42 protein-coding genes and 1 pseudogene (2 of these 43 cut by a window edge) are annotated in these 57,351 nt (G+C 66.9%); 22 read left to right on the top strand and 21 right to left on the bottom strand.

Annotated elements, in window-relative coordinates; genetic code table 11:
* The 4 genes in view from PFLCHA0_RS20975 to qhpG are tightly spaced (each overlapping or abutting the next) and all read left to right on the top strand, a layout consistent with a single transcriptional unit that may run on beyond the window.
* Positions 1–1,180, top strand: partial view of a sigma-54-dependent Fis family transcriptional regulator gene (locus PFLCHA0_RS20975; protein ID WP_015636456.1) — the 3' portion only. Its footprint begins 725 nt before the window's first position; the window shows 1,180 of its 1,905 coding nt (coding positions 726–1,905); the start codon falls outside the window, past its left edge; the stop codon is at positions 1,178–1,180.
* Positions 1,180–2,898 (top strand): ABC transporter ATP-binding protein, encoded by a 1,719-nt coding sequence (locus tag PFLCHA0_RS20970; protein WP_015636455.1) that lies wholly within the window; start codon positions 1,180–1,182, stop codon positions 2,896–2,898. Before PFLCHA0_RS20975 ends, PFLCHA0_RS20970 begins: the two co-directional genes overlap by 1 nt.
* The gene (gene qhpE, locus PFLCHA0_RS20965; protein WP_015636454.1) at positions 2,888–3,571 is read left to right on the top strand and encodes a subtilisin-like serine protease QhpE; all 684 of its coding nucleotides are present in this window, start codon (positions 2,888–2,890) and stop codon (positions 3,569–3,571) included. Before PFLCHA0_RS20970 ends, qhpE begins: the two co-directional genes overlap by 11 nt.
* The gene (gene qhpG, locus PFLCHA0_RS20960; RefSeq protein ID WP_015636453.1) at positions 3,556–4,875 is read left to right on the top strand and encodes a flavin-dependent monooxygenase QhpG; all 1,320 of its coding nucleotides are present in this window, start codon (positions 3,556–3,558) and stop codon (positions 4,873–4,875) included. Before qhpE ends, qhpG begins: the two co-directional genes overlap by 16 nt.
* Positions 4,876–5,012: 137 nt before the next feature.
* Here the strand turns inward: qhpG and PFLCHA0_RS20955 are convergent, their stop codons facing one another.
* From PFLCHA0_RS20955 to PFLCHA0_RS20945, 3 genes are all read right to left on the bottom strand, one after another.
* On the bottom strand, positions 5,013–6,929 hold the full coding sequence (locus PFLCHA0_RS20955; protein WP_015636452.1) for an amidohydrolase: 1,917 nt from the start codon (positions 6,927–6,929) through the stop codon (positions 5,013–5,015).
* A gap of 184 nt (positions 6,930–7,113) precedes the next feature.
* Complete coding sequence (locus tag PFLCHA0_RS20950) at positions 7,114–8,604, bottom strand: aldehyde dehydrogenase family protein (protein ID WP_015636451.1); 1,491 nt, start codon at positions 8,602–8,604, stop codon at positions 7,114–7,116.
* Between the two features lie 200 nt (positions 8,605–8,804).
* Positions 8,805–9,383: a DUF4337 domain-containing protein gene (locus PFLCHA0_RS20945; RefSeq protein WP_015636450.1), complete on the bottom strand. Its 579-nt coding sequence runs from the start codon at positions 9,381–9,383 to the stop codon at positions 8,805–8,807.
* Positions 9,384–9,619: 236 nt separating this feature from the next.
* On the opposite strand from PFLCHA0_RS20945, the gene PFLCHA0_RS20940 reads away from it, so the two are divergent.
* Genes PFLCHA0_RS20940 through PFLCHA0_RS20930 form a run of 3 tightly spaced genes read left to right on the top strand, consistent with a single transcriptional unit; the run spans position 9,620 to position 13,786 of the window.
* On the top strand, positions 9,620–11,098 hold the full coding sequence (locus PFLCHA0_RS20940) for an efflux transporter outer membrane subunit (RefSeq protein ID WP_015636448.1): 1,479 nt from the start codon (positions 9,620–9,622) through the stop codon (positions 11,096–11,098).
* On the top strand, positions 11,095–12,204 hold the full coding sequence (locus PFLCHA0_RS20935; RefSeq protein ID WP_015636447.1) for an HlyD family secretion protein: 1,110 nt from the start codon (positions 11,095–11,097) through the stop codon (positions 12,202–12,204). Before PFLCHA0_RS20940 ends, PFLCHA0_RS20935 begins: the two co-directional genes overlap by 4 nt.
* Positions 12,197–13,786: a DHA2 family efflux MFS transporter permease subunit gene (locus PFLCHA0_RS20930; RefSeq protein ID WP_015636446.1), complete on the top strand. Its 1,590-nt coding sequence runs from the start codon at positions 12,197–12,199 to the stop codon at positions 13,784–13,786. Before PFLCHA0_RS20935 ends, PFLCHA0_RS20930 begins: the two co-directional genes overlap by 8 nt.
* Before the next feature lie 4 nt (positions 13,787–13,790).
* Here PFLCHA0_RS20930 and PFLCHA0_RS20925 read toward each other — a convergent pair whose 3' ends face one another.
* The gene (locus PFLCHA0_RS20925; RefSeq protein ID WP_015636445.1) at positions 13,791–14,621 is read right to left on the bottom strand and encodes an AraC family transcriptional regulator; all 831 of its coding nucleotides are present in this window, start codon (positions 14,619–14,621) and stop codon (positions 13,791–13,793) included.
* A 275-nt stretch (positions 14,622–14,896) separates the two neighbouring features.
* Between PFLCHA0_RS20925 and PFLCHA0_RS20920 the strand changes: the two genes are divergently transcribed.
* Positions 14,897–16,612, top strand: a complete 1,716-nt coding sequence (locus PFLCHA0_RS20920) for a 2-isopropylmalate synthase (protein WP_015636444.1) — start codon at positions 14,897–14,899, stop codon at positions 16,610–16,612.
* 387 nt (positions 16,613–16,999) lie between these two features.
* On the opposite strand, the gene PFLCHA0_RS20915 is transcribed toward PFLCHA0_RS20920, so the two are convergent.
* Positions 17,000–17,665: an HAD family hydrolase gene (locus PFLCHA0_RS20915; protein WP_015636443.1), complete on the bottom strand. Its 666-nt coding sequence runs from the start codon at positions 17,663–17,665 to the stop codon at positions 17,000–17,002.
* A 101-nt stretch (positions 17,666–17,766) separates the two neighbouring features.
* Positions 17,767–19,422 carry a WG repeat-containing protein gene (locus PFLCHA0_RS20910; protein ID WP_015636442.1) on the bottom strand — a complete coding sequence of 552 codons (1,656 nt, stop codon included), beginning with the start codon at positions 19,420–19,422 and terminating at the stop codon, positions 17,767–17,769.
* A gap of 412 nt (positions 19,423–19,834) precedes the next feature.
* On the opposite strand from PFLCHA0_RS20910, the gene peaA reads away from it, so the two are divergent.
* From peaA to peaD, 4 genes are all read left to right on the top strand, one after another.
* Positions 19,835–21,415: a quinohemoprotein amine dehydrogenase subunit alpha gene (gene peaA, locus PFLCHA0_RS20905; RefSeq protein WP_011062401.1), complete on the top strand. Its 1,581-nt coding sequence runs from the start codon at positions 19,835–19,837 to the stop codon at positions 21,413–21,415.
* A 79-nt stretch (positions 21,416–21,494) separates the two neighbouring features.
* On the top strand, positions 21,495–22,928 hold the full coding sequence (gene peaB / locus PFLCHA0_RS20900; protein ID WP_015636440.1) for a quinohemoprotein amine dehydrogenase maturation protein: 1,434 nt from the start codon (positions 21,495–21,497) through the stop codon (positions 22,926–22,928).
* A 1-nt stretch (position 22,929) separates the two neighbouring features.
* The gene (gene qhpC, locus PFLCHA0_RS20895; RefSeq protein WP_011062399.1) at positions 22,930–23,253 is read left to right on the top strand and encodes a quinohemoprotein amine dehydrogenase subunit gamma; all 324 of its coding nucleotides are present in this window, start codon (positions 22,930–22,932) and stop codon (positions 23,251–23,253) included.
* Between the two features lie 23 nt (positions 23,254–23,276).
* The gene (peaD, locus tag PFLCHA0_RS20890) at positions 23,277–24,395 is read left to right on the top strand and encodes a quinohemoprotein amine dehydrogenase subunit beta (protein ID WP_015636439.1); all 1,119 of its coding nucleotides are present in this window, start codon (positions 23,277–23,279) and stop codon (positions 24,393–24,395) included.
* A 102-nt stretch (positions 24,396–24,497) separates the two neighbouring features.
* Here the strand turns inward: peaD and PFLCHA0_RS20885 are convergent, their stop codons facing one another.
* From PFLCHA0_RS20885 to PFLCHA0_RS20880, 3 genes and pseudogenes are all read right to left on the bottom strand, one after another.
* The gene (locus PFLCHA0_RS20885; protein WP_015636438.1) at positions 24,498–24,896 is read right to left on the bottom strand and encodes a lysozyme inhibitor LprI family protein; all 399 of its coding nucleotides are present in this window, start codon (positions 24,894–24,896) and stop codon (positions 24,498–24,500) included.
* A 37-nt stretch (positions 24,897–24,933) separates the two neighbouring features.
* Positions 24,934–25,383 carry a GFA family protein gene (locus PFLCHA0_RS32010; RefSeq protein WP_225368814.1) on the bottom strand — a complete coding sequence of 150 codons (450 nt, stop codon included), beginning with the start codon at positions 25,381–25,383 and terminating at the stop codon, positions 24,934–24,936.
* A pseudogene (locus PFLCHA0_RS20880) lies at positions 25,357–26,256 on the bottom strand (ADP-ribosylglycohydrolase family protein); the annotation flags it as partial. The gene PFLCHA0_RS32010 and the pseudogene PFLCHA0_RS20880, both read right to left, overlap by 27 nt.
* Before the next feature lie 133 nt (positions 26,257–26,389).
* Between PFLCHA0_RS20880 and PFLCHA0_RS20875 the strand changes: the two are divergent.
* From PFLCHA0_RS20875 to PFLCHA0_RS20865, 3 genes are all read left to right on the top strand, one after another.
* The gene (locus PFLCHA0_RS20875; RefSeq protein ID WP_011062395.1) at positions 26,390–26,848 is read left to right on the top strand and encodes an SRPBCC family protein; all 459 of its coding nucleotides are present in this window, start codon (positions 26,390–26,392) and stop codon (positions 26,846–26,848) included.
* A 78-nt stretch (positions 26,849–26,926) separates the two neighbouring features.
* Positions 26,927–27,730, top strand: a complete 804-nt coding sequence (locus PFLCHA0_RS20870; protein ID WP_011062394.1) for an aminoglycoside phosphotransferase family protein — start codon at positions 26,927–26,929, stop codon at positions 27,728–27,730.
* Positions 27,731–28,007: 277 nt separating this feature from the next.
* Entirely contained in the window at positions 28,008–28,325 is a 318-nt protein-coding gene (locus PFLCHA0_RS20865) for a hypothetical protein (protein WP_041752430.1), read from the top strand.
* A 50-nt stretch (positions 28,326–28,375) separates the two neighbouring features.
* On the opposite strand, the gene PFLCHA0_RS20860 is transcribed toward PFLCHA0_RS20865, so the two are convergent.
* On the bottom strand, positions 28,376–29,701 hold the full coding sequence (locus PFLCHA0_RS20860) for an aminotransferase-like domain-containing protein (RefSeq protein ID WP_015636436.1): 1,326 nt from the start codon (positions 29,699–29,701) through the stop codon (positions 28,376–28,378).
* Between the two features lie 87 nt (positions 29,702–29,788).
* Between PFLCHA0_RS20860 and PFLCHA0_RS20855 the strand changes: the two genes are divergently transcribed.
* A complete protein-coding gene (locus tag PFLCHA0_RS20855; protein WP_015636435.1) occupies positions 29,789–30,421 on the top strand; it encodes a LysE family translocator in 633 nt (210 codons plus the stop codon).
* 24 nt (positions 30,422–30,445) lie between these two features.
* Positions 30,446–30,790: an antibiotic biosynthesis monooxygenase family protein gene (locus PFLCHA0_RS20850; RefSeq protein ID WP_011062391.1), complete on the top strand. Its 345-nt coding sequence runs from the start codon at positions 30,446–30,448 to the stop codon at positions 30,788–30,790.
* A gap of 4 nt (positions 30,791–30,794) precedes the next feature.
* Here PFLCHA0_RS20850 and inhA read toward each other — a convergent pair whose 3' ends face one another.
* Entirely contained in the window at positions 30,795–31,481 is a 687-nt protein-coding gene (gene inhA / locus PFLCHA0_RS20845; protein ID WP_015636434.1) for an isonitrile hydratase, read from the bottom strand.
* Positions 31,482–31,573: 92 nt separating this feature from the next.
* On the opposite strand from inhA, the gene PFLCHA0_RS20840 reads away from it, so the two are divergent.
* The gene (locus tag PFLCHA0_RS20840) at positions 31,574–32,557 is read left to right on the top strand and encodes a GlxA family transcriptional regulator (protein WP_015636433.1); all 984 of its coding nucleotides are present in this window, start codon (positions 31,574–31,576) and stop codon (positions 32,555–32,557) included.
* 9 nt (positions 32,558–32,566) lie between these two features.
* Here PFLCHA0_RS20840 and PFLCHA0_RS20835 read toward each other — a convergent pair whose 3' ends face one another.
* The 9 genes from PFLCHA0_RS20835 to PFLCHA0_RS20795 all read right to left on the bottom strand — a co-directional run bounded on the left by PFLCHA0_RS20835 (position 32,567) and on the right by PFLCHA0_RS20795 (position 42,581).
* Positions 32,567–35,005 carry a hypothetical protein gene (locus PFLCHA0_RS20835; protein ID WP_015636432.1) on the bottom strand — a complete coding sequence of 813 codons (2,439 nt, stop codon included), beginning with the start codon at positions 35,003–35,005 and terminating at the stop codon, positions 32,567–32,569.
* 14 nt (positions 35,006–35,019) lie between these two features.
* Positions 35,020–36,462 carry a TIGR01777 family oxidoreductase gene (locus tag PFLCHA0_RS20830; protein WP_011062387.1) on the bottom strand — a complete coding sequence of 481 codons (1,443 nt, stop codon included), beginning with the start codon at positions 36,460–36,462 and terminating at the stop codon, positions 35,020–35,022.
* Positions 36,463–36,477: 15 nt separating this feature from the next.
* A complete protein-coding gene (locus PFLCHA0_RS20825) occupies positions 36,478–36,951 on the bottom strand; it encodes a hypothetical protein (protein ID WP_015636431.1) in 474 nt (157 codons plus the stop codon).
* Between the two features lie 76 nt (positions 36,952–37,027).
* Positions 37,028–37,933, bottom strand: a complete 906-nt coding sequence (locus PFLCHA0_RS20820; protein ID WP_015636430.1) for an alpha/beta fold hydrolase — start codon at positions 37,931–37,933, stop codon at positions 37,028–37,030.
* A gap of 426 nt (positions 37,934–38,359) precedes the next feature.
* The gene (locus PFLCHA0_RS20815) at positions 38,360–38,821 is read right to left on the bottom strand and encodes a cysteine hydrolase family protein (RefSeq protein ID WP_015636429.1); all 462 of its coding nucleotides are present in this window, start codon (positions 38,819–38,821) and stop codon (positions 38,360–38,362) included.
* A complete protein-coding gene (locus PFLCHA0_RS20810; protein WP_011062383.1) occupies positions 38,818–39,195 on the bottom strand; it encodes a VOC family protein in 378 nt (125 codons plus the stop codon). Before PFLCHA0_RS20810 ends, PFLCHA0_RS20815 begins: the two co-directional genes overlap by 4 nt.
* Before the next feature lie 66 nt (positions 39,196–39,261).
* Positions 39,262–41,088 (bottom strand): glycoside hydrolase family 15 protein, encoded by a 1,827-nt coding sequence (locus tag PFLCHA0_RS20805; protein ID WP_011062382.1) that lies wholly within the window; start codon positions 41,086–41,088, stop codon positions 39,262–39,264.
* A complete protein-coding gene (locus PFLCHA0_RS20800) occupies positions 41,081–41,881 on the bottom strand; it encodes a glucose 1-dehydrogenase (protein ID WP_011062381.1) in 801 nt (266 codons plus the stop codon). Before PFLCHA0_RS20800 ends, PFLCHA0_RS20805 begins: the two co-directional genes overlap by 8 nt.
* A gap of 112 nt (positions 41,882–41,993) precedes the next feature.
* Positions 41,994–42,581 (bottom strand): TetR/AcrR family transcriptional regulator, encoded by a 588-nt coding sequence (locus PFLCHA0_RS20795; RefSeq protein WP_011062380.1) that lies wholly within the window; start codon positions 42,579–42,581, stop codon positions 41,994–41,996.
* Positions 42,582–42,716: 135 nt separating this feature from the next.
* Here PFLCHA0_RS20795 and PFLCHA0_RS20790 point away from each other — a divergent pair, with 135 nt between their 5' ends.
* Both PFLCHA0_RS20790 and PFLCHA0_RS20785 read left to right on the top strand, forming a co-directional pair.
* The gene (locus PFLCHA0_RS20790) at positions 42,717–43,889 is read left to right on the top strand and encodes an MFS transporter (protein WP_011062379.1); all 1,173 of its coding nucleotides are present in this window, start codon (positions 42,717–42,719) and stop codon (positions 43,887–43,889) included.
* A 70-nt stretch (positions 43,890–43,959) separates the two neighbouring features.
* A complete protein-coding gene (locus PFLCHA0_RS20785) occupies positions 43,960–44,700 on the top strand; it encodes a thioesterase II family protein (protein ID WP_015636428.1) in 741 nt (246 codons plus the stop codon).
* Between the two features lie 181 nt (positions 44,701–44,881).
* Here the strand turns inward: PFLCHA0_RS20785 and PFLCHA0_RS20780 are convergent, their stop codons facing one another.
* Positions 44,882–45,850, bottom strand: a complete 969-nt coding sequence (locus PFLCHA0_RS20780) for a siderophore-interacting protein (protein ID WP_015636427.1) — start codon at positions 45,848–45,850, stop codon at positions 44,882–44,884.
* Positions 45,851–46,062: 212 nt separating this feature from the next.
* Here PFLCHA0_RS20780 and PFLCHA0_RS20775 point away from each other — a divergent pair, with 212 nt between their 5' ends.
* Both PFLCHA0_RS20775 and PFLCHA0_RS20770 read left to right on the top strand, forming a co-directional pair.
* The gene (locus PFLCHA0_RS20775; protein ID WP_015636426.1) at positions 46,063–57,210 is read left to right on the top strand and encodes a non-ribosomal peptide synthetase; all 11,148 of its coding nucleotides are present in this window, start codon (positions 46,063–46,065) and stop codon (positions 57,208–57,210) included.
* Positions 57,210–57,351: the beginning of a non-ribosomal peptide synthetase gene (locus PFLCHA0_RS20770; RefSeq protein ID WP_015636425.1), read on the top strand. It continues 6,440 nt past the right edge of the window; only the first 142 of its 6,582 coding nucleotides appear in the window; its start codon is at positions 57,210–57,212; its stop codon lies off the right edge, out of view. The genes PFLCHA0_RS20775 and PFLCHA0_RS20770 overlap by 1 nt, the downstream gene beginning before the upstream one ends.

Genomic DNA, 57,351 nt, shown 5'->3' with positions numbered 1-57,351 from the left:
CCTGGGCGGGCAGATCCTCGCGGTCAGCGGCCAGGCCTGCCAGTTGCTCAACACCCCGCGCGCAGCCCTGGTGGGCCGGCGCTGCGAAGAGTTCCTCGGGGTCGATGGCCTGCAACTGCTCGCACGCCTGCAACAGGGCGCCGTGGGTAGCCTGCAAACCGCCAAGGGCGAGCTGTTCTACAAGGCCCTGCGGGCGCCGCAGCCAGCGCTCAACCTGCACCGCGCGCCACGCAGCGCTCCGAAAGCCGCAGCCATGCCCCAGGACCTGGAAGCCCTGGCCGGGGGCAACAGCCGTTACGCCCGCACCTTGCGCATGGCCCGTCAGGGCCTGGCCAATGACCTGCCGGTGTTGCTACTGGGCGAAACCGGCACCGGCAAGGAAGTCCTGGCCCGGGCCCTGCACCGCGCCGGCAGCCGCGCCGAGAAACCCTTTGTCGCGGTCAACTGCGCGGCGATCCCCGAAGGCCTGATCGAGTCGGAACTGTTCGGCTATCGCGAAGGCGCCTTCACCGGCTCGCGTCGTGGCGGCATGATCGGGCGCCTGCAACAGGCCCACGGTGGCACCCTGTTCCTCGATGAGATCGGCGACATGCCCCTGGCCCTGCAAGCCCGCCTGCTGCGCGTGCTGCAGGACCGCAAGGTGGCGCCCCTGGGGGCCGGCGAAGAACAGGACATCGACATCGCCCTGATCTGCGCCACCCACCGCGACCTCAAGCAGCAGGTGCAGGACAAGGCTTTTCGCGAAGATCTGTTCTACCGGGTCAACGGCATCAGCGTGCTGTTGCCGGCCCTGCGCGAACGCGAAGACCTGCAGCCCCTGGTGGACAGCTTGCTGGCCAAGCTCGGTGGCGCCCAGGTGAGCCTTAGCGATGAGCTGCGTCGGCTGCTGGCGGACTACCACTGGCCGGGCAATATCCGCCAGCTGGAGATGGTCCTGCGCACAGCCCTGGCCCTGCGCGAAGACGGTGAGTGCCACATCGGCCTGGAGCACCTGCCCGACAGCATGCTCGACGACCTCAATGCCAGTGCCCGACCGCAGACCGGGAGCATCCGCGAGAATGAGCTGGAGCTGATTCGCAGTGCCCTGGACAACCACCAGGGCAATGTCTCGGCGGCAGCGGACGCTCTGGGCATCAGCCGCGCGACCCTGTACCGCAAGCTCAAACAGTTGCGCGCCTGATGCGGCGCCTGATCACCCGGCTGGTGGACAGCCGCGACCCCCAGGCCCTGAGTGCCGCCCTGGGCTGGCTCTACAGTTTCGTGCGGCCCCACCGGCTGGCCATCGGCGGCCTGCTGGGGCTGTCGGTGTGCGCTTCCCTGCTGGTGCTGGTGCAGCCCTGGCTGACCAAGCTGCTGATCGACGACGGCCTGCTGGCCCGGGACTTCCCGCGGCTGGTGCTGATCGCCGCGCTGATGATCGGTGCCGGGCTGCTGGGCACCGTGCTCTCCGGGGTCAACCGCTACCTGCATACGCGGCTGTCCGGACGCATCCTGTTCGCCCTGCGCGACGACCTCTATCGGCATCTGCAGCGCCTGTCGCCGAGCTTCTACGGCCAGCGGCGGATCGGCGATCTGATGTCGCGCCTGGATGGCGATGTGGCGGAGATCCAGCGCTTTGCCGTGGACTCATTGTTCTCCGCCGTGTCCAGCGTGATCGGCCTGGTGGTGGCGCTGGCCATGCTCCTGACCCTGTCCTGGCAACTCTCGCTGCTGGCCCTGGTGCTGATCCCCCTGGATGTGCTCTGGCTGCGCTGGATGCGGCGCAAGGTGGAGCGCGATGTGCGCCAGTTGCGCGAGCGTTCGGCGGACATGTCCTCGTTCATGGTGGAAACCCTGCCGGTGATGAAGTTCATCCAGAGCGCCGGCCAGCAGCAACGGGAGGCCCAGCGCCTGGATGGCCTTGGCCAGGGCTACATGAGCCAACTGCTGAAGCTGCAGGTCACCGAGTTCTTCACCCAGGCGGTGCCCGGCACCCTGACCTCCTTGTCCCGGGCCTGCGCCTTCCTGATTGGCGGTTACTGGGTGGTGCAGGGCACCTGGCAACTGGGGGCGCTGATTGCCTTTTCCACCTACCTGGGCATGGCGGTGGGCCCGGTGCAGAGCCTGTTGGGCCTGTATGTGGCAATCCAGCGCATGACCGTGAGCCTCGGCCGGGTCATGGAACTGCGTGGCGAGGAACCGGGCATCAGCAACCCCGAGGCGCCGCTGCCGGTGCCGGAGCAGGGCGAGCTGCATTTTCACGCAGTGCACTTTTGCCACCCGGGCCGCGCCTCGACCCTGCAGGGCATCGAGGCGCGTATTCCCTACGGCCGCAAAGTGGCCCTCAGCGGCACCTCGGGCGCAGGCAAAAGCACGCTCATCGACCTGTTGCAGCGCCATCACGACCCCCAGTCCGGGCAGGTGCTGCTGGGCGGCGTCGACCTGCGCCAGCTGGACCTGGCGCAGTTGCGCCGGCGGGTGGCGGTGGTCAGCCAGGATATCGTGCTGTTTCGCGGCAGCCTGGCGGACAACCTGGCCTACAGCGTGCCCGATGCCAGCCGCGAAGCCGTGGCCGAGGTGGCGCGGCTGGCGCAGTTGCAAGGGCTGATCGAGTCCCTGCCCGAAGGCCTGGACAGCCCCCTGGGGGAGCGCGGCCAGCAATTGTCCGGTGGCCAGAAACAACGCATCGCCATTGCCCGGGCGCTGCTCCAGGACCCGATGATCCTGGTGCTGGACGAAGCCACCTCGGCGGTGGACGAGGCCACCGAGCGCGAGGTGATCGAGGCCATCGACCGCTTGTTCGCCGGGCGCACGCGGATCCTCATCAGCCACCGACCCTCGACCCTGGCCGATGCCGAACTGCGCTTCGAATTGCGCGATGGCGTACTGCATGCGCTGGAGGTGGCCCATGAAGCCTGAGCTGCGCATCGGCGTGATCGACAGCGGCCATGCCGCCCATCAGCGGGTGGCGGGCGGACGACGCTTCTTCCTGCAGCCCGAAGGGATAGGCCATGGCCCCTTGCAGGAAGATGCCCTGGGCCATGGCAGCGCGATCATCGAGGCCATCGGCCAGCGCGCGCCGACGGCGCAGGTCTATGTGGCCCAGGTGTTCGACCGGCGCGCAGTCACCAGCGCCGCGCAAGTCAGCGCCGCGCTGCACTGGTTGCTTGCGCAGGACGTGCGCCTGATCAACCTGAGCCTGGGCCTGCGCCAGGATCGCGACCTGCTGCGCCAGGCCTGTGCCGCGGCCGAGGCCCGCGGAGTGCTGTTGTGCGCATCCAGCCCGGCCCAGGGCGAGGCGGTGTTTCCGGCCAGTTACCCCGGGGTGCTGCGCGTCACCGGCGATGCGCGATGCAGCGCGCAGCAGTGGTCATGGCTGAACACCGCCCAGGCTGATTTCGCCGCCTGCGTGCGCGGCAGCAGCCCGGGGCAGTCCGGCGCCAGCCTGGGGTGCGCGGCCCTGAGCGGGTATATCGCGGCCTACCTGGGTACCCACCCGCAAGCCGACAAGGCCCAGGTCCGGCAGTGGCTGCAGGACAACGCCCACTACCAGGGGCCGGAACGCCGGCAACAGCCATGCACACCATTCTGATCCTCGGCGCGGGGCCGGCCGGGGCCGCAGTGGCCCTGGGGCTGCGCCGCCTCGGCTACCCGGTGACCCTGGTCAGCGACTGGCGACGCTTTCCGGCCCTGGAAGGGGCCTCGCAGCGGGTGCTTGAAGCCTTGCGCGGTGCCGGCCTGGAACAGGCGCTGGCTCAGGCCCTGCAACCGTCCCAGCGGCGGGTGGCATGGAACGGTGCAGAACATGCGCAGAACATCGAATACCTGCTGGATCGCCCGGCCTTCGACCGCGGCCTGCGGGAGGCCTTGCGCGAAGCGCAGGTCAAGCTGATCGAGGGCAGGGTGCTGGGGGTGCAGTCCAGCGAGGCCGGGCATCGGGTCCAGGTGCAAGGGCAGGGCGAGGTGCGCGGCGAGTTCCTGGTGGAGGCCCGTGGCCGGCAGGCGCCGGTGCTGGACAAAGCCTTGCGCCAGGGGGGCGGCAAGGGCCTGCGCGGCCCGGAAACCGTCAGCCTGCTCAACCGCTGGCAGGGCCCTGGCGGCAGCGCCGCCAGCGCGGTGCACAGCCTGGAGGACGGCTGGGCCTGGATGGCCCGGCGCGAGGACGGCCAGTGCTACTGGCAGCTGACTCTGGATGTGGAGAGCGCCGGGCTGCCGGGCAAGGCGCAGTTGCTGGAGTACTGTCGCCAGCGCCGCCTGGGCTCGGCCATGGCCCGGGAATTCTTTGCCGGTGGCCAGGAGCAGCAATTGCACCTGCATGCCCGCAGCAGCACGGCGATCCTCAACCCTCAGGCCTGTGGCGCGAACTGGCTGCGGGTCGGCGATGCGGCCATGGCCGTGGACCCTTTATCCGGCAACGGCATTTTCCAATCCCTGTCCTCGGCGTTGCAGGCCCCGGCGGTGATCAACACCTTGCTGCAGCAGCCGCAACGTGCAGCGCTGGCGCAGCGTTTTCACGGGCAGCGGGTGGAACAGTTGTTCCTGCGTTTTGCGCGCATCGGCCGGGACTTCTACGCCGACGAGCAACGCTGGCCCGAGCAGTCGTTCTGGCAGGCCCGCCGGCAGTGGCCGGATTGCCAGCCGGCGCACAGTGCCGTGGACTTTTCGGCCTTGCGCATCGAGCGCGCCCCGGTGCTGCGCGACGGCCTGGTGGATGAAGCCGAAGTGGTGATCACCCCGGACCAGCCCCTGGGCATCTGGCATGTACAGGGCGTGGAACTGGCGCCGCTGTTGCGCCGTTTGCGCAGCCAGGGGGCGGCCCAGGCCCTGGCGCAACTGAGCCCGGACCAGAATCGGCTGATACGCAGCTGGTTGCTGGCCCAAGGCTACCGCCCCTGAACGGGGATCGTAGGAGCGAGCTTGCTCGCGAACCGCGCAGCGGCCATCCACCGGAGTGAACCCGCGGTCCTTTTCTCCGGCAAGCCGGCTCCTACAGGGGGCACCGGGAGCTGGCGCAGCCCCCGGGCTTGCACTGGTCAGCTACGGGGGTTGAGGTACACCCGCTGGCCGCCTTTCCAGGTTTCGCAGACCTTGATGTCGCGAATCCGGGTGGCCGGGAACTTCTCGTCCAGTGGGTCCTGCTCGAGGATCACGAAGTCGGCGAAGTTCTGGTCCTGCAGGGAGCCGGTCCAGGCCTCGGCATGGCACTGCCAGGCAGCGTCGTAGGTGATGGCTTTCAGCGCCTGCTTGCGGGTCAGGCACTGGCCCTCATTGAGGATGGGTTGCAGGCGCGGGTCATGGACGAACAGGTTGTCATGATTGCGGATGCCTTCCATCTTGCGGGTCACCGCCTGCTCCATCGAACGCAGGGGCCCCAGTGGGGTCACGGAATAGTCGCTGTGCAGGGAAATCCGCAGCTCGTGGTCCAGGGCCGATTTGCAGAGGTCGAGCATGTTGTGTGCCTTCTTTTCGAAAATGGCTTTATCGAAGGCGTAGCCCCAGTAGCCGACATGGCCAATCAAAAAGCTCGGTGACAGGCCCAGGCGCTGCATGGTTTCCAGGGTGCTTTTGCTCAGCAGCGAGCAATGTTCGATGCGATGGCGCTTGTCCAGGCCGCTCTGGCCCTGCAGGGCCAGGTCATAGGCCTGCAGAGTGAATTCGATGGCCTGGTCGCCGTTGGCATGGATCATCAGCGGCCAACCTTTTTTCACCGCCGCGTGGATAAATTCCTGGTATTTGACCGGGAGTGTTTTCGGGGTGTCCTCGCCCTTGTCGCACAGATTGAAGTTGCCCACCGGGCGGGCGGTCTCGCAGCAGTAGGGCGCGACCTGATAGCCGGTCAACCCCTGGTTGGACCCGTCCGAGATCACCTTGATCGAGCCCTGATACATGTGCCTGGCCTCTTCCCGCGTGGCCGGCCGATAGTCCGGCAGCAGCTTGAGGGCTTCGAGCGAGTTGTTGCAGGCGGCGTAGCCGATCCGCAGCGTTCTGGGGTGGGACAGGAAGTAGGCGTTCAATACCAGCTTCGACAAGGGGTCCATCATCGCGTCGTACAGCAGGGTGATCCCGCGGCTGGCCGCGGTGGCGAAGAAGGTGTCCAGGCGCTCGAAGATCTTCAGCATTGCAAGCTTCTGCCTGGCGGGAATCGACAGGATCCCGGCCACTATCTGGGTTTCCTGCAGCACGCCGTTCTCGACCATGACCCCGGTTCTTTCATGCACCAGATCCCGGGCCGCCGTGTTCATGTAGGCGGTGTGCATGGAGGCACTGATCAGCAGCATCGGCCGCTTGGCCTCGATGGTGTCCAGGTAGCCCTCTTCGGGCGTGTCGCCACATTGCAGGGTAATGAGTTGGTTCAGGCCGCCCGGCACCACCTTGAACGGCATCAGCGCCGGATCGACCAGGTGCCCGAGGACCCAGCTCGTGCTGTCTTCGGGGAGGTTGTTCTGGATGGTTTCCTTCAGCCAGCCCCAGGTATAGAGCGGCCGCAGGCGCTGGCTGTTTTTCTCTGGCGCCTGCTGGCTATCGCCGTCGTCGGGCTCGATGGCGCCCAGGTTCAGCCAGCCATCCATGGCGCAGCTCTGCACGATGTGGGCGTGGGGCTCGACCAGGCCGGGCAGCAGGGTCTTGCCGTGCAGCGACTGCTTCTTGTAGTCGATGCCCAGGGCCTGCATGCGGGCTTCGACGGCGGCCAGGGTGCCCGCGGCGACCACGTCGCCGGCATGGATGCCCAGGGCTTCGACCCGCTCATCCATGTTGCCGTCGCGCAAGGGGTAGATGATGCCGTCATGAAACACCAGGGACTCGCCGTTCGCGTCCCTGGCCGGGCCCTGTGCTGCGTTGGGGTGGCTGGCGATATAGCTGGCGGGGTCGAGGGTGTCTTTCAAGGCTTCCCAGACGGGGTTGTGGCAGCCGCACTGGATGTAATCGTGATCATTTCCATTTGATCCCATGATGCTTTCCTCGGGTTTTCGGTGGTGATGAGGCGTTGTGGGGGGATGAGCCCAGGCTCTTCAAACGAGGTGGCCAGCCGGCTCGGGCTGAGCGTAGCAGTGCTTTGCACGGCGAACAGGGCGGTCGTCGGGGGGCGCCGGACCACCTCCGGCGCCCCGGGTGGGGCGGTTGGCGCGGGGCGGATCAGAGCTTGATCAGCACTGATTTCAACTCGGTGTAGTGCTCGATGGCCGCGTGGCCCATTTCCCGGCCAAGCCCGGACATCTTGTAGCCGCCAAACGGCAGTGCCGGGTCCAGGGCACTGTGGCAGTTGACCCACACCGAACCGGACTTGATCCGCGGAATCATCCGGTGCACCGCCGCCAGGTCGTTGGACCAGATGCTCGCGCCCAGGCCGTAGGGGCTGTCGTTGGCCATGCGCAGGGCGTCGGCCTCATCGTCGAAAGGAATGGCCACCAGCACCGGGCCGAAGATCTCTTCCTGCACCAGCGAATGCTTCTGGTCCACATCCACTATCACCGTCGGCTTGACGAAATACCCCGGGCCGAACTGTTCGCCGCCGCAGGCGATGGTGGCGCCGCTTTCGCGACCCATCTCGATGTAGCGATAGACCCGCTCCTGCTGGCGCGCGGAAATCAGCGGGCCCATCTCGACGCTGGCGTCCAGGCCATTGCCCAGCTTCATGGCATTGGCGATGCCGGCGATGTCGGCTACCACCTTGTCGAAATGCTTGCGCTGCACATACAGCCGGGAACCGGCGCAGCACACCTGGCCCTGGTTGAAGAAGATCGCGCTGGCAGCCCCGGCCGCGGCGCTGGCCAGATCGGCGTCGGCCATGACGATGGTTGGCGACTTGCCCCCCAGTTCCAGGGTTACCCGGGTCATGGAGTCCATGGCGATCTTGCCGATTTCCTTGCCCACGGCGGTGGAGCCGGTGAAGGTCAGCTTGTCCACCAGGGGGTTGCGGGTCAGGGCGCTGCCGGCGGTGATGCCGGTGCCGGTGACTACGTTGAACACGCCGTCGGGGTAGCCGGCTTCCTGCACCAGCTCGGCCAGTTTCAGGGCGCTGAGTGGCGTTTCATCGGCGGGCTTGAGCACCAGGGTGCAACCGGTGGCCAGGGCCGGGCCGAGTTTCCAGCAGGCCAGCAGCAGCGGGAAGTTCCAGGCGACGATGGCGCCGACCACGCCCACGGCTTCGCGGCGGATGAAGCTGTGGAACTGATCGTCAGGCATCAGGGGCAGCGAGACCTCGACGCTTGAACCCTCGATCTTGGTCGCCCAGCCGGCCATGTAGCGCAAGAAATCGATGGACAGTTGCACGTCCATGGCCTGGGCCACGGCGGCGCTCTTGCCGTTGTTCAGGCATTCCAGCTGGGCCAGCAGTTCGGCGTCGCGCTGCATCAGGTCGGCGAGTTTCCACAGCAGGTTCTGCCGCTCCCGGGGGCGGGTGCGGGTCCAGGGCGAATCGTCGAAGGCCTGGCGTGCGGCGAGCACTGCGCGGTCCACATCGTCCACCGTGGCCCGGGGCACCAGGCACAGCTGTTCGCCGGTGGCGGGGTTGCGCAGGGGCATGGTCTGGCCGTCGCCGGCCTCGGTCCAGTGGGCACCGATCAGCATGCGCGGGGCGCGCTGGATAAAGGCCGTGGTAGCGGCGAGCAGTGGGGCAATAGCCATGGCGAAGCCTCTTGTTGTAGGTGAGGCAGGGGCTTTCGCAATGGCTGTGCCAGTTCCACCCAGGCGCCGCGGCCCCGCTATGGCGGGGCCTGGGGCGCAGCACCGGGGCTTGCGCGGCGGCAGTTTTTCGCAAACTGCGACAGCCCGGTGAGATTCAAGAGACGCATCGGCTGGCAGGTTCCGGGGGCCGGCAGGGTGCTCTAGATGTGCAGCCAGGCCAGTGTGCCCAGTAGCACGCTGCCGCCGGCCGCGCCGTAGGCGAGCTTCTTCAGCCATTCCTTGCGGGTCAGCAGGGTGATGGCCGCCATCGAAATGGCGATCTGGATCGCCATCATCGCCTGGGCCCAGCGATGGTGCTGGTGCAGCGCGGCTTCCGATTGTTCGTCCCAGTCCCGGGCCTCGGCTTCCAGGGCCTCGGCCTTGAGGCGCACCGCTTCCTTTTCCTTCTGGTAGCGCTGGGCTTCGATGCCGTAGTGCGCGGCATCGACTCCGGGAATGTGGGTCGCCAGCTCCGCCAGGTTCTGCCGGCTGGATTTGGCCTGGTAGTAGCTCCACTGGTTGGCGGCTTCGGTCTTTTTCATCGCGGCATTGTTCTTGTCCATCGCCGCCAGGCTTTCCGAGGAGCCGGCCTGATAGCTCAGGAGTGCTCCCAGGGTGGCCATGATCGCCGTCATCACCGCGATCTTGCTGGCGAAGCGGTCACTGCGCGCGTGGGCATGTTCGCTCACGTGTTCCAGGTGCTTTTCGTGGGGGCTGGGCACATCGAAGTCTTCGGTCATGGCGATCCGATCGGCTGGGTAGGGGGTGTTTCAAATTGTATCCATGGCCACTGGCGCCAGCAGGGCCAGTGTGAGTTCGTTCAGCTGGCCGACAGCCTGGAGCTGTGGGCCCAGGCCGGAAGGGCCGCGCTTGGGATCAAGGTTGACCATTTCGCGATAATCGAAAAGAAGTTCTCGTTAGACGGTCGCCAGCTGGCCTTTCTAAAGTAGGCGCTTCGAATCCGTGAGTACTTCCCATGCCCATTTACCCGAGGCCTGCATGGGCCCTGTGCGCCCTGTTGGCCGGTTGCACCCTGGGGCCGGAACGGCCGCCCGGCAGCACTGTGCCCCTGCCCGTGAGCCACCTGGACGCAACGGCCGAGCAGGGGCTCGACCAGTGGTGGCAGCTCTACCGTGACCCTGGGCTCAATGCCGCGGTACAGGAAGCCCTGAGCCAGAACCGCGACTTGCGGATGGCTGCGGCCAACCTGCTTCAGGCCCGGGCGCTGCTGCGCGAAACCGATACCCTGCGCCAGCCTTCCACCCAGGTGACGGCCCGCGCCGGCTACGGCAGTACCGCCGACGACCAGCTGGAAGCCGCCTTGCAGGACAGCCAGCACATCCGCACCGGCAGCCGCTATGGGGTCGGCCTGGATGTGCAGTGGGAGGCCGACCTGTTCGGCCGCCTGCACGGCCTGGCCGATGCCGCCCGGGCCGATGCCGAGGCGGCCCGGGCCGCCGAAGATGGCCTGCGGGTGGTGGTGGCCGCAGAAACCACCCGTGCCTGGTTGCAGGCCTGCAGCTATGGCCAGCGCCTGCAGGTGGCGGGCGAGTCCCTGGCGCTGGTGGAGCAGGGCCGCACCCTGAGCGCCCGGCTGTATCGGGCCGGCGCCGCGGTGACCCTGGATGTGGTGCGCGCCGAAGGCCTGGTGGGCCAGGTGCAGGCCAGCCTGCCGCCGCTGCAGGCCGGACGGCAACGGGCCCTGGCCGAACTGGCCGTCTTGCTGGGGCGCCCCCCGGGTGATGCACCGGCGGCGGCCCAGGCTTGTCGCCAGGCCCCGACCCTGGGGTCGCCCATGCCCCAGAGCGATGCCCTGGCCATGTTGCGTCGGCGCCCCGACGTGAGCCAGGCCGAGCGCCGGCTGGCGGCGGCCACGGCGCGCATCGGCGTGGCCCGGGCCGACCTCTATCCAAGGGTCAGCCTGGGGGCCGGGGTCTTCACGTCGGCGCACCACCCCTCGGGTTTCGATGACCGTGACGCGTCGGTCTGGCAACTGGGGCCGCTGTTGTCCTGGAGCTTGCCCAACCTCAATGCCGCCCGCGCCCGCATCGCCCAGGCCAGCGCCGGAGAAAGCGCAGCGCTGGCGGATTTCGACCGCAGCATCCTGGCGGCCCTGAAGGAGCAGCAACAGGCCCTGAGCGACTACCAGGCCGCGTTGCAGCGCCAGCAAGCCCTGCACCTGGCAGCCGAACGTGACCACCAGGCCTTGCGCCTGGCCGGGCTAGCCAGGGCCGCCGGTGCCTCCACGGCCCTGGATTACCTCGATGCCCAGCGCACCGATGTACGTACCCGGGCCGCGGCAGCGCAGGCCGATGCCGCCGTCATCGATACCCAGGTGCTGGTGTTCAAGGCCCTGGGCGGCGGCTGGCGCAGCGCGCCGCCGATTGTCCTGCCGCAGCCGAGCCGGGCTGCGGCCAACCCTTTCCCGCGAACCCCCAACGAGCCTTTGCAATGACCCAGACCCCTGTTCCCGCTTTCCCGGCGCAAGCCGTCACCCGCCGTCGCTTACTCGGTTATGCCGGGCTGGCGCTGGTGTTGCTGCTGGTTCTGGCCTGGGGCCTGCGCTGGTGGTTCAACGGGCGTTTTCTGGTGGAGACCGACGATGCCTACCTGCGCTCGGACATCGTCACCATCGCGCCCCGGGTCGCCGGCTACCTGGTGGCGGTCGAGGTCCGGGACAACCAGCCGCTCAAGGCTGGCGACCTGCTGGCGCGGATCGACGACAGCGACTACCGGGCTCGGGTCGAACAGGCGGAAGCGGCGCTGCGCGAGGCCCAGGCCGAACAGCGTGCCGGGCAGGCGCGGCTGGCCAATCTGGCCGCCCGCCAGCAACAGCAGCAGAGCCTGATCGCCGAAGCCCAGGCCCGGGTCGGCGCCGCCGAGGCCGAGGCACAACGGGCCGGCCAGGAAGGGCGGCGGCAGCAACACCTGGCCAGCCAGCAAGTCAGCAGCGTGCAGCAACTGGAAAACGCCGCCGCCCTGGCCCGTCAGGCCGATGCCGCCCTGGGCGCGGCCCGCGCCAGCCTGGCCGCGCGGCGCCAACAGGTACAGGTGCTCGATACCGAACAGCAAAGCGCTCGGGCGCAACTGGACAAGCTCGAAGCGGGCGTGGCCCGGGTCACGGCCCAGCGGCAACTGGCCCGCATCGATCTGGCTCGCACCTTGATCCGCAGCCCGGTGGACGGTATCGCCGGCCAGCGGCGCCTGCGCCTGGGGCAGTACGTCGAAGTCGGCGCGCCGCTGTTGGCGGTGGTGCCTGAGGACGCCTATGTGGTGGCCAACTACAAGGAAACCCAGGTCGACGGCATGCGGCCCGGGCAAGCGGCTCGGGTCGAGGTCGACGCCCTGGGTGGCCATGTACTGGAGGGACGGGTGGAGAGTTTCGCCCCGGCTTCCGGCGCCGAATTCGCCCTGCTGCCGGCGGACAACGCCACCGGCAACTTCACCAAGATCGTGCAGCGCATGCCGGTGCGCATCCGCCTCGATCCGGGGCAGCCGCGACAGGCGCAGCTGCGCCCCGGGATGTCGGTGGTGGTGACCGTGGACACCCGTCATGACTAGTGCCCAGGCCGTATCGGAAGGCACCGGCGAGGCCGCCGCACAGGCAATCTCCCTGCGCACCTGGGTGGCGGTGCTGGGCAGCGTGGTGGGCTGCTTCATGGCCGGGATGAACGTGCACGTGACCAACGCTTCCCTGCCGGACGTGCGTGGCTCCCTGGGGGCGACTTTCGAGGAGGGGTCGTGGATCACCACCGCCTACCTGGTGGCGGAGATCATCATCATTCCCATGACCGGCTGGCTGGTTTCGGTGTTTTCCATGCGCCGGGTGCTGATGGTCGGCACCGCCGGTTTCGTACTGTTTTCGATCGCCTGTTCCCTGGCGCCGAACATCCACAGCCTGATCTTCGCCCGGGTGCTGCAAGGGGCCTTTGGCGGGGTGCTGATTCCCCTGTCGTTCCAGCTGATCGTCACCGAGCTGCCGGCGGCCCGGCACCCCATGGGCATGGCCCTGTTTGCCGTGGCCAACAATGTCGCCCAGGCCGCGGGACCGTCCCTGGGCGGCTGGCTCACCGATGCCTATTCGTGGCGCTGGATCTTCTACCTGCAAGTGCCGCCGGGGCTATTGCTGCTGGCAGCCATCGGCTGGTCGGTGCGGCCCCAGCCCATGGTCCTGGCAAAGTTGCGCCAGGGTGACTGGGGCGGCATCGCCAGCATGGCCGTGGGCCTCTCGGCGTTGCAGATCATGCTGGAGGAGGGCGGCCGTTACGATTGGTTCGCCTCAAGCTTCATCAGCCATTGCGCGATCCTGGCCACGCTCGGCCTGCTGGCCTTCGTGGCCATCGAACTGCGTCGCGAGCAGCCGTTGATCAACCTGCGCCTGCTGGGTCGCTACAACTTCGGCATCGCCAGCCTGATGCAATTCACCTTCGGTGCGGTGGTGTTCGGCGTGGTGTTCCTGGTGCCCAACTACTTTGCCCAGATCCACGGCTACAACGCCCGGCAGATCGGCCTGATGATGATTCCCTACGGCCTGATCCAGTTCGTCATGTCGTTCGCCACCCCGCGGCTGATGCGCTGGACCAGCGCCCGCACCATCATCATTGCCGGGTTCGCCATCACTGGCATCGGCTGCCTGATGAACATCCACCTCAACCCCGATGCCTCGGTGAACGTCATCGTGCCCTCGCTGGTGGTGCGTGGTATCGGCCAGTCGCTGGTGGTGGTGGCGCTGGGGGTGATGGCGATCCAGGGGCTGGAAAAGGACCAGGTGGGCTCGGCCTCCGGACTGTTCTCCATGGTGCGTAACGTCGGCGGGGCCATCGGTATCGCGCTGTCCAGCCAGATCGTGGTGGAGCGCGAGAAACTCCACGCCCAGCGCATTGGCGAATCCGTCAGCCTGTTCGCCCAGGCCACCCAGGAGCGCCTGGTGGAACTGGTGCGCCTGTTGGCCCAGGCACCGGTGGAGTACGCAACGGCCCTGCATTCGGCGGCGCTGGCGCCCCTGCGCCAGCAAGCCCTGGGCATGGTGGACAAGGTGCTGCACCGCGACGCCCTGCTGCTGGCCTACAGCGATGCCTTCTTGCTGGCGGGGCTGGCCATGCTGTTGTGCGTGGTGGCCGGTGTGCTGCTGCGCCGGGCCTGAGCCCTCAGCGGTAGAACTCCGAAGGCGGCGTGCCGAACTGGCGCTTGAAGGCGGCGGCGAAGGCGCTCTGGCTGTCGTAGCCGTGCTGCAGCGCCACTTGCACCACCGGCATGCCCTCGGCCAGGCACTCCAGGGACATCAGCAACCGCGCCTGCTGGCGCCAACGGCCAAAGGTGATGCCGGTGTGGCGCTGGAACTGGCGATGGAAGGTCTTGGCGCTCATGGCCAGGCAGTCGCCCCATTGTTCGGCGGTGCGGTTGTCCGAAGGGTCGTCCGCCAGCGCCTGGCACACCCGCAGCATGCGCGGCTCATGGGGCCAGGGCAGGCTGAACGGCAGCACCGGCAGCGAGCGCATCTCATCGAGGATCAGGCGCATCAGGCGGCCGTCGCGGCTGTCCGGCGAATACTGCGTGCCGACCTGGGCGGCGGCCAGGATCAGCTCGCGCAGCAACGGCGAGACCTCGATCACGCAGTCATGCTCGGGCAGGCCGGCAATGGCATCGACATTGATGAACAGGCTGCGCATGCGCACCGCGCCGCGCATGCGTACCCGGTGCTCGACGCCGGCCTGCAACCACACCCCGCGGCTGGGCGGCACCACCCAGCGGCCGGACTCGGTGTCGATCACCAGCACGCCCTCGATGGCATAGGCCAGCTGCGAGCGTGGATGGCTGTGGGCAGGTATTTCATGGCCGTTGGGGTAATCCACGGCGATGCTGGTAACCGGCATGGACAGGCAGTCGATGGACGAGACAACCAGCAGATCGGACATGCAGCGCAGCGCCTCCGCCCCGGAAGGGATCATGGGGCGCTTATCATAGGTGAAAATGTCCATTTTGCGATAATCAAAGGGCGTTTAGCGCATTACATTCAGAAGATCGCTACCTAGACTACAGATCACTCCTTGCCCGCCGACGGTTGCAACCGCCCATGAACCCCCTGTTCCTGACCCTGCTACTAGCGCTACCCCTGCCTTACGGCCGGGGTCTGCCGGTGCTGCCAGGAACCTGGCACCCAGGCTGATCTCCCCCAGACTCCGGCCTCGAAGCGCTTTCCATGATGAAAGCAGGGGAGATCCATCGCGTTCTCCATTGTGCTTTCGAGGTCAGTATGCTCGCCCATCCCCATACCAAATACCGCCCCTTTACCCCCGTGGACCTGGACTCGCGCCAGTGGCCGTCACGTACCATCACCCAGGCTCCGATCTGGCTGTCCACCGACCTGCGCGATGGCAACCAGGCGCTGTTCGAGCCGATGAACCGCGAGCGCAAGCTGCGCCTGTTCGAGGAACTGGTGCGCCTGGGCTTCAAGGAAATCGAAGTGGGATTCCCCGCCGCCTCGCGCACCGATTTCGAGGTGGTCCGCGAGCTTGTGGAACAGCAGCGGATTCCCGCCGACGTCACGCCCATGGTGATGACCCAACTGCGCGAGGACCTGATCCGCGAAACCGTACGCAGTGTGCAGGGTGCGCGCCGGGTCATCGTCCACCTGTACAACGCCATCGCCCCGGTCTGGCGGCGCGTGGTCTTCGGGCTTTCGGTGGACGAGGTCGAGGCCCTGGTAGAGCGCCATGTCAGGCTGTTGCGCGAGTTGACCGACCAGCACCCGGAAACCGAATGGGTGTTGCAGTACTCCCCCGAAACCTTCTGCATGGCGGAGCTCGAGGTGTCCCTGCGCATGTGCAACACCGCGATCCGTACCTGGGACGCCGGCCCGGGGCGCCCGATCATCATCAACCTGCCGACCACCGTCGAGGTGGCCACCGCCAACGTCTTTGCCGACCAGATCGAATGGATGCACAAGCGCCTGGAGCGCCGCGACCAGGTCACGCTGTCAGTGCACCCGCACAACGACCGGGGCACCGGCGTGGCCTGTGCCGAACAGGCGTTGCTGGCGGGCGCCCAGCGGGTGGAGGGCTGCCTGTTCGGCAATGGCGAGCGCAGTGGCAACCTGGACCTGGTGACCCTGGCCCTGAATCTCTATACCCAGGGCATCAGCCCCGGGCTGGACTTCTCCGATATCGCGGCAGTGGCCCGGGTTGCCGAGGAATGCACGGCGCTACCGATCCATCCGCGCCATCCCTATGTCGGCGACCTGGTGTTCACCGCCTTTTCCGGCTCGCACCAGGACGCCATCGCCAAGGGCTTTGCCGCCCAGGCGGCTGACGGTTTCTGGGAGGTGCCCTACCTGCCCATCGATCCGCAGGACCTGGGGCGGACCTACGACAGCATCGTGCGGGTCAACAGCCAGTCCGGCAAAGGCGGGATCGCTTTCCTGCTGCAGCGTGACCACGGCATCGTCATGCCCCGGCGCATGCAGATCGAGTTCAGCGCCATTGTGCAGAAGCTGGCTGATGCCAGTGACGCCGAGTTGAGCAGCGATGCTTTATGGGAGGTGTTCCAGCGCACCTATCTGGCGTGTGCAGAGGGCACGGCCGGCCTGCGGTATCTCGCTCATCGGTTGTTCGATGCCCCCGAGGGGCAGGGGATCGAGCTGCGGGTCGCCACCCCCGGGAACCAGGAGGCGTGCTTGCATGGCGTGGGCAACGGACCTGTCGCGGCGGCCCTGGCCGCCCTGGGCTTGCCGCTGCGCATCGACAGTTTTGAAGAGCGCAACCTGGGGGCGGGGGCCGATGCGCAGGCGCTGGCAATTGTCGAAGCGGTGTGGCCGGGCGTTGCCGGGTCACGTTTTGGCGCCGGCTGTCACGCCAATATCGTCACCGCCTCGGTGCAGGCCGTGATCAATGCCGCGGCGCGGTTTTATCCCGAGCAGGCGCCGGCATTCGTTCCCACCCAGGCATCGCTTGCGGAGCGGGCGGCTCCCTGAGTGACCCGCACCAGCAGTCGGCGCCCCAGGGGCCGGCCGCTGGAGCCCGGGCAAAAAAAAGCCCGCTGTAGCGCGGGCCAAATGGGATTCGTTAAGGAGTGATTGGCAATATAGGGGCGGCGAGGTGAAAGCACCGTGAAAAAAAAGTCGTGCAGGGATAAACCTCCAGCATCTTTGCCCAAGTCTTAGGGTGTTTTCGGATATGTCCGATATTACTGCCCCTGGAGCCCGCGTATATTCCCTCCTGCTCGCCCAGCCAAAGGGGGTACTTCGGTCTGGATGCCACTGCCGAAGTGATGGGCGAGCACCTTTTTCCCTCCTGCCGTTTCTTTCTCCCTGGCTGTTTCCTTCCCGCTTGGCCTGGCCAATATCCTCATCCCATTCCCTTCAGGGCAGATCGAGCCGGCGCCGGATCTCGGCCCACAGTTGCGGGTCGTCGAAGTCGTTGATCACGCGGTGGGCGCCGGCATCCAGCAGGGTTTGCGGGCGCTGGCTGGTGGCCAGGCCGAACGTGCAGATCCCGGCTTTTACCGCGGCTGTCAGCCCGGGTACCGAGTCTTCGAAGGCCAGGGCCTGGTCGGCGGTGGCCTGCAGGCATTCCAGGCCGCTCAAGTAGGGCAGGGGATCGGGCTTGGCCCGAGGCAACTCCTCGGCCACCAGCACCGTCTGGAAGCGCTGTCGCAGGCCCAGCACCTCGAGCATGTGCTCGGCATTGGCCCGGGGCGCGTTGGTGACCACGCACACGCCGATGCCGTGCTCCTGGGCAAAATCCAGCAGGCGCAGCAGGCCGGGCATGGGCATCAGTTGCGGGGAGAGTTGGCGAAAGCGCACTTCCTTGCGCTCGGCAAAGGCTTCATGTTCCGCCACGCTGCGCTCGGGGAACAGGTAGCGGCACATGTTGGCATTGGCCTGGCCGCTGACATGGGCTTCGAATTCTTCCTGGGTGAAGGTCCGGCCATCCTCTTCCAGCAGCAGTTGCTGCAGGGCCAGCAGGTGCAGGGCGTCGGTGTCGGTCAGGGTGCCATCAAGGTCGAAGAGCAGAGCATTGAGCATGGGACAGTTCCTGTCGGGCCCCATCCGGGCCGGTTGGCTGAATCGATCAAGCCCGCATCCTAGCAGGCTTGATCCCAACCGTGACCGGTTCGCTCGGGGCCTCAGCCCTGTGCGTTGTCGCCTTCGCCCTGGTCTTCCACTTCGTCAGGCTGCGGGCAGTAGTCCTGGGGGTTGGCCGGCCACAGCACCTGGTCATGGCCGTCGTGCACCTGTTCGGCGCCGCAATCGACCTGGCTGACCTGGAAGCTCGGAGTGCCGTCCAGGCGATACAGGGCCTTGAGGCTGCGGGACTGGTCGTCGCCCATGCCTTCCACGGCATAGCCGAAGATGGCGCCGCGGGTTTCGTCCACCACCAGTTCCTGCCACTTGCCGGGGATCAGCCGCTTGCCCTTGAGGTCGTACAGCGCCGAGGTGGCCAGGGCCGAGGTGTCGTCGGTGGCCAGCAGGTAGTGGCCGCTGTTGTCCAGGCGGATGTCGACGTACTGGCCCGGCTCCAGCAGCACCTTGCCGCTGGCGTCCATCAGGCCCACGGTACGCACCTGGGTGGCCTGGCCGAACAGGGTGGCCTGCTTGGTCGGGCTGTTGGCGGTGCTGAAGACGAACAGGTCGGCATTGATCGCGCCGATCTGGGCGTAGGTGGGCTTGAACAGCTCGACGCCCTTGTCCACATCGAAGATACCGAAGGTGGCGCTGAACACGTTCTGCAGCACCGCGACCTGGTTCAGCCCCGGTACCTGCCGGAACATTCCCAGGGGGCTGAAGCCGGCCGGGTCCGCCGAGTCGTAGACCGGCTGCACCTTCCATTGGCCCTGGCGGTCGATCAGCCCGGCCTTGCCGGAGCTGCCGTCGGCGTTCTTGGCGGTGACCAGCGCGCCCTGCTTGCCGAATACCTGGCAGGTGCCGAACTGGGCCTGGATCACGGTCTTGCCCTGGAAATCCATGTAGCCGCAGGGGCTGTCGTATTTTTCCCGGAAGGCCACCAGGCCGTCACCCGGTTCGCCCATCCAGTTGTAGGTGGCGGCGCTGATCAACTGGGCCTGGGCATCGGCCAGGGCCTTGCCCTGTTCGGTGCTGACCACCAGATGCTGGTTGGCAAAGTAGTCGATGCTGTCGAAGTCGATCTTCTTCTGCTCGCCGGTCTTGAGGTTCAGCGCCCACTTGTCGTTGCCGCGTTCGGCGATCATCCACCAGCCGCGCTTGGCGAAGTCATCGCGGACCATGCTGCTGTCATACAGGGCTTCGGTCACCACCTCGCCCTTGGCACTGAGAATGCCGCGCTTGCCGCCGATCTCGTAGACGATGAAGTCGTCGTTGCCGCCCACGTACAGATCGTCGAAGCGCGGTGGCTGAATCTGTTTGCCGCTCTGGTCGATGATGCCCAGCTTGCCGTCCTGGCCGAAGCCGAAGTAGCCCGGGGTCAGCAGCCGCAGGTCATCGGTGAAGGCGGCCTTGAGGGTCTGCTTGCCATCGGCGCTGCTGAGGTTCCAGGTACCGTCCTTGGCGAACAGGAAGGTCTTGTCCAGGGGCAGGGCGACCACGGCGTCGTAGTCGTTGTCGGCGCTGACCAGCACCTTGCCGTCCTGGTCCAGCACCGCGCATTCGCCATTGGCGCAGATCGGCATGACCATGGCCGCCGGAGCGGGGGCCGCAGCGACGGCTGCAGTCTTGGGACTGGTTTCTTCCTTGCATCCGACCAGGGTCAGGGCAGACAACGAGAGGATCAGCGAGCCGAGACGGGCACAGGCGCTTCTATCCATGAACTTCAGGTTCCTTGTAAGAGGGGAGGTGCGGCACACCCCATGGGACGGGGCAGGCAAAGCGGGGGTGATTCTGCGGCGCCGCCGGATAAATGCAAGATCCAATTGCAAAGAAAACCAGCGGTACAGCCTCGTCGCCGGCCTTGAGAGCTGTTCTGGCGCTGGCTAATCGCTGTCTCAGACTGAGACGTTTGTCTCGAAATTGAACGTCGGGTAACACCCGCAAGCCCGCCAGGGACCGGCGTCTTCGCCCAAGTCGTTGATTCCGGGTTCTTTTATAAGCTGGCACGCTCCGTGTATTGCATATCAGCAGACGTTTCTCTTGCCTCCATGACCGGGCGTGCCGGGCATGGCAGAAACCATAAAAACGACTCGCTAAAAATAAGAAAGCACCGTGGGAGGTTTGACGTTGATGAAGAGAAGACTGCGCCTGAGGCTCAGTGCCAGCCTGCTGGCCATTGCCACCTGTACCGCCTTGCATGCCCCTTCGAGTTTCGCCGCGCGGGATGCGCAGAGCATCCTCAAGGAAACCTGCCAGGGTTGCCACACCCCCGAGGCCGGGGAAGCCCTGAGCCGCATCAGCCACCAGCGCAAGACCCCGGAAGGCTGGCTGATGAGCATTGCCCGCATGCAGACCATGCACGGGCTGCAAATCAGCGATGACGACCGCCGCACCCTGGTCAAGTACCTGGCCGATACCCAGGGCCTGGCGCCCAGCGAGACCGACGGCGTGCGCTACGCCCTGGAGCGACGGCTGAACACTGTCGAGCATTTCGACGAACAGACCACCCAGATGTGCGCCCGCTGCCACTCCGGCGCGCGGATCGCCCTGCAACGCCGGCCGGCCCAGGAATGGGAGCGGCTGGTGAATTTCCACCTTGGGCAATGGCCATCCCTGGAGTACCAGGCGCTGTCCCGGGACCGGGAATGGCTGCCCACCGCCCTCAAGGAAATGGTGCCGCTGCTGGCCAAGCGTTATCCCCTCGACAATCCCGCCTGGACAGCCTGGCAACAGGCCCGCCCGCAAGCGGCGGCGCTGGCGGGGGACTGGAGCTTCAGCGGCCACCTGCCGGGCAAGGGTGAACTGGCCGGGGTGATGAGCGTCAGCGCCGGGGAAGGCGATCAGTTCAAGCTCAGCGTCAAGGGCCAGTACGCCGATGGCAGCCCGTTCAATGGCGAGGGCAGCGCGATCCTCTACAACGGCTATGAATGGCGCGGCAATGTCACCGTGGATGGCGTGGTCATGCGCCAGGTGCTGGCGGCACAGGGCAATGCACTGCAAGGGCGGATGTTCGAGGCCGAGCACGACGAGCGCGGCCTGGACTTCATCGCCGCCCGGCAAGGCAGCCAGCGGTTGCTGGCGGTGCAGCCGGGTTACCTGAAGGCCGGTGAGGAGGCCGAGGTGACCCTGGTGGGCGCGGGCCTTGCGGGCACTCCGAGCTTCGGCAAAGGGGTGGAGGTCGTGCAGGTGCTGGAGCAGAGCCCCGAACGCATCCGCGTCAGGCTCAAGGCGGCGGCCAGCGCCCAGCCGGGGCTGCGGGAAGTCAGCGTCGGCAGCCTCAAGGGCGCGACGCTGGCGGTGTACCAGCGCATCGCCGAGGTCAAGGTGGTGCCGGCATTTGCCGTGGCGCGGATCGGTGACGGCGGCGGTTCGACGCCCAAGGTACAGGGCCGCTTCGATGCCGAAGCCTGGGGCAAGGGGGCCGACGGCAAGGCCTACCGCATCGGCGTGATGCCGGCGCAGTGGAAGGTCGAGGCCTTCGACGCCCAGGCGGCCAAGGATGAAGACGTCAAGTACGCCGGCAGCATGCAGGCCGACAGCGGCGTGTTCACCCCAGGGGATGCCGGGCCCAACCCGCTGCGCAAGATGTCCACCAACAACGCCGGCAACCTCAAGGTGATCGCTGCGGTGGAGGAGGGGGGCAAGGCCCTGACCGGTGAAGGCCAGCTGATCGTCACCGTGCAACGCTGGAACAATCCACCCATTCCCTGAGGGGCGTCGAGCGATACCGACAGACACTTTCAGGCAATGACCGCAGGCCCCGAACGCGGGGCAGGCACAGGAGGTTGTAATGGGCGCAATTCTGAATCTGGTGGAGCGCAACCTGCATGAAGTGCAGGTGGACGCCAACCGCATGCTGTTCCATATCCCCAGCAGTTCGCTGTTTGCCAGCGATGCCTTGACCGGCAGCATCATCGATGCGCTGCGCGGCCCGGGCTGTACCCCGGAAGACTTGATCCAGCGTCTGGCCGGCGCCTATGACGGTGCCGACGTCAGCGACACCCTGCGCGAGCTGATGGCCCTGGAACTGGTCAGCGACGGCTCGCCCCTGACCCCGGAAATCGGCGTCAAACGGGTCGAACGCACGGCGATCAATACCGTGGTGCTCAACGTCAATACCGGCTGCAACCTGAGCTGCACCTACTGCTACAAGGAAGACCTGGACAAGCCCTCGGCGGGCAAGAAGATGGGCCTGGACACGGCCATTGCCTCGGTGGAAATGCTGCTCCAGGAGTCCCCGGACGAGGAGCGCTACACCGTGGTGTTCTTCGGCGGCGAACCCTTGAGCAACCGGCCGCTGATCGAGGCCATGGTGGACTACTGCGAACAGCGCTTTGCCGCTGCCGGCAAGTTCGTCGAGTTCGTCATGACCACCAACGCCACCCTGCTCACCGAAGAGGTGGTGGACTACCTCAACGCCCACCGCTTCGGGCTTTCGGTGAGCATCGACGGGCCCAAGACCGTGCACGACCGCAACCGCATCACCGTGGGCGGGCAGGGCACCTATGACGTGGTGCGGCGCAAGGCGCAGATGCTTCTGGAGCGCTACGACAGCCGGCCGGTGGGGGCGCGGGTGACCCTGACCACCGGGGTCACCGACCTTGAGACCATCTGGGATCACCTGTTCAACGAGCTGGGGTTTGCCGAAGTGGGGTTCGCCCCGGTGACCTCGGGGGACATCAGCAGCTTCAACCTCAGCAGCGAGGAGCTGATCGAAGTCTTCGCCAGCATGAAGCGCCTGGGCCGGCGTTACCTGGCGGCGGCACTGGAGCACCGCAATATCGGCTTCTCCAACCTGCACCAGCTGATCACCGATATCCACGAGGGCCACAAGAAGGCGCTGCCCTGCGGCGCCGGGCTGAAGATGCTGGCGGTGGACCACAAGGGCGAGCTGAACCTGTGCCACCGCTTCACCGGCTCATCCCTGCCGACCTTCGGCAATGTGCATGACGGTGGGGTCAAGCAGATGGAGCTCAATGACTTCCTGTCCCAGCGCCTGGACCGCACCAACACCGGCTGCGACAGCTGCCGCATCCGCAACCTGTGTTCCGGCGGCTGCTACCACGAGAGCTATGCCCGCTACGGCGACCCGGCGCACCCGACTTATCACTATTGCGAACTGATGCGTGACTGGGTGGATTTCGGCATCGAAGTCTACAGCCGGATCATGGCGCACAACCCTGCGTTCATCAGCAGCTACATCACTCCGCGCAAGGCTCACTGACATGAAACATCTCAAGCCGATCAACAACAAAGCTCAGAAACTGACCGAGGCCGCGGCCCAGGACCGTATCGAAGAAGTGCTGGCGATGAACTCCGTGGCCGGATGCGCCTCGACCACCGACCCGGGCTGGGAAATCGATGCCTTTGGCGGCGTCTCGTCGCTGTGCCAGCCGATGGAGGCCGACCTCTACGGTTGCTCCGACCCTTGCTGGTGGCCGGCCCAGGTGCCGGACATGATGAGCACCTACCCCGACTGGAACAAGGACGCCCAGGCCTCCAACGACAACTGGCGCAACCTCGGCACCGTCTTCCCCAAAGACAAGTAACCGGACAGCACAAGGATTCCAGCATGCGAGCTATCACAGTGTGCGGCCTGGCCGCCGGCGCGGTTCTCAGCGCCTGTTCTTTCACCGCCCTGGCCGACGAGGGCCTGGCCCTCAACAGCGGTCATGAGTACATGGTGACCACCAATTACCCGAACAACCTGCACGTTCTCGATCTGGCCAGCGACAGCCTGTACAAGACCTGCAAGATGCCCGACGCCTTCGGCCCCGGCACCGTGCAACTGTCGCCGGACCGCAAGATCGCCTACGTGCTGAACAACCACTATGCGGATGTCTACGGCGTCGAGCTCGACAGCTGCAAGCAGGTGTTCCACGCCAGCATCACCCAGCATCCGGGGGAGAAGGCGCGCTCGATGTTCGCCTTCACCGTCAGCCACGACGGCAAGGAGCTGTACACCGTGGCCAACCCGACCCTGTTGCTCAATGACCGCTATGAGGTCAAGGAGCCGCGGCTGGATGTCTACGCCACCGATGCCGGGCTCGACGCCAAGCCGCTGCGCAGTTTCCCCGCGCCGCGCCAGCTGACCATCATGCAGAGCGGCGACGACGGCACCCTGTATGTGGCCGGGCCGGACCTGTACAAGGTCGACGTCAAGACCGGCAAGTTCGAGGTACTGATCCCCAGCCGCCACTGGAAACGCCCCAACTACAGCGCGCCGGACGTGCTCTACGTGTGGAACCAGCAGACCTTCCGCCATGACTTTTCGCTGCTCTACACCGCGGCGAAGTTCAAGGACAAGAAGCAGGACCCGGCTACCGCCGAGCCGCTGTACGGGCTGTTCAGCGTCGATCTTGCGACCGGCAAGACCGAGACCACCGACTTCGGCCCGCTGACCGAGATCTACTTCAGCGGCATGCGCTCGCCCACGGACCCCAACCTGATGTTCGGCGTGCTCAACCGCCTGGCCAAGTACGACATCAAGCAGAAGAAACTGCTCCAGGCCGCGACCCTGGAACACTCCTACTACTGCATCTCGTTCAACCGGGCCGGGACCAAGATCTACCTGGCGGGGACCTTCAACGACGTGGCGATCTTCGATGTCCAGAGCATGAAGCAGATCGGCAAGATCACCCTGCCGGGCGGCGACATGGCCATCACCACGGCGCAGATCTTCGTCCGCTGACCCCGCCGCCAGCCACCGGCTCCTGTAGCAGCCGGCTTGCCGGCGAACAGGCCGGCAAGCCGTGCAGAGCCCTCACCGACGCCTTCGCGGGCAAGCCCGCTCCTACCGTGCGGGGACCGGGCAGCTCAAGTCGCCTTCCTTGCACTGCAGGTACTGTTTGAAACTCTCCACGCGGGTCTTGGTCAAGGCCGTGATGCAGTTGCTGTAGGCCACCGGATACAGGCTGCCACCTTCCACGCCCGAGGTGGAAAAACTGCACTCGGCATCGCGGAACGCCACCCAGGCGCGCTGGGCGCTGACCAGCAGCTTTTTGCTGTGTGGCTGGTCTTTCAGGCGCTGGTTGATCTGTTGGTAAAGGGCGTTCAGCTCCTTGTCCGCGGCCTTGTGCTGGAAGTTGGCGCACAGGCTCATATCGGTCTGGGTGGTGTTGTTGCATTCATAGGCCTGGGCCAATGGAGCAAGCAGCAGCGGCGCAAGGGCCAGCAACAGGATCGGACGCATGGAAAGTCTCGCAATCGGTCAATGAGGAAGAAACAGTCTAGCCGCGGCTGGGTTGCCACTCGGGCCAGCGTTGCAGCGCTTCGTCGGCCAGCCAGGGCACATCGTGGGAGGTCCAGATATGCACCTGTGGCGTCTGCCCCGGATCATCGTCCAGGGTCGCCACCCGCAGGATCACGTGGGGCTGCCCCGGGCGCTCCGCCAGCAGGTGAGAACCGCAGACCGAGCAGAAGTGCCGCAGCTTGCCCGGGGACGATTCGTAGGTGCTCAGGCGTTCCTGGCCCTGGGTCCACTGGAAGTGTTCGCGCATGACTCCGGCGGTCGAGGCAAAGGCCGCGGCGTGGGCCTTGCGGCAGGTCTGGCAATGGCAGTGGCCGATGGGCATGTCCAGGCGGTCGACCCGGTATTGCACCGCCTTGCACAGGCAACTGCCATGCAGCGGCCGGGCAGGCGCGCGACGCCGGGCGGCGGCCAGCAGGTCGTCGGCCATGGCCTGGATCTCCTCGCCCATGTGCAGCTTGGCCAGCCAGTGCGGCGGTATGCCCTGGGCCCCGTAGAAGGCTCCGGCCAACTGGCCGACGATGGCGGCGGTGGTGTCGGCGTCGTCCCCCAGGTTGGCGGCGGCCAGCACTGCTTCGGCATAGCTGTCGCTGTGCTGGAAGCACCAGAGCGCGGCCTCCAGGGAGTCGACGCAATAGCCGTTGCCGCGAATCTGGTCGCGGGTTTTATCCAGGTAATTGCCCTGGGCCAGGGCCGCGACCTTGCTCTCGCGAAAGCCCTGGGCGTCGAGCCGTTGCAGTTGCTGCTTGCTGGCACCGTCCAGGGCCTTGGCGATCAGCCCGGCCAACAGCTGGCAGCATTCGATGGCTTCGGCGGCGCCGTGGGTGGTACGCGAACTGGCCCCGGCAAACTCGCGGACCTGGGCCAGGTCGGGGTAATGGAACAGCACCACCGGCGCCAGGCGCATCAGCGAGCCATTGCCGGCGGTCTGCGGGTCGCTGGAACCCGCCAAGGGCTGGCCGTGTTCCTGATAGTCGGCCAGGGCCTGGCGCACCGTCATGCCGATATCGAAGCATTCGCCGGTGGCGCTCAGGTAGCCCCATTGCCACCAGTTGAGGTAGCGGCCCATCTGGTCGGCGGGGTCGAAACCGTCCTTGCGCAACAGGCTTTCCCCCAGGCACAGGGCCATGGAGGTGTCGTCGGTCCACTGTCCGGCCTTGAGGTTGAACGGGCCGCCGCCCAAGAGATCGGTGACCGGGGGGAAACTGCCCCGTGGCTTGAATTCCACACTGGTGCCCAGGGCATCGCCACAGGCCAGGCCCAGCAGGCTGCCACGGTAACGGTCGGTGAGGGTGAGGGGCATGGCAGGTCCTTTGCAGAGGTATTGGCGCCGGCGACAGTAGCATTTTTCGTTCTGGGCAATCAGTGGGGCCTTCGGCCAGATAAAGGTTGCGCTCGATTCAGAGAGGTCTAGTGTTCATCACTGGAGGTGGCCCATGAATTCTTCAGATCGCATCGAACGCAAGATCCTGCTCAAGGCCGACCCGGCCCAGGTCTGGCAGGCGCTGAGCGAGGCCGAACGCTTCGGCCGCTGGTTTGGCGTGGCCCTGGCCGGCCAGCAGTTCATACCCGGCCAGCGGGCCCGGGGCGCGGTGACTTACCCAGGCTATGAGCACCTGACCTGGGATGTCCTGGTGGAGCAGATGCTGCCCCAGGAGCTGTTCTCCTTCCGCTGGCACCCCTACGCCATCGATCCCGCGCAGGACTATTCGGCAGAGCCCAGCACCCTGGTCCGGTTCGAACTGGAAGAGCACGCCGGTGGTACCTTGCTGCGGGTCACCGAGTCGGGCTTCGACGGCATTCCCGCCGAGCGCCGGCTCAAGGCCTTTCGCATGAACAGCCGGGGTTGGGACGAGCAGATGAGCAATATCGAGAACTACCTGCAGCAGGGTTGAAACAGGCAGTTGCAAGCGGCACGTTGCAGAGCCAGGCCTGTCGCCTGAAACTGGCCGCTTCCCGTCTGGAGCAGCCCCTTGTTCGAAACCTATATGAAACGCTGGCGCCTGACGCCCGATGGCGATCCCATCGTCACCCCGGGCAGCCGCCTGTTGCCGGTGCGTCTGCAAGACGGTGCGCCGGCCATGTTGAAGATTGCCCTGGATGAACACGAGCAGGCCGGCAACCGGCTGATGGCCTGGTGGGCCGGGGAGGGGGCGGCGCGGGTTCATGCCCAGCAAGGCGATGCCCTGCTGATGGAGCGCGCCATGGGCAAGGGTTCGCTGATGCGCATGGCCCTGGCGGGCCAGCACGATGAGGTCAGCCATATCGTCTGCGCCACCCTGCAACAGTTGCACCGGCCTCGGGCACAACCGCGGCCGCCGCTGGTGTCGCTGGATCGCTGGTTTGCCGACCTGCGCGAGGCGGCGCCGCAGCAGGGCGGGTTGTTCCTGCGCTGCCTGGCCGAAGCCGAGCACCTGTTGGCCACGCCCCGGGAACCGGTGGTGCTGCATGGCGATATACACCACGACAATGTGCTGGACTTCGCCGAGCGCGGCTGGCGGGTGATCGACCCCAAGCGGGTCCATGGCGAGCGCACCTTCGATTTCGCCAACCTGATCTGCAACCCGGACCTGCCCAGCGCCACCGACCCTGTGCGCTTTGCCCGCCAGGTGCAGGTGATTGCCCGGGCGGCGCAGCTGGAGCCGCGCCGGCTGGTGCAGTGGGTGCTGGCCTTCAGTGGTTTGTCCGCTGCCTGGTTTCTCCAGGACGATCATCAGCCCGGGGCGCAGCACCAGCTCAAGCTCGCGGCTTTGGCCGCCCAGGCACTGGAGGGGTGAACTAGGGGTTTGCGTAAGTGCGGTATAGCGAATTTCCTACACGCGCTGTAATTCAATGCGCCTTCTGCGCACCGGGCTTTGTGTTTAATCTTCTTTCCCACAACTGCAGCGCAGGAAGCGCTCAGGATCAGGGAAGGTCGACCATTAGCACGGATGCTGCAGACAGGAAGTCATGATGGTCTTGGAAAAAACCCGCTTCGGCGGGTTTTTTTTCGTCCGGCATTTCGTGCCTGCAGCCTGGGTGCTGTGGCCACTTTGATACTTCACGCAGTGGAACATGAACGTGGCAGGTTCTTTTCAGCCCGACGCTAAGCGCGGGCTTCTGTGCAAATGGCCGTGGTTGCGGCAGATCGTTGTAGTGGGTGCGGCGCTGCTGCCCACCTTGAGCTGGGGGGGAATGTCGTGCCAAGGGCCGGATTGCCCCGGCATTCTGACGATGCTGGCATTTTTCCTGGGGGCCTTTGTCCTGGCCAATATACTTGGCGCACTGTGGATGATTGGCCGGAAGATCAAGTCGGTCTGGCGGCGCTGGCGTGATCCGAATGGCCGTGAGGCGTGCGAGCCGCCGGCCACGGATGATGCCCCCGGCCATTGACGCCGGTGAGCAGGCGCTCTTCGCCGGCAAGCCGGCTCCTGCAGGTGTGGTCAACGAGTGATTTCGTTGCGGACCTTTTCCAGGGCCTGCTCCAGCAGCGGCAGGCCGATGGAGCCCAGGGCCAGGCGCAAGGCCTGGGGCACATGGGCGGTGGTGGCGAAGGGCTCGGCCGAGGTCACCGTTACCCCCTGATGTTCCAGGGCCGCCACCACGGCATCGGCCCGCCGTCCTTCCGGCAGTTTCAGCCAGAGAAAATACGATGAGCCATAGGCCTGGTAATCGCAGCCCTTGAGCACCCTCCGGGCCAGTTGCTGGCGGCTGCGGGCATCGTTGCGCTTCTGTTCTTCCAGGCTGTCCACCAGCCCCGACTCGATCCAGCGGCAGCCCAGGGTCACGGTCAGCGACGGGGTGCTCCAGGTGGACACGCGGATCGCCCGTTCCAGGGCCGGGATCATCTCCAGGGGCGCGACGATAAACCCCAGGCGCAAGCCCGAGGCGACGCTTTTCGACAGCCCGGAAATATACAGCGTGCGCTCCGGGGCCAGGGTCTGCAGCGGCGGCGGGGCCGGTTCGGCGAGGAAGGCGTAGGCGCCGTCCTCGATCAGCAGCAGGTCATGCTCGCGGGCCAGTTGCGCCAGGCGCCGGCGTTCGGCCAGGGGCATCACCGTGCCCAGGGGGTTGTGCAGGGTCGGCATGCAGTACAGCGCCCGCACCGGGCGCCGGCGGCACAGGGCCTGCAGGGCGTCGAGGTCCATCTGGCCGTTGTGCTGGGGCAGCGCTTCGAGGTCCAGGCGATGGACCTGGGCCAGGGTCTTGAGGCCGGGGTAGGTCAGGGCGTCCACTGCCAGGATGTCCCCGGGCTGGAGTAGCGCCAGCAGGCTCACCGCCAGCCCCTGCTGGGCGCCGTTGACGATCAGCACCTGCTCGGCGGCGACGCGGATCTCGCGGTTGCGCAGGTGCCGCGCTGCGGTCTGGCGTTCATGGGGGCGGCCGCCCTGGGGCGCGGAATGCAGCAGGGCATCCAGGTCGCCGGAGGCGGCTATCGCCCGCAGCCCCTCGCGCAGGCTTTCCGCCTGGCCGGGCAGGGACGGGTAGTTGAACGCCAGGTCCACCGAGGCGGCGCTGGCCGGGTGCTGTTCCAGGCCCATGCCCCGGGGCAGGCTGGTGTCGCGGACAAAGGTGCCGCGCCCGGGCTCGCCCACCACCAGGCCGATGGCTTCCAGCTCGTGATACACCCGCAGCGCCGTGGCCAGCGCCACCTGCTCGCTGGCCATCAGCGCCCGCACCGTCGGTAGCTGAGTGCCTGGGCACAGCTGGCCGGCGCGGATGCGCTGGGCGAAGTGATCGACGATGGTTTTGTAACGGGTACGGCGCATGCTCGGCCACCTCATGTATCTAGAACACTTTTTTGTTTGTATCAGGCAGGCGTCCTAATCTAGCGGCTTTTGCGCAGGAGCGCTCACATGCCGGACCTTTCCACCCTGTCGATCTTCCTCGGCGCCGTGCTGCTGTTGCTGCTGTCGCCGGGACCCAACATGGCCTTTGTCATCAGCCACGGCGCAGCCTATGGCTGGCGCGGTGGGGTGGCATCGGGGCTGGGGATCGGCGCAGCGGATATCGGCCTGACCCTGCTCACGGCCACGGGCGTCACCGCCGTGGTGGCCAGCTGGCCGCCGGCGTTCGACCTGATCCGCTATGCCGGGGTTGCCTACCTGTTGTGGCTGGCCTGGAAGGCCCTGGGCCAGCGGGGGGACCTGGACCTTGCCGATACACCCCGGGTGCCGCTGGCCACGGTGTTTGTCCGGGCCCTGTGCAACAGCCTGCTGAACCCCAAGGCGCTGCTGTTCTTCATGGTGTTCCTGCCGCAGTTCGTGCGCCCCGAGCACGGCAGCATCGCTGTGCAACTGGTGGTCCTGGGCTTGCTGCTGACCCTGGTCAGCGGGGTCTTCCATACCAGCCTGGGGATCTTCGGCGCGGCCTTGCGCCGTGGCTTGCCCGGCAGCGATTCGCGGCTGGCCCGCTGGCAATCCTGGCTGCTGGCGGCGGTGCTGCTGGCCCTGGCCCTGCGCCTGGCGCTGCTGGCGCGGCCGCTCTGATTCATCAGCCAATGGAGTTTGACCATGTACATCGCCGCCTTTATCTACCAGCCGGGCCAGCGCGACGAGGAGTTCCACCGCCTCAGTGCGCTGATCGACGAAATCGCCATCAGCCTGCCGGGCTTCGTCGGCGCCCAATCCTGGACCAGCGCCGACCAGGGGCTGATCAACGCCAGCTATTACTGGGAGGACGAAGCCTCGATCCAGGCCTTTGCCAGCCACCCCAGGCACATCGAAGCCAAGCGCCAGTACCGGCGCTGGTACGCCGGTTATCAGGTGGTGATTTCCAGGGTCGAGCGCACCTATGGCGATGGCGCCATCACCCAGTTGCTGGGCAATGCCCGCCAGGGCCCGGTGCGCCGTGCCTGAAAGCTCAGCCGGCTGCCAGCCGCGCGGCCGCGCGCAGGGTGATTTCCCGGCGCTTGTGCAGCGAGTCCGCGGCGCGCTGGCGGGCCTGCTGCACCACGCTGGCGGGGGCGGTATCCGAGCTGCCGGCATTGAACGGTGGCGCCGGGGCGTACTCCAGTTGCAGCTGTACCCGCTGCGCGGTGGCGGCGTCGAACAGTTCGGCGGCCAGGGTCAGGGCGAAGTCGATGCCGGCGGTGATACCGCCGCCGGTCAGCAGGTTGCCGTCACGCACCACCCGCTCATGCACCGGTATCGCCCCCAGCGGCGCCAGCAGTTCGTGGTAGGCCCAGTGGGTGGTGGCGCGCTTGCCCTGGAGCAGGCCCGCGGCGCCGAGCACCAAGGAGCCGGTGCACACCGAGGTCACGTAGCGCGCCCGGGCGGCCTGCTGGCGGATGAACGCCAGGGCCTGCGGGTCTTCCATCAGCGCCCCGACCCCGGTACCGCCGGGGATGCAGATCACATCCAGCGGCGGGCAGTCGGCGAAGCTTGTGGTGGCCTGCAGCACCAGCCCCGAGCTGGCCACCACCGGCCCCGGCTCCTTCCAGATCAGGTGCACCTGCACATCCGGCAGCGAGGCCAGTACGTCGTGGGGACCGGTCAGATCCAGTTGCTGGACCTCGGGGAACAACAGAAAACCTATCTGCACTGCCATTGCCTGTTCCTTGTGTCGATGAAGTGGACGGCTTGACTCTAGCGCTCTAGGATTTGGCGCATACGCCAACCAGCCCTCGATTTACGCCAACCATGCCCACTGCGCCGAAAAACGTGTTTGTCCTGGCCTTCGCCAATGCCCAGTTGCTGGATGTCAGCGGGCCGCTGCAGGTGTTCGCCTCGGCCAATGACCGGGCCCGCGGCCTGGGCCTGCCCTTGCCCTACCACCCGCGGGTGATTGCCAGCCCGGGCGGCGCGACCCTCAGCTCCTCGGGGCTGGCGCTGCTGGCCGAGCCGCTGCCGCTGCCGCAAGAGCCCTGCGACACCCTGATCGTTGCCGGTGGCTGGGGCGTCTACGAGGCGGCCCGTGATCCTGAACTGGTGGCCTGGGTGGCGGCCCGGGCTGCGGCGTCACGGCGGGTGGCCTCGGTCTGCACCGGGGCCTTTCTGCTGGCCGCCAGCGGCTGGCTGGACGGGCGCCGAGTGGTCACCCACTGGACCCGCTGCGAGCAGTTGGCCGAGCAATATCCGCGGCTGCAGGTGGAGGCCAATCCGATCTTCATCAACGATGGCCCGGTGTGGACCTCGGCCGGGGTCACCGCCGGCATCGACCTGGCCCTGGCCCTGGTGGAGGCCGACCTGGGGCGCGCAGTGGCGCTGGAAGTGGCGCGGCAACTGGTGGTGTTTCTCAAGCGCCCGGGGGGCCAGTCGCAGTTCAGCGTAACCCTGTCGCTGCAGAACCAGGGTGGGCGTTTCGACCGGCTGCACGCCTGGATCGCCGAGCACCTGGACCGCGAACTGACGCTGCCGGTGCTGGCCGAGCAGGCGGGAATGAGCGAGCGCAGTTTCGTCCGTCACTACCGCGCCGACACCGGCCAGACCCCGGCCCGGGCCATTGAACTGATCCGTGTGGAATGCGCCCGGCGCCTGTTGGCCGACAGCACCCTGCCGATCAAGCGCATCGCCGCCCAGTGCGGTTTCGGTAGCGAGGAAACCCTGCGTCGCAGCGTGCTGCGGGCCCTGGGCGTGACGCCCCAGGCCTACCGCGAACGCTTCGCCAGCATTGCGCAGCCCTGAGCGCGGGTTTCAGCCTTCTACCAGGCTCAGTTGGCCGTCGGCATACAGCACTTCGCGGCCGATCCAGGCCGGGTCTACCTGGGGCAGTACCGCCGAGGGCTTGCGCAGTTCGCGCAACAGGGTCGAACCGTGGGACAGGCGCCCGCCCATGCGTGCGATCACTGCCCGGGCCTGCTGATAGTGGGCATGGCGCCCGGGGTCGAGGGTGTCCTCCAGCAGAATGTCGACCCCCAGCACGCCCTGGACCTGGCCCGGGTAGATCATGAACCCCGCCGCCTGCTCGCTGCCTTCGCGGCCGTCCTGCCAGAAGCTGCCGCCACGGTTGCGCACCTGCTCATGGGGGGCGAACCAGTAGCCGCGATCAGCCTCGGGCACGGCGTGGTGCAGGCGGAAGAAGATCCGCATCAGGTTGTCCCGGTACCACTCGCGCACTTGCAGGTAATAGCCGCGCATGCCCGGCAAGCCCAGGCGGTGGGCCAGGGTGATGGCCGGGCTCCAGTGCGGGAAGGCTTGCAACGGCAACTCGGCGCACTGCGGACGCGGGGTGCCTGGGTCGGTTTCCCAGGGCAGGCGATGGGGGCTGTTGTCCAGGTTGTCGTAAGCGGTGGGCGGGCGCCCCAGCAGCGCGCCGCCACTGCTGGCCAGGGCGGTGGCGATACACAGGTTGCCCTGCACCACGAACACATAGAAGCGGCTGAACCAGTCTGCCAGTTGCTGGCCGTCGGCCCCGGCGGCGCGCAACTGCGCCAGCTCCCGGTCGAAGCGCCGCAGGCCCGGCTCCAGGCTCAGCAGGTGGCCGCGGGCGATGTGCTGCATGCGCAGGAACCGTGGCAGCGAGCGCAACAGGCGCAGGGGCCGCAAGGGCAGCTGCGGGGTGGCGCCGCCCACCTCGCCGGCATAGCTGGAGGAGGGCAGGCCCCAGTCGGCCAGGCGCGCCAGGAACAGGTCGTTGTTGATATAGGAGGCGCCGCCGAACACCGCGGTGAAGGGTTCATTGTCCTGCAGTACACGGGCGTCCCAGCGCGCCATGATCGCCGGAATGCTCGCCGCCGCCCGGCGCTGGCCGTACTCGACGAAACGGCTGGGTTGCGGTGGCAGGATCTCGGCGATATTGGCCGCGGTCAGGTGCCGGCGCCAGCCGTAGTCGCTGATGGGGCGGTACTGCAGCAGCCACAGTTGCTGGCCGTCCCAGGCCCATTCCACATCACCGGGCACGTAGTGGAAGGTCTTGAGCACCCCTTGCAGGAAATCCCACAGGGCGCTGGCGCTCAGGCCCCGGGTGGTGGCGAAATGGCCGCTTTCCCAGGCCGCGCCCAGGCGTGAAAGGATCGCCCGCTGCGGGCTGACCTGACCGTCGGCAAGGCTTTCCAGATGGCCCTCGACCCACTCCAGTTCCACCGCCAGGTGACGGACGAAGGCGATCCCCGACAGGGTCGGCTGGATAAAGCGCTGCACCACCACTTCCTCGACCCCGGCATCGCGCAGTTCGCTGATGCGCCCGGGCACTTGCTCGCTGGCCACCCGCAGGTAAGTGGTGCTCAAGCCGGCATTGGCCGAGTCGGCCTGATCCTCGCCGTAGCTGGAGGAACGCACCGCCCACAGCGCCGCAGGCTGGCTGGCGAGCAGGGCCGGCAGCTGCGGGTCGCTGGCGCTGTCCAGGGACAGGGCGCTGGGCACCGGCTGGCCGGCCAGCTCCGCCAGGCGCAGGCGGCCGCCCTTGGTGTGGGCGACGAAGCCGTTGTCGGCGGACTCCAGCCAGTCGACGAACGCCGTCGGCGCATCGATCCAGGGGTAATGGCCCCAGCCCGGCCGCAGGCTGACCCGCAGGTCGGCCCGGGCCAGGATGGCCGACCAGGCTGCGGCCTGGGCAATCCCCAGCAGCCGGTCCTGGTCGCCCCAGACCAGTTGCACCGGGTCCTTGATCCACTCCAGCAGCGGCAGCGCGGTATCGGCCCGCAGTTGCTCCCACAGCGGTACGAAGGCCCGGCACCGACCATAGCCGGCGCCCATGCGCCGGTACTGCTCCTGGCTCCACGGCTGGCGCGAGAACTTGCCGGCAAACCACGTCGGTTTATGGCTGAGCAAACCGTGAATCAGCAAGCGCGCGGGCAGCGGCGACATCAGCGCCGGCAAGCGCCGTTGCCAGAGAAAGGCCCCCACCGGCGACAACAGCACACTGCGGCAGAAGTGCCCCGGGCGGCGCTGCAAGGCGTGCAGCACGATCAGCGCGCTGACCCCCACCGCGACAATCCCCTGGCCCGGCTCGGTCATGCCCAGCAGGGCCTCGGCGTATTCACCCAGGTCCTGGCAGGGCGGCAGCGGGTTGTCGCCAAACCCCGGCAGCTCCAGGGGCTGCACCTGATAGCGCTGGAAGTGCGGCAGGGCATCGTCCCACCAGTCGGCGGCGCTGCCATTGCCCGCCAGCAGGTACAACAGGGGCTTGCTCATGGGCATTCCTCAGCTCAGGTCAGGTCGCGCAGGGCGGCGTCCAGGGTCGGGTAACGGAAGCGGTAGCCGGCCTGCAGCAGGCGCGCCGGCACTACCTTCTGGCCATCGAAGAACAGCTCGGCCATCTCCCCGGCCAGGGCCCGTACCGGCGCAGCCGGCACGTGCAGCCACACCGGGCGCTTGAGCACCTTGCCGACAGTAGTGGCGAAGGTGCCCTGGCTCACCGCTTCCGGCGCCACCATGTTGTAGGTGCCGGACAGGGACGGGTCGTTCATGGCCCGGGCCATCACCTGCAACACGTCGTCGCGGTGCACCCAGCTCATGATCTGCCGGCCATCGCCCATGCGTCCGCCAAAGCCGAAATGGAAGGGCATCAGCAATGGCTTCAGGGCGCCGCCGGGACCGAAGACGATCCCCAGGCGCAGCACCACCTGGCGCACGCCGAAGCGGGTGGCCGGTTCGGCGGAGGATTCCCAGCGCGCGCACAGGTCGGCCATGAAGCCTTCGCCGCGCTCGGCGTTTTCATCCAGGCTCTGGCTGGCGTCGCGCACGCCATAGAAGCCGATGGCCGAAGCCTGGATCCACAGCTCCGGCTTGTGCTGGGCGTGTTGCAGCCAGTTGAGCAGGGCTTCGGTGGTGCCGACCCGGCTGGCCAGCAGTTGCGCCTGGCGCTTGGCCGACCAGCGCGGCCCGGCCACCGGGGCACCGGCCAGGTTGATGATCACGTCGAAGGCTTCGCCGTGGCCCAGCTTGCTCAGCGAGCGCAGGCAACGGGCGCGACCGTCGAACAGGTAGGCGGCGCGCAGCGGGTCCCGGGCCAGCACGCTGACCGTGTGCCCGGCATCCAGCAGTTGGTTGACCAGGGTCTCGCCGATAAAACCGGTGCCACCGGTGACCAGCACCCGCTTGCCGCTGCCACCGGCAAAGGGGTTGGCGCCCTGGCCCTGGCGTTGCAGGCGCAGCGCCGCCAGGCCGTCGCGGATGCCCGAGGCGGTGACGCCCACGGCGAACAGGCTCAGGGCCCAGCCCTGCCAGCCCAGGTCGATGGGATTCAAGGCACTGGGCAGGCGTGACCATTCCAGCAGTTGCAGGCCGTACAGGGCGAAGAAGGCCCCGGCGTTGATCGCCAGCACGGTGTGCATGATGCGTTCGATGGCCGGCAGCTTGCGGCTGCGATCCTCGACCACGAAGTCCCACAGGGTCAGGCCGATTTCCAGGGCGAACAGCAGGGCGATCACCAGGGCCCAGATGCCCTGGAACGCCAGGTGGGCGATGCCCATGAACAGCACGCCGTAGAAGCACGAGCGCAGGGCATGGATGCTGAGCTCCTTGCGGGCGCTGTGACGCTGCGGCAGGGCCACGGTGAGTTCGTGATGGTAGAGAGTATCCAGGGCGCCGAGCACGCCCTGGGCGAGCAACAGGGCGATAGCCCACTGCAGGATTGGCAAATCAGCCACGATGGTGAAGTCCTTTTACGAGGGAAGACGAGAGGTACGGCGGTCGTGGCGCTGCAGCCACAGTAACGGCGGCAGCAGCACCAGCAGGGCGAAGCTGTCGATCCACAGGTGGGCGGTCATGTTCATCTGCCAGGACAGCCACATGTCTTGGGGCGCCCACAGCACAATCCCGGCCATCAGCCAGGCCCAGGCGGCAGGGGCCCGCAGGCGGTTGCCCAGGTGCACCAGCCCCAGCAGGAACAGCGAATAGCTTTGCAGGGTGGCGCCGAACAGCCCCAGCCACCAGATCTGCTGGGCCCGGGCCGGTGCCGGCGCGGCGGCGCCCCAGAAGGCCTGTTCGATGCCCGCGAGGTAATCGTTGAACAGGCCACTGTGGCCGGCCCAGGTCAGCAGCAGCCCGGCCAGCAGGTGGCCGGCGCCGACGGCATACAGCCAGAGCACCAGGGCCCGGCGCAGGCCGGGTCGGGGAGAAGCGGCGACGGATAACATTCCATGTCCTGTGGGGGGATCGAGGCCGCGAAGTGTACCGATTTTTTCCGGCCCATGGCGTGCGCCGGCGCCCATCTCAGGGCTTGCCGAGCAACTCCAGCAGCGCGTCGAGGGTGGCTTGCGGCGCTTCCTGGGGCAGGTTGTGGCCGATCCCCGGGAGGATCCGCCGCTGATAGGGCCCACTGAACAGGCCGACATCGGGGTCCGGCTCGGTGGCCGGGCCGACGCCGTCGTCAGCGCCGCACAGGGCGATGGTCGGCACCCGGATCGGCGGTTGCGCCTCCAGCGCCCGCTCGATGCTTTCCAGGCCCGGGTCGCCCGGCACATAGCCGAAGCGATGACGGTAGGAATGGATCACCACCGCGACGAAGTCCGGGTTGTCGAAGGAGGGCGCGCTCAGGCCATAGAGCCCGGGCCCTTGTTTCCAGGTTGGCGACCACAGGCGCCACAACAGCTCGCAGAATTCCCGGCGGTTGGCCGTCAGGCCGTCCACCCCGCGCTGGGTATTGAAGTAGTACTGGTACCACAGCCGCAGCTCGGTCTCCGGCGCCCGGGGCTCGATGGCCCGGGGAATGTCCTGGATGTTGTAGCCGTCGGCGCTCATCAGGCCCTTGACCCGCTGCGGCCATAGCGCCGCGACGATGCACGCGGCGCGCCCACCCCAGTCGTAGCCGGCGAGGGTGGCCTGGGGCAGGTGCAGGGCGTCCATCAGCTCCAGCAGGTCCCGGGCCAGGGCCCCCTGCTGCCCGGAGCGCATCACCTGTTCGTTGGCAAAGCGCGTCGGGCCGTAACCCCGCAGGTAGGGAACGATGACCCGATAGCCGCGCTCGGCCAGGGGCGGGGCGATCTCGTCGTAGGCCCGCACGTCGTAGGGAAACCCGTGGAGCAGGATCACCGGCTCGGCGTTGCGCGGGCCATGTTCCTCATAGGCGATATGCAGGTTGGGGGTGCTGACCTGGTGCAGGGAGGCTGGGCTGGGCATGACGACTCCGGATCCGGTGGGCCGGGAAAAGCTAGCGCAAAACTTGCGTGCTGTCCTCAAGCTGCAGCGGCATGCAGCCCGTGGGCGTCGCGCCAGCAGCCGGCGGATGTCTTCCAGGGAACTGTGGCCCTACGGTTCGGGGCCCTTGATGTGCACGTAGCAGCGCAGGCCGACGCTGAAGCTCATGAGGGGCCTGGTGAGGGAGCGCGAATGCGGACTCTAGCGCTGTGTGGCCCGCAAGATCGCCTTCGCCGGCAAGCCGGCTCCTACGCAACGGTGCTGCCACTTGACGGCTGTATGCGCTGGCTTGCCAGCGAAGAGGCCCGCAAGATTGCCTTCGCCGGCAAGCCGGCACCTACGCAACGGCGCTGCCACCTGAGGGCTGTAGGAGCTGGCTTGCCAGCGAAGGGGCCCGCAAGCCGGCCCCTAGAGTTCGTCGCTGCGGGCCAGGTGCCTGAAGTGATGCCGCCACAGGTCGATGCCCAGGCCGCCGCTGCGGTCCAGGGACGAACCCACGGTCAGGTCGGTGAGCAGGGTCGGCTGCAAGCCGGCATCGAACAGGGCAAAACCTGCGGCCAGCACGCAGGTGTCGGTCTGGATACCGCACACCAGCACGCGCTCGGGGGCGAGGCTTTTGAGGTGCTCGAGAATCTCCGTCGTCGGCCCGTAGCCGTGCTTGATGAAGACATTGTCGGCGGCCACCAGGCTCTGGTCATCCACCGCCGGCTGCCAGCCCAGTTGCCGGGCGAAGGGCGTGCGGCTTTCATCATGGCGCTCCACCGTGGCCACCGAGGGCATGCGCCCGAGCAGGCGGTTGATGCCGTCCACCAGCCACTGCGGAGGGTTGAAGCAGGGTTGCACGTCGATGATCAGCAGCACCTGGTTCATGACGCTTGCCCCAAACGGGCCGGCTGGCGCAGGCCGATGCAGTTGCCCCAGGGGTCCTGCACCTGGCAGATCGAGTCGCCGCCTTCAATGACCATGGGCCCGCGATACAGGCGCCCACCCAGCCCGGTCAGGCGCTGCACCTGGCCGGGCAGATCGGCGACCTGCCAGTACACCACCGTGCCCGCCGGCCCCTGGCCGACCTTGGCGTCGCAGGGGACGATTTCCAGGGACAGGCCCGCGAGCTGCAAATGGCCGAAATCATCCGGCTCGTGCAGGACCCGGCGGGCCTGGGGAAAGGCCTGGGCGTACCAATGGGTGGCGGCACGCCAGTCGGCGGCATGGATCATCACGGCGATGATCGGCGAGTCGGGCATGGGGCGAGTTCCATTTCTGTCGGGCACCAAGGGAAGAGCGCCCCGGTCTCAGCACCGGGGCCGGGCTCAAGGTTGCCAGACGCTCTTGTCGCCACTCAAGCGCCGGTCGAGAAAACTTGCCGCGCTGATCAGCGCCAGGTGCGTCAGGGCCTGGGGCGTGTTGCCCAGGTGACGGCCGTGGCTGTCGAACTCCTCGGCGTACAGGCCCAGGGGGTTGGCATAGCGCAGCAGTTGCTCGAACTCCAGGTGCGCCTGCTCCAGGCGCCCGGCGCGGGCCAGGCATTCGACGTACCAGAACGAGCAGGCGGCGAAGGCGCCTTCGGTGCCGGCCAGGCCGTCGATCTGGCTGTCGTCATTGCGGTAGCGGTAGACCATGCCGTCACGCACCAGGCTCTTTTCGATGGCATCCAGGGTCGCCAGCCAGCGCGGGTCCTTGGCGCTGACAAAGCGCACCAGGGGCATCAGCAGCATCGAACCGTCCAGGGCGGTACTGCCGATGTGCTGGACGAAATGCCCGTGCTTCTGGTTCCAGAACCGGCTCCAGATATCGTCGTAGATGGCTTGCCGGGTCTGGTCCCAGCGGGCGAAGGGGGCCGGCAGCGAACGCTTGGAGGCCAGGCGGATGGCGCGGTCCACCGCCACCCAGCACATCAGCCGCGAGTGCAGGAAGTGGTGCTGCTCGCCGCGCATCTCCCAGATGCCCACATCCTTGCTCTGCCAGCTGTCACAGACCTGGTCCACCACCTGTACCGTGTGTTTCCAGCCTTCGTGGGAGATGGCCTCGCCGTACTTGTTCACCAGGTACACCGCATCCAGCAGCTCGCCGAAGATATCCAGCTGCACCTGGTCGTAGGCCTGGTTGCCGATGCGCACCGGTTGCGCGCCGCCGTGCCCGGAGAGGTGCCCAAGCTCGGTCTCCGGCAACTCCTGGCGGCCGTCGATGCCGTACAGGATATTGAGCTTCATCGGTTGCCCATGGCAGTCGCTGACCCGGCCCCGCAGCCAGCCCATGTAGGCGTTGGCCTCCTCGACGAAACCCAGGCGCATGAAGGCGTAGACGGTGAACGAGGCGTCGCGTACCCAGGTGTAGCGGTAGTCCCAGTTGCGTTCGCCGCCGGGGCTTTCCGGCAGGCCGAAGGTGGCCGCCGCGAGGATCGCGCCATGGCGCCTGGAGGTCAGCAGTTTCAGCGCCAGGGCCGAACGGTTGACCATCTCGCGCCAGCGGCCGCGGTAGTTGGACTGGCCGATCCAGTCGCGCCAGAACTTCAGGGTGCGCGTAAGGTGCAGCTCGCTATCGCCGTGCCGCACCCGCAGATCGTCGACGCCACCGAGGATGAATTCGGCGCCCTGGCCCTGTTGCAGCACGAACTCGGCCCGGGCCGAGTCCCGTTCAAGGTAAAGCGGCTGGTCGCCCAGCAGGCGCAGCCCGGGCTGCCCGGGGGCTTCGAAGCACACCGAGTCGCCTTCCTGTCGTGCCCCGGTGGCGGCCCGGCCATAGTCCAGGCGCGGCGCGCAGTGCAGGCGCAGGGTGGCCTGGCCGCTGACCACCCGTACCCGGCGGATCAGCAGCGGCAGCTGCTCGGGGTCGTCGTCGATGGTCAGCAGGTCGGTGACTTCCACCACCGCCTCGGTTCCCAGCCAGCGGGTCTGCAGGACGTTGCTGTCGGGCAGGTAGATCTGCTGGCGCCGGGCGTCGGCCAGCACCGGTGCCAGTTCGAAGATCCCGGCGGCGGGGGAGTCCAGCAGCGAGCAGAAGATGCTCGGGCTGTCGAACTCCGGCCAGCAGAAGAAGTCGATGCTGCCCTGGTCGTCGACCAGGGCGGCGCTGCGCATGTCGCCGATGATGCCGTGGGCGTCGATGGGGCGTTGTGCCGTGGGATGCTGGTCAGCCATTGCCGCGAAACTCCGGATAGAGGCTCATGCCGCCGTCGATGAACAGGGTGCTGCCGACCACATAGTCGGAGGCGTCCGAGGCCAGCCATAGCGCGGCATTGGCCACATCCTCGGGGTCGCCGACCCGGCCGTAGGGAATCAGCTTGAGCAGTTCCTGCTCTGCCGCGCCCTCGGTGGCGGTGCGGTTGATGGCGGTGCGGATCGCCCCCGGGGCGATGCCGTTGATGCGGATCCGCTGCTGGCTGACTTCCTGGGCCAGGGTGCGCATCAGCATGTCCACGCCGCCCTTGGAAGCCGCGTAATTCACGTGCCCGGCCCAGGGAATCAACTGGTGCACCGAACTCATGTGGATGATCTTGCCCGCCGCCTTGGACACCCCGGCGCGCACCCCCTGGCGCTGGAAGATGTTCAGCGCCGCGCGAGCACAGAGGAACTGCCCGGTGAGATTGACGCCGATCACCCGGTTCCAGTCGTCCAGGCTCAGGCTGGCGGCCGGCCCATCCTTTTGCAGGCCGGAATTGGCCACCAGGATGTCGAGAAAACCAAAGGCCTCGATGGCCTGGGCGAACAGCGCCTCGACCTGGGCCTCATCGGCCACATCGGCGCCAATGGCAATGGCCCGGCCGCCTTCGGCATTGATCCGCGCGGCCAACTGCTCGGCCGGCGCGGCCTGGGAGTTGTAGTTGAGCACCACGCTGGCACCGGCCGCCGCCAGGGCGATTGCGGTGGCGGCGCCAATGCCGGAGCTGGCGCCAGTGACCAGGGCTACCTGCTGGTCGAGGGATATCTGCATGCACTGCACTCCTGTCGCCGCTGTCGAAGGCCGGGGCTGATGCGCCCATGCGACACGCAACGCATCAGTGGCCCCTGTTGTGCTGACCCCGGACGCGGTTCAGGAGTTCAGTTCAGCGCGGTGGTTGCAGCCCGCGCAGTAGCAGCTCAAGCGCTTGCAGGGCTTGTTGCAGGCGTTGCCCGGGCTGCTCGGCGGCGGCGATCCACAGCGCCGCGTCCACCAGGCTGCCGTTGATCAGGCGCGCCAGGGCCTGGCTCGGCGCGGGCGTGATCAGCCCGGCTTCGACCAGCGCTTGCAGGCGGCGGCTGAGGGAGTCGATGCAGTGTTCCTCGGCTGGCTGCCGTTGCCCCAGTACGGCCCGGGCATCCTGCAGGACGATGCGGCGGATTTCGGCTTCCTGGGCCATTTCCAGGTAGGCCCGGCAGCGCTGGGCAAAGCCTTGCCAGGGATCACTGGCCGCTGCGGAAATGGCCTCCAGGCGCTCATCCATTTCACTGTCGATCTGCTCCACCACCGCCGCCAGCAACCCCTGCTTGTCACCGAAGTGGTGATACAGCGCGCCCCGGGTCAGCCCGGCTTCGGCGGTCAGGTCGTCCATCGAGGTCTTGGCGTAGCCCAGGCGGGCAAAGGCCTGGCGCGCGCTGGCAATCAGCCTGGCGCGGGTTTGCTCGATCATCGCGGCGCGTGGGCGGCTGCTCATGGACACAGTTCTCCAACAAATGGCGGGTTGACATACGAGGCGTATGTTTACATGATTTTTAACATACGAGGCGTATGTGTTTCTACTGTGCCTGCCCTTTGTGGCAAGTTGCAGCCCCCCAAGGAGTCGTTATAAATGGCAAACCCCTACCGCGAACTGTTCAAGGCCCCCGGCAGCCGGGCCTTTGTGCTGGCCGGGATGATCGCGCGCATGCCGATCTCCATGACCGGCATCGGCCTGATCACCATGCTGGCTCAACTGCACGGCGGGTACGCCCTGGCCGGCTCGGTGGCGGCGACGTTCGCCCTGGCCACGGCGTTCTGCGCGCCCCAGGTATCGCGCCTGGTGGACCGTTACGGCCAGAGCCGGATATTGCCCCTGGCCGCCGGCCTGGGGGGTGGGGCGCTGCTGGCCCTGCTGCTGTGCACCCGCTTGCAGGCCCCGCACTGGACCCTGTTCCTCTGCGCCGCCCTGGCCGGCTGCATGCCCAGCATGTCGGCCATGGTCCGTGCCCGCTGGACCGAGCTGTACCGCGGCCAGCCGCAGCTGCAGACCGCCTATGCCCTGGAGTCGGTGCTCGATGAGGTCTGCTTCATTGTCGGCCCGCCCTTGTCGGTGGGCCTCAGCGTCGGCCTGTTTCCCGAAGCCGGGCCCCTGGCGGCGCTGCTGATGCTGGTGCTGGGGGTCAGTGTGTTCGTCATGCAGAAGAGCACCGAGCCGCCGGTCCATCCCCATGAGGAAGGGCACGCTGGCTCGATCATTCGCTCGGTGGAAATCCGCCTGCTGCTGTTGCTGATGACCGCCATGGGCACCATCGTCGGGGTGGTGGACGTGGTCAGCGTGGCCTTCGCCCAGCAACAGGGGCAGCCGGCGGCGGCGAGCATCGTGCTCTCGGTGTACGCGATCGGCTCATGCCTGGCGGGCATCGCCTTTGGCGCCCTGAAACTGGCCACGCCCTTGCCCCGGCTGTTCATGTACGGCGGCATCGCCACGGCGCTGACCACCTTGCCGCTGCTGCTGGCGAGCAACATCCTCGGCCTGTCCCTGGCGGTGTTCGTTGCCGGGCTGTTTTTCTCGCCGACCCTGATCGTCGCGATGGCCCTGGTGGAACGCAGCGTGCCGCCGGCCAAGCTCACCGAGGGCCTGACCTGGCTGGTCACCGGCCTGAGCATCGGCGTGGCCCTGGGGGCCGCGGGGTCCGGAGCACTGGTGGACCAGTTCGGCGCCCGCAGCGGCTTCTGGCTGGCCCTGGCGGGCGGCGCGGTGGTACTGGGGGCGGCGTTGCAGAGCTATCGGCGCATGCGCTGAGGTGATCGGTGGACTAATTTGTTCCCCTCGTGCTGCGTTTCTTTAGCGTCCATCCGTCGAGGGAATAACCGTGACTCAGTTGAACCTGCTGTGCCTGCCGTATTCCGGCGCCAGCGCCATGGTCTACAGCCGCTGGCGCCGCAAGCTGCCGCAGTGGCTGCACCTGCAACCGCTGGAGCTGCCCGGGCGTGGCGCCCGTTATGCCGAGCCGCTGCACACCGACATGCGCGAGCTGGCGCGGCAGCTTGCCCTGGAAATCCGGGGCACGCTGCGCACCCCTTACGCCCTGTTCGGCCACAGCCTGGGCGCCTTGCTGGCCTGCGAACTGGCCCATGCCCTGCGCGCCCTGGGGTGCCCGGAGCCGGTGGCGCTGTTTGCCTCGGGCACTGCTGCGCCGACCCTGCGCACCGAATACGACCGGGGGTTTGCCGAGCCCAAGACCGATGAGCAACTGATCGAACAGTTGCGCACCCTCAACGGCACCAGTGAAGAAGTGCTGGCCAACCAGGAACTGATGAGCCTGACCTTGCCGATCCTGCGGGCCGACTTTCTCTTGTGCGGGCGCTTTCGCCCGGTGCAACGGCCACTGCTCAATTGCCCGGTGCATGTGCTGGGCGGCAAGACGGATCGCGCCACCACCGAGCAACTGATCGGCTGGAGCAAGGAAACCCACGGCAGTTTTTCGGTGGACATGCTGGCGGGCGGGCACTTCTTCATCCACGAGCACGAGGCCAAGGTGCTGAGCCTGCTCAAGGGCCATCTGGAGGTGCATCGCCGCCGCCACCTGCAACCGGTAGCCGCGGTTTCCTAGCGGCTACACACTTGCTTGCTGTAGCCACTGGCGCAGGCTGCGCACGGCGCGCAGGGGCGCAAAAATCCCGAGCTCGCCAGGGGTTCGGCTGGCGATCGCCAAGCAAGGCCCGGCGGGCCTTTGTGCAGCTTCGCGGGCTCGGCAGCGGCTACAGGGAAGAGGGTGGGGCGGTTGGTGGGGCTCAACCCAGGGAGCTGCCCAGGCGCCAGTAGCCCATCAGGGTCAGGTTGCGACGCTCCTGGCCGCGCTCGTTGATCAGGTGGCGGCGAATGTTCATCACCGTGGCCGACTCGCCGGCCACCCAGGCGTAGAAATCGTTGTCCGCCGGTTGGGCGGTTTCCCAGAGGCGCTGTTCGTCGTTGCGTTCGGAAACCTTGATCGGCCGGCGCTGGCTGTTGGCCGGCGGCAGTTCGGCCAGCTCCCGGGCGGCATGGATCAGGGTTTCGCCATGGCGTGCGCCCAGCAGGTCCCGGGGCAACCAGTTGATCCGCGCCAGCGGGTGGCAGCGCAGGTCGATGCAATCGCTTTCATAGGGCACTTCGATAAACGCCTGCACATCCGGATGGTCCGGATAACCCTGCAGTTCTTCCAGAATGCCGGCAATCGCCGGCAGCGCGGTTTCATCGCCCATCAACAGCACCTTGCGGATCCCTGCCGGCGGCAGCCATTCATAACCACCGGGGTCGCCGCTGTAGGCCTTGTTCGGCACCACCATCTGCAGGCGGTCGCCGGGCCGGGCATGGGTGGCCCAGGCGGAGGCCGGGCCGTTGACCCCGTGCAGGACGAAATCCACATCCATTTGCGCAGGCTGCAGGCGCAGGGCGCGAATGGTGTAGGTGCGCATTGGCGGTTGCTGCTCGGCCGGCAGCTTGCGCCGGGCTGCCTGCCAGTCGCCTTCCACCGGCAGTTGCGAGGGCGTGCCATCGGCCCCGGGAAACAGCAGCTTGATGCGCTGGTCCGGTGCCAGGGTGCGCGCCTGGGCGATGTCCTCGCCGGTGAACACCAGGCGGGCCATGGACGGGCTGAGGTGGATGCGCTGCTTGAGCTCGACGTTGATTACCCGGTAGCCCTTTGGCCTGGACCGGTCGATGCCGGTCAGTTTGCGCAAGCCTTGGGTGAGGAGGCCGGTCAGCGATTGAGCGGAAGACATGGGCGGGTACCTGCTGCAAGGGGAGGATAAGGAAGGAACGAAGGATGAGCGGGGTGATTTACTGCCGGCGGCGCCTGCCCAATCACCCTGAGGGGCCCGCAAGCGGGTTGTTCTGGCGCTGTGCGGGGTTAATTTTCCCCGGCCTTCATCCGTTCCGTAGGGATGACCGAGCCAATGCTCGATACCCAACAAGTAAGTACGGATGACTCCCGATGAATGCAGAAGACTCCTTGAAGCTCGCCCGCAGATTCATTGAACTGCCGCTGGAAAAGCGCCGGCTGTTCTTGAAGGCTCTGGACAAGGAAGGCGTCGACTTCTCTCTGCTGCCGATTCCGGCCGGGGTTGCGGTGCCTGATCGCCAGGCCCTGTCCTATGCGCAGCAGCGCATGTGGTTTCTCTGGCAACTGGATCCGCAGAGCGCGGCCTACAACCTGCCCAACGCGGTCCGCCTGAGCGGGCCGCTGGACCGGGCAGTGCTGGCGCAGGCCTTCGACTGGCTGCTGGAGCGGCATGAGAGCCTGCGCACGGTCTTTGCCCTGGAGGACGATGAGCCTCGGCAGGTGATCCAGGAGGCGCGGGTCGACATCGATTATCGGGAGCTCTGCGACCTCGACCCGGCGCAGCGCGAAACCAGGGTGCAACAGCTGGCCGACGCCGAAGCGCGCCGGCCCTTCGATCTGCAACAGGGGCCTTTGCTGCGGGTCTGCGTACTGGGCCTGGGCGAGCAGGAGCACGTGATGCTGCTGACCCTGCACCATATCGTCGCGGATGGCTGGTCGATGGGGGTCTTGATCGAAGAATTCCTGCACGCCTACGACAGCCTGCTCCAGGGTGAGGTGCCGAACGTCCCGGCGCTGCCGATCCAGTACCGCGACTACGCCCTGTGGCAGCGCAGCTGGCTGGAGGCAGGGGAGCAGGAGCGGCAACTGGACTACTGGCAGGCCAAGCTGGGTGACGAGCATCCGCCGCTGAAACTGCCCACCGACCATCCGCGGCCGGCCCATTCCAGCCGCCAGGGGCGCCGCCTGGATTTTGCCCTGGAACAACCCCTGGCCCAGCAACTGGGCGCCCTGGCGCGCCAGCAGGGGGTGACCCTGTTTGCCGTGCTGTTGGCCGGCTTCAAGCTGCTGCTATCGCGCTACAGCGGCCAGCAGGACATCCGGGTCGGCGTGCCCATCGCCAACCGCACGCGCCAGGAAGCCGAGGGGCTGATCGGTTTCTTCGTCAACACCCAGGTACTGCGTACCGAACTGAGCCCGCAATTGACAGTGCAGCAACTGCTGGCCGATATCCGCGAGACTACCCTGGGCGCCCAGGCCCATCAGGACCTGCCCTTCGAGCGCCTGGTGGAAGCCCTGCACCTGGAGCGCAGCCTGAGCCACAGCCCGCTGTTCCAGGTGCTGTACAACCACCAGCCCCAGGTCACCGAACTGACCACCTTGCACAGCCGCTCCGGGCTGCAAGTGCAGGCCTTGCCGCGCAACGAGCGCACGGTGCAGTTCGACTTGACCCTGGACACTTTCGAACGCGGTGGCCAGTTGCAGGCCGCCTTCACCTACGACTGCCAGTTGTTCGAAGCGCAGACCATCGAGCGCATGGCCGGCCACTGGCAGAACCTGTTGTGGGCGATGGTGCGCGAGCCGCAGTCGGCGCTTGCCGAACTGCCGCTGCTCAGTGCCCAGCAGCACCGGGGCTTCCTGGCCCAGGGGGCTGGCGCAGAAGAGGTGTTCAGCGCCGAATCGGTGCTCGAACTCTTTGCCCGCCAGGTCGCCGCGCAGCCCGAAGCACCGGCCCTGGTATTCGCCGGGCAGTGCCTGAGCTACCGCGAGCTGGACCTGCGTGCCAGCCGTCTGGCCGCAGCGCTGGTGGCGCGTGGCGTGGGGCCGGAAGTGCCGGTGGGTATCGCTGTGGAGCGTTCCCTGGAGATGGTGCTGGGCCTGTTGGCGGTGCTCAAGGCCGGCGGTGCCTATGTGCCCCTGGACCCGCAATACCCCGAACAGCGCTTGAGCTACATGCTTGAAGACAGCGGCGTACGCCTGCTGCTGAGCGAGACGGCGGTGCAGCCGCGGCTGCCGGTGGCGGCCTGGGTCGAGGTGCTGTTGCTGGATCAGGCACAGGCCTGGGCGCCGGACAGCGATCCGCTGGCAGCCTTGCCCGGGATGGCTGCCGGGAACCTGGCCTATTCGATCTACACCTCCGGCTCCACCGGTGCCGCCAAAGGCGTGAGCATCACCCACGGAGCCCTGGCCAACTATGTGCAGGCGATCATCCAGCGCCTGCCGCTGGGGGCTGCGCGCACTATGGCCGTGGTCTCGACCATCGCCGCGGATCTTGGCCACACCACGCTGTTCGGCGCCCTGTGCTCCGGCAGTTGCCTGCACGTGATCGACCTGGATACCGGGTTGGACGCCGACGCCTTCGGCGCCTACCTGCACACCCACCAGATTGATGTATTGAAGATCGTCCCGTCGCATTTGCAGGCGCTGATGAGTGGCGAAGAACCGGCCCGTTCCCTGCCGCGCCAGTGCCTGGTGCTGGGCGGCGAGGCCTGCCCGGCGGCTCTGGTCCGCAGGATCGCGACCCTGGCACCGGAGTGCGCGGTGTTCAACCACTACGGCCCCACGGAAACCACGGTCGGCGCCCTGACCATGGCCGCCGCCACGCTGGCGGACGAGCGGGCGGTGGTGCCCCTGGGCCTGCCGCTGGCCAACGTCCGTGCGCGGGTGCTGGATGCATCCTTGCAACCGGTGGCGCCCGGCACTCCGGCCGAGCTGTACCTGGGTGGCGCCGGCCTGGCGCGGGGTTACCACCAGCGCGCGGCCTTGACCGCCGAGCGCTTTGTGCCGGACCCCTTCAGCGGCGACGGGCAGCGCCTGTACCGCACCGGTGACCTGGCGCGCTATCTGGACGGCGGGGTTATCGACTACCTGGGCCGCATCGACCATCAGGTGAAGATCCGCGGTTACCGCATCGAGCTGGGGGAAATCACCGCGGCCCTCAAGCAGTTGCCCCAGGTCGAAGACGCCGTGGCACAGGTGGTCAGTGTGGCGGGCGAGTCGCAAGTGGCGGCCTATGTGGTACTGGCCAAGGCTCAGGAACCGGAGGCGGCGTGGCAGGAGATCCGCCGGCAACTGGCGGTGGCCTTGCCCGACTACATGCTGCCCATGCATTTCCTGGCGTTGGCCGGCATGCCCTTGACCCCCAACGGCAAGCTCGACCTGCGGGCCCTGCCGCCATTGCAGCAGCAGGCCCCGGTTGAAGCCTTTGTGGCCCCGGTCAGCGAGCTGCAGCAGGGCATCGCGGCGATCTGGCAGGCGGTGCTCAAGGTCGAGCGGGTGGGCCTGGGCGACAACTTTTTCGCCCTGGGTGGCCATTCATTGCTGGCAACCCAGATCATGTCCCGGGTGCGTCGCCTGCTGGGGGCGGACGTGCCGCTGCGGGTGCTGTTCGAAACCTCGCGCCTGGACGAATTCGTCGAACAGGTACAGGCCTGCGCGGGCGCCGCGGCACTGCCGCAGATCGAGGTGCTGGAGCGTGATGGGCCCTTGCCGGCCTCCCATGCCCAGCAGCGGCAATGGCTGTTCTGGCAGATGCATCCGCAGAGCACCGCCTACCACACGCCGATCGTGGTCCGTTTGCAGGGGGAACTGGACCAGGCTGCCTTGCAGCAGACCTTCGATGCCCTGGCCCAGCGCCATGAAGCGTTCCGCACCACCTTCACCCAGCATCAGGAACGCCTGTGCCAGGTGGTGCATGCACAGGGCGCGATCAGCGTGGCCTGGGAGCGATTGACGCCGGGCCTGCCCCGCGAAGCCGTCCAGGCCCGTGCCCTGGAGGAGACCCAGCAACTGTTCGATCTGGAGCGCGGGCCCCTGTGCCGGGCCCGGGTGCTGCAGATCGCCGAGCGCGATTACCTGCTGGTGGTGACCTTGCACCACATCATTTCCGATGGCGCCTCCATGAGTGTGCTGGCCCGGGAATTCGTCGCGCTGTACCGCGGCTTGATCCAGGGGCAGGCACCGCAGTTCGAGCCGTTGAGCGTGCAGTACGCCGACTACGCCAACTGGCATCGCAGCTGGCTGGAGCAGGGCGAGCAACAGCGCCAGCTGGATTACTGGCGCCAGCAACTGGGGCTGGAGCATCCGGTTCTGGAGCTGCCTCTGGATCATCCACGCCAGGCGTTGGTCTCCCACCGCCAGGAACGCCTGGGCCTGCGCCTGCCGGCGGACCTGGAGCAAGGGCTGCGGCGAGTGGCGCGGGAACATGACATGACCCTGTTCCAGCTGTTCCTGGGGTCGTTCGCGTTGCTGCTGCACCGTTACTCCGATCAACCGGATATCCGCATCGGGGTGCCGGTGAGTAATCGCCGCCACCAGGAAATGGAAGGGGTGATGGGCTTCTTCGTCAACACCCTGGTGATGCGCGTCGAGCTGGCGCCGAGCCTGCCGGTGGGGCAGTTGCTGCGTCAGGTCAAGGCCACGGCCCTGGCCGCCCAGGCCCATCAGGACCTGCCGTTCGATCGTCTGGTGGATGCCCTCAAGCCCCAGCGTGCGCTGGACCAGAACCCGTTGTTCCAGGTGATGTACAACCACCTGAGCATTGCCGGGGAAAGCACCGACGGCACCAGCCTGCCGGGCCTGCAAGCCGAGGAAATGGTCCTGCAGGGCGGTACCGCGCAATTTGACCTGACCCTGGAAACCCTGGAGACCGACGCCGGGATCAACGCTTCGTTCATCTATGCCGGCGAATTGTTCGAGGTCTCCACCGTCCAGAGCCTTGCCGATCACTGGCGCAATCTGCTGCAAGGCATGCTTGAACCGCAGCAAGCCCTGGGCGAGCTGCCGATGCTGGGCCAGGACGAGCAGCGCCGCATTCGCCAGGAGTGGGACCACACCGATGTGGTCTACCCGACCCATCGTTTTGTCCACCAGCTGTTTGCCGATCAGGCGGCCAAGGCGCCGGATGCACCAGCGGTGTTCTTCGCCGAGCAGCGCCTGAGCTATCGCGAGCTGGATACTCAAGCCAACCAGCTGGCGCACAAGTTGATCGAACTGGGCGTTGGCCCGGAAGTGCGGGTGGCCATCGCCATGCCGCGTTGCGCGGAAATCATGGTGGCCTTCCTGGCCGTGCTCAAGGCTGGTGGGGTTTATGTGCCGCTGGATATCGAGTACCCCCAGGACCGCCTGCGCTACATGATGCAGGACAGCGGCGCGTGGCTGCTGCTGACCCAGAGCCACTTGCTGGATCGCTTGCCGATCCCCGATGGCCTGCCGACCTTGTCGGTGGAACGGGCCGCAGATTTTGCCGGCTACCCGGCCAGTGCCCCGCAGGTGGATCTGGCCGAGGAAAACCTCGCCTATGTGATCTACACCTCCGGCTCCACCGGGCTGCCCAAAGGCGTGGCGGTGTCCCACGGCCCGCTGGCCATGCACAGCCTGGCCACCGGCGAGCGCTATGAAATGAGCCCGGCGGATTGCGAGTTGCACTTCATGTCCTTCGCCTTCGACGGCTCCCACGAAGGCTGGATGCACCCGCTGATCTACGGCGCCAGCGTGCTGATCCGTGATGACAGCCTGTGGTCGCCGGAATTCACCTACGAACAGATGCACCGCTATGGCGTCACCGTGGGCGTGTTCCCGCCGGTGTACCTGCAGCAACTGGCAGTACACGCCGAGCGCGACGGCAATCCGCCGGCGGTGCGGGTCTACTGCTTTGGTGGCGATGCAGTGCCCCAGGCCAGTTACGACTTGGCGTGGCGAGTGCTGCGTCCGAAGTACATCTTCAACGGTTACGGCCCGACTGAAACCGTGGTTACGCCATTGATCTGGAAGGCCAAGGCGGGCGATCCGTGCGACGCGGCCTACGCGCCCATCGGCAATATCGTTGGCAACCGCAGCGCCTACGTGGCCGATGCCAACCTCAACCTGTTGCCGGTTGGCGTGGCCGGCGAGCTGTACCTGGGCGGCCTGGGCGTGGCCCGGGGTTACCTGGATCGACCTGGGCTGACAGCGGAACGCTTTATTCCCGACCCCTACAGCACCACCGGCGCCCGGCTGTACCGCAGCGGCGACCTGACCCGCTACCGCACCGACGGCCTGGTGGAATATGTGGGCCGTGTCGACCATCAGGTGAAGGTGCGGGGCTTCCGTATCGAGCTGGGCGAGATCGAAGCGCGCTTGCTGGAGCAGGACCCGGTACTGGAAGTGGCGGTGATCGCCCAGCCAGGGCCGAGCGGCCAGCAACTGGTGGGCTACATCGTGCCGGTGGACGCCGAGGTGGCGTCGAGCAACGAGCGCCAGGCGCAGTTGCGCGAGAGCATCAAGGCGCGCCTGCGGGAAAGCCTGCCGGACTACATGGTGCCGACCTACCTGCTGTTCCTCGAAGCGCTGCCGCTGACGCCGAACGGCAAGCTGGATCGCAAGTCGCTGCCAAAAGTCGATGCGCAGCTGATGCAGCAGACCTACGTGGCGCCGCAAAACGACCTGGAGCAACAGATCGCGGCGATCTGGGCCGATGTGCTGAAGCTTGAGCAGGTGGGCGTCACCGACAACTTCTTCGAACTGGGTGGCGACTCGATCATCTCGATCCAGGTGGTCAGCCGTGCCCGGCAGGCCGGTATCCGCTTCACCCCCAAGGACCTGTTCCAGCACCAGACGGTGCAGGGGCTGGCCACGGTGGCGGAGCAGGGCGAGGGCGGTTTGCAGATCGACCAGGGCCCGGTGCGTGGGCAGATGCCGCTGCTGCCGATCCAGCAGTGGTTCTTCGACACCCCGGTACCGGAACGGCATCACTGGAACCAGTCGGTGCTGCTCAAGCCGCTGAAGGCTCTGAGTGCCGAGGCACTCCAGCAGGGCTTGCAAGCCTTGCTCGAACACCACGACGGCCTGCGCCTGAAGTTTGTCGAAGAAGGCGCAGCCTGGGTCGCGACTTATGCCCCGCTGGGGCAGGTGACTGCGGCACCGTTGGCGGCGATGCAGGCCGATGCGCTGCTGTGGCTGGCGGACGACGCCACTGAAGATTCGTTGCAGGCCCTGTGCGATACCGCGCAACGCAGCCTCGATCTGCAACAGGGGCCTTTGTTGCGTGCCGTGCTCTTCACGTTGCGTGATGGCACCCAGCGCCTGCTGCTGGCCATCCATCACCTGGTGGTGGACGGGGTGTCCTGGCGGGTGCTGCTGGAGGACCTGCATCAGGCCCTGGTACAGCAGGCCGCCGGGCAAACCATCAAGCTGCCGGCCAAGACCAGCTCTTCCCAGGCCTGGGCCGGCCAGTTGCAAGCCTATGCCCGCAGCGCGGCGCTGCAGCAAGAGCTGGGTTACTGGCAGGCGCAGTTGCAGGACGTGGATTCGGGCCTGCCCTGCGACCGGGCAACGGATCAGGTGGTGATCAAGGATGCCAGGAGTGTCAGCACCGAGCTGGACCCAAGCTATACCCAGCGCCTGTTGCAGGATGCGCCGGCGGCCTATCGCACCCAGATCAACGATCTGCTGCTCACCGCCCTGGCCCGGGTCATTACCCGCTGGACCGGCGACAGCAGCGCCCTGGTGCAACTGGAAGGCCACGGCCGCGAAGAGCTGTTCGACAGCATCGACCTGAGCCGCACCGTGGGCTGGTTCACCAGCGTGTTCCCGGTGAAGCTGACGCCGCAGCCGGCCCTGGCCGACTCGATCAAGCTCATCAAGGAACAGCTGCGGGCCGTGCCCAACAAGGGCATCGGCTTTGGTGCCCTGCGCTACCTGGGGGACGAAGCGGCGCAACAGACCCTCGCGGCATTGGCGGTGCCACGCATCACCTTCAACTACCTGGGCCAGTTCGATGGCAGCTTCGATGAGCCGGATGCCTGGTTTGCCCCCAGCGCCGAAGCCAAGGGTGCCGATCAAGGCGCCCAGGCTCCGCTGGGCAACTGGCTGAGCATCAATGGCCAGGTCTATGGCGGCCAATTGAAGCTGGGCTGGACCTTCAGCCAGGCGATGTTCGATACCGCCACCATCGAGCACCTGGCGGATGACTACGCCCGGGAACTCAAGGCGCTGATCGAGCATTGCAGCCAGCCCGAGCACCGTGGGGTAACCCCGTCGGACTTCCCGCTGGCGGGCCTGAACCAACAGCAACTGGACCAGTTGCCACTGGCCCTGGCCGAGGTCGAGGACCTCTATCCGCTGTCGCCGATGCAACAGGGCATGCTGTTCCACACCCTCTACGAGCAGGGCGCGGGCGACTACATCAACCAACTGCGGGTGGATGTGGACGGGCTCGAACCCGAGCGCTTCCGCCAGGCCTGGCAGGCGGCCATCGACAACCATGACATCCTGCGCAGCGGCTTCCTCTGGCAGGGCGAGCTGCCGGCGCCGATCCAGGTGGTGCACAAGCGTATCCGCCTGGACTTTGTCGAGCATGACTGGCGGGCGAACGAGGCCGTGCCGGCCGCCCTGGATGGCTTGGCCGAAGAAGAGCGCCTGCGTGGTTTCGACCTGCTGGCCGCGCCCCTGCTGCGCCTGACCCTGGTGCGCACTGGCGAGCAGCGTTACCACCTGATCTACACCAACCACCACATCCTGATGGACGGCTGGAGCAACTCACGGCTGCTCGGGGAAGTGCTGCAACGCTATGCGGGGCAGTTCGCGAGCCATGCGCCCGGGCGCTACCGCGACTACATCGCCTGGCTGCAACGCCAGGACGCCCAGCTCAGCGAGACCTTCTGGAAGCAGCAACTGGCGGTCCTGGATGAGCCAACCCGTCTGGCCCAGGCCATCAGCCGCGGTGGCCAGACCCTGGCCGGCAAGGGCTACGCCGCCCATCAACAGCACCTGGACCTGCAACAGACGCAACGCTTGAGCGAGTTCGCCCGCCAGCAGAAGGTCACGGTCAACACCCTGGTGCAAGCCGCGTGGCTGTTGCTGCTGCAACGCTACACCGGGCAGGACAGCGTGGTGTTCGGTGCCACCGTGTCCGGGCGCCCGGCGGAGCTCAAGGGCGTGGAGCAACAGATCGGCCTGTTCATCAACACGCTGCCGGTCGTGGCTGCGCCGCGCCCGGACATGCCGGTCAGTGACTGGCTGCAACTGGTGCAGGAACGCAACCTGGCCCTGCGCGATTTCGAACACACGCCGCTGTACGACGTGCAGCGCTGGGCGGGTCTGGGGGGCGAGGCGCTGTTCGACAACATCCTGGTGTTCGAGAACTACCCGGTGTCCGAGGCCCTGGCCCAAGGTGCACCGGCGCAGTTGAGCTTCGGCATGGCGGCCAACCATGAGCAGACCAACTACCCGCTGACCCTGTCGGTGTACCTGGGGCAGACCCTGGCGTTCGACTACAGCTATGCCCTGGAGCATTTCGCCGAGGCGAACATCCGGCAACTGGCGGGCTACCTGGAGCAGGTGCTCATGGCGCTGGTGGAGCAGCCGCAGGCGAGCATCGGTGAGTTGGCGCTGACTGGCGCTACCGAGCGCCGCTTGATCGAGGAGCAACGCAGCCGTACTCCGGCGCGAGACCTGTCGCCGCTCTGCGTCCAGCAGTTGATCGAGGCCCAGGCCGCACGCACTGCGGATGCCGTGGCGCTGCTGTGCGCCGGCCAGCAACTGAGCTATGGCCAGTTCAACCAGCGGGCCAACCAGTTGGCCCATAAGCTGATCGAGCAGGGCGTGGGTCCGGATGTCCGGGTCGGCATCGCAGTGGAGCGCGGGCTGGACATGCTTGTCGGCCTGCTGGCGGTGCTCAAGGCCGGTGGCGCCTATGTGCCGCTGGACCCCGAATACCCCCAGGAGCGCCTGCACTACATGATGCAGGACAGCGGCATCCAGCTGCTGCTGACCCAGTCGCCGCTGCTGGAACGCCTGCGCGACGGGGTGGAGGTACCCCACCTGTGCCTGGATCAGCAGGGCCTGGACGGCTACTCCCTGAACAATCCAGCGCCGCGGGCCCAGGCCGACAACCTGGCCTATGTGATGTACACCTCCGGTTCCACCGGCCGGCCCAAGGGTGTGGATATCAGCCACCGCGCCTTGACCCAGCACGCCCAGGTTTCCCGGGACTACTTCAACATGAGCGCGGCAGACCGTGGCCTGCAGTTCTCCACCTTCAACTTCGACGCCTTTGTCGAACAGCTGTACCCGGCGCTGATCTGTGGCGCCTCGGTGGTGATTCGCGGCAAGGCACTGTGGGACAGCGAAACCTTCTACCGCGAGCTGATCGAGCAGGGCATCAGCATCGTCGATCTGAGCACCGCCTACTGGTTCATGCTGGGCAAGGACTTCGCCAGCCGCGAACCCCGCGACTTTGGCCGCCTGCGCCAGCTCAACCTGGGGGGCGAAGCCATGCCGGCAGAAGGCGTGGCGGCGTGGAAAAAGGCTGGCCTGAAACACGCTTGCCTGCTCAACACCTACGGCCCGACCGAGGCCACGGTGAGCGTTACCGCCCATGACTGCAGTCGTTACCTGGAGGACGGGCAAGCCTTGCCGAGCCAGATGCCGCTGGGCAAGGGCTTGCCGGGCCGCTCCATCTACTTGCTGGACAACAGCGGCAACCTGACCCTCAGCGGCGCCACAGGCGAGCTGATGATCGGGGGCGAGCTGCTGGCCCGGGGTTACCACGACCGCCCAGGCCTGACTGCCGAGCGTTTCATTCCCGATCCGTTCAGCAGCGATGGCGGTCGCCTGTACCGCTCAGGCGATCTGGCCCGCTATGACGCCGAGGGCGTGATCGAGTACGCCGGGCGCATCGACCACCAGGTGAAGATCCGCGGTTTCCGCATCGAAATGGGCGAGATCGAAGCGCGGCTGCTGGAGCTGCCACTGGTGCGCGAAGCCGTGGTGCTGGCCCAGGAGGCGGCCGGTGGTCCACAGCTGGTGGCCTACGTAGTGGCGGCCGCGGGCGTGGCGGTAGAGAGCCCGGAACAGCAGGCACAGGTGCGCGAGCAACTCAAAGCGGCCCTCAAGGAGGTACTGCCGGACTACATGCTGCCGGCGCACCTGCTGTTCCTTGAGGCCCTGCCGCTGAGCCCCAACGGCAAGCTGGACCGCAAGGCCCTGCCCAAGGCCGACGCCAGCCTGTTGCAGCAGGCCTACATCGCCCCACAGAGCGAACTGGAACAGCAGGTCGCGGCGATCTGGGCCCAGGTGCTGGAGGTCGAGCAAGTGGGCATGAACGATAACTTCTTTGAACTAGGTGGGCATTCCTTGTTGGTAACCGCGATGGTCTCTCGAGTCCAGCTCAAGCTTGGGCGCCAGGTCAGTGTGCAGATGGCGTTTGAATTTCCCACCCTGGGGCTGTTCGTCAGCCAGTTGCAACAGGCGCCCGGCCAGGTGCAAGGCGCCGACCTGAGTGCGCTGGAACTGTTGCTCGACGAAATGGAGGCTGTGTAATGGACAACACCACCGCGCTGAAAATTGTCAAAGGCTTCATCCTTCTGCCCCTGGAGAAGCGCAAGGTCTACCTGCAGAAGATGCTCGAACAGGGCATCTCCCCGGCCAACCTGCCGATTCCCGAGGTGCGCCTGAGCCAGG

Origin of the sequence: Pseudomonas protegens CHA0, assembly GCF_000397205.1 — a bacterium.
Classification (GTDB): domain Bacteria; phylum Pseudomonadota; class Gammaproteobacteria; order Pseudomonadales; family Pseudomonadaceae; genus Aquipseudomonas; species Aquipseudomonas protegens.
The sequence above is the reverse complement of the archived record's forward strand: the minus strand, read 5'-3'. Positions and strand labels throughout refer to the sequence as shown.

Bases quoted from the DNA above. Each gene is read 5' to 3' on its own strand.
- PFLCHA0_RS20970 (WP_015636455.1), top strand. From the start codon at position 1,180: ATGCGGCGCCTGATCACCCGGCTGGTGGACAGCCGCGACCCCCAGGCC.
- PFLCHA0_RS20820 (WP_015636430.1), bottom strand. From the start codon at position 37,933: ATGCCCAGCCCAGCCTCCCTGCACCAGGTCAGCACCCCCAACCTGCAT.
- PFLCHA0_RS20950 (WP_015636451.1), bottom strand. From the start codon at position 8,604: ATGGCTATTGCCCCACTGCTCGCCGCTACCACGGCCTTTATCCAGCGC.
- qhpE (WP_015636454.1), top strand. From the start codon at position 2,888: ATGAAGCCTGAGCTGCGCATCGGCGTGATCGACAGCGGCCATGCCGCC.
- PFLCHA0_RS20835 (WP_015636432.1), bottom strand. From the start codon at position 35,005: ATGAGCAAGCCCCTGTTGTACCTGCTGGCGGGCAATGGCAGCGCCGCC.
- inhA (WP_015636434.1), bottom strand. From the start codon at position 31,481: ATGGCAGTGCAGATAGGTTTTCTGTTGTTCCCCGAGGTCCAGCAACTG.
- PFLCHA0_RS32010 (WP_225368814.1), bottom strand. From the start codon at position 25,383: ATGGCCGACGACCTGCTGGCCGCCGCCCGGCGTCGCGCGCCTGCCCGG.
- PFLCHA0_RS20815 (WP_015636429.1), bottom strand. From the start codon at position 38,821: ATGAACCAGGTGCTGCTGATCATCGACGTGCAACCCTGCTTCAACCCT.
- peaB (WP_015636440.1), top strand. From the start codon at position 21,495: ATGGGCGCAATTCTGAATCTGGTGGAGCGCAACCTGCATGAAGTGCAG.
- PFLCHA0_RS20775 (WP_015636426.1), top strand. From the start codon at position 46,063: ATGAATGCAGAAGACTCCTTGAAGCTCGCCCGCAGATTCATTGAACTG.
- PFLCHA0_RS20955 (WP_015636452.1), bottom strand. From the start codon at position 6,929: ATGGGATCAAATGGAAATGATCACGATTACATCCAGTGCGGCTGCCAC.
- PFLCHA0_RS20940 (WP_015636448.1), top strand. From the start codon at position 9,620: ATGCCCATTTACCCGAGGCCTGCATGGGCCCTGTGCGCCCTGTTGGCC.
- PFLCHA0_RS20865 (WP_041752430.1), top strand. From the start codon at position 28,008: ATGAACGTGGCAGGTTCTTTTCAGCCCGACGCTAAGCGCGGGCTTCTG.
- PFLCHA0_RS20800 (WP_011062381.1), bottom strand. From the start codon at position 41,881: ATGCAGATATCCCTCGACCAGCAGGTAGCCCTGGTCACTGGCGCCAGC.
- PFLCHA0_RS20805 (WP_011062382.1), bottom strand. From the start codon at position 41,088: ATGGCTGACCAGCATCCCACGGCACAACGCCCCATCGACGCCCACGGC.
- PFLCHA0_RS20860 (WP_015636436.1), bottom strand. From the start codon at position 29,701: ATGCGCCGTACCCGTTACAAAACCATCGTCGATCACTTCGCCCAGCGC.
- PFLCHA0_RS20855 (WP_015636435.1), top strand. From the start codon at position 29,789: ATGCCGGACCTTTCCACCCTGTCGATCTTCCTCGGCGCCGTGCTGCTG.
- PFLCHA0_RS20840 (WP_015636433.1), top strand. From the start codon at position 31,574: ATGCCCACTGCGCCGAAAAACGTGTTTGTCCTGGCCTTCGCCAATGCC.
- PFLCHA0_RS20795 (WP_011062380.1), bottom strand. From the start codon at position 42,581: ATGAGCAGCCGCCCACGCGCCGCGATGATCGAGCAAACCCGCGCCAGG.
- qhpG (WP_015636453.1), top strand. From the start codon at position 3,556: ATGCACACCATTCTGATCCTCGGCGCGGGGCCGGCCGGGGCCGCAGTG.
- PFLCHA0_RS20910 (WP_015636442.1), bottom strand. From the start codon at position 19,422: ATGGATAGAAGCGCCTGTGCCCGTCTCGGCTCGCTGATCCTCTCGTTG.
- PFLCHA0_RS20780 (WP_015636427.1), bottom strand. From the start codon at position 45,850: ATGTCTTCCGCTCAATCGCTGACCGGCCTCCTCACCCAAGGCTTGCGC.
- PFLCHA0_RS20920 (WP_015636444.1), top strand. From the start codon at position 14,897: ATGCTCGCCCATCCCCATACCAAATACCGCCCCTTTACCCCCGTGGAC.
- PFLCHA0_RS20935 (WP_015636447.1), top strand. From the start codon at position 11,095: ATGACCCAGACCCCTGTTCCCGCTTTCCCGGCGCAAGCCGTCACCCGC.
- peaD (WP_015636439.1), top strand. From the start codon at position 23,277: ATGCGAGCTATCACAGTGTGCGGCCTGGCCGCCGGCGCGGTTCTCAGC.
- PFLCHA0_RS20925 (WP_015636445.1), bottom strand. From the start codon at position 14,621: ATGGACATTTTCACCTATGATAAGCGCCCCATGATCCCTTCCGGGGCG.
- PFLCHA0_RS20930 (WP_015636446.1), top strand. From the start codon at position 12,197: ATGACTAGTGCCCAGGCCGTATCGGAAGGCACCGGCGAGGCCGCCGCA.
- PFLCHA0_RS20790 (WP_011062379.1), top strand. From the start codon at position 42,717: ATGGCAAACCCCTACCGCGAACTGTTCAAGGCCCCCGGCAGCCGGGCC.
- peaA (WP_011062401.1), top strand. From the start codon at position 19,835: ATGAAGAGAAGACTGCGCCTGAGGCTCAGTGCCAGCCTGCTGGCCATT.
- PFLCHA0_RS20850 (WP_011062391.1), top strand. From the start codon at position 30,446: ATGTACATCGCCGCCTTTATCTACCAGCCGGGCCAGCGCGACGAGGAG.
- PFLCHA0_RS20875 (WP_011062395.1), top strand. From the start codon at position 26,390: ATGAATTCTTCAGATCGCATCGAACGCAAGATCCTGCTCAAGGCCGAC.
- PFLCHA0_RS20810 (WP_011062383.1), bottom strand. From the start codon at position 39,195: ATGCCCGACTCGCCGATCATCGCCGTGATGATCCATGCCGCCGACTGG.
- PFLCHA0_RS20945 (WP_015636450.1), bottom strand. From the start codon at position 9,383: ATGACCGAAGACTTCGATGTGCCCAGCCCCCACGAAAAGCACCTGGAA.
- PFLCHA0_RS20825 (WP_015636431.1), bottom strand. From the start codon at position 36,951: ATGTTATCCGTCGCCGCTTCTCCCCGACCCGGCCTGCGCCGGGCCCTG.
- PFLCHA0_RS20915 (WP_015636443.1), bottom strand. From the start codon at position 17,665: ATGCTCAATGCTCTGCTCTTCGACCTTGATGGCACCCTGACCGACACC.
- qhpC (WP_011062399.1), top strand. From the start codon at position 22,930: ATGAAACATCTCAAGCCGATCAACAACAAAGCTCAGAAACTGACCGAG.
- PFLCHA0_RS20885 (WP_015636438.1), bottom strand. From the start codon at position 24,896: ATGCGTCCGATCCTGTTGCTGGCCCTTGCGCCGCTGCTGCTTGCTCCA.